Source organism: Arthrobacter sp. 8AJ (assembly GCF_902506025.1).
Taxonomy (GTDB): Bacteria; Actinomycetota; Actinomycetes; order Actinomycetales; family Micrococcaceae; genus Arthrobacter.
The window spans coordinates 3541721-3594767 of sequence record NZ_LR733289.1 but is presented as its reverse complement, the minus strand read 5'-3'; the positions used below and the strand labels follow the sequence as shown (position 1 = coordinate 3594767).

The window sequence follows — 53047 nt, the reverse complement described above, 5'->3', positions numbered from 1 at the left end:
CAGGCCGAAGACCCACAAGTCACCGCCGATGCCCGGGGTGAACGTGGTGTTTGACAGCGGCGCGTAGGCGAACCAGCCGAAGGACGCGGCGCCCTGCGGGGTGATGAAGCCGGAGACGGCGATGGTGGAGCCGAACAGGAAGAACCAGAACGCCAGCGCGTTGAGGCGGGGGAACGCGACGTCCGGCGCGCCGATCTGCAGCGGCATGATCACGTTGGCGAACCCGGCGAACAGCGGGGTGGCGAACATCAGCAGCATGATGGTGCCGTGCATGGTGAACAGTTGGTTGTACTGCTCCTTGGTCTGCAGGATCTGCATTCCGGGTTCGAACAGTTCGGCGCGGATGAGCAGCGCCATGACACCGCCCGCGCAGAAGAACACGAAGGACGAGATCAGGTACATGTACCCGATGGTCTTGTGGTCAGTGGAGGTGATCCAGTTGACCACAATGGTGCCCTTGGGGCGCCGGACCACTGCCGGCGCAGCCGTGGCCGCGGTTCCGCCCATTCTCTGCCCTGTGGTGGTCATTACAGTGCCGTCCTTTACTGTGCTGGTTCCAGGGCCTGCGGTGCAGGGGCTGATATCGGCGCCCTGTCGAAGTCGGTGCCCAGGTTTCCGGTGTTGCCCTTTGCCTTGAGGTCGGCGATGTGGCTGTCGTACTCCTGCTGGGTGACCACCCTGACCTTGAAAAGCATTTCCGAGTGGTATTCGCCGCAGAGTTCGGCGCACTTGCCCATGTATTCGCCGGTGCGGTTGGGGGTGATGCTGATGTAGGGGTTGTACTGTTCGTGGCCCGGGTAGAGGTCGCGCTTCTGCAGGAAATCCACCACCCAGAAGGAATGCTGCACGTCACGGGACTGGAGGTGCAGTTCCACCTTCTTGCCCACCGGAAGGTAGAGCGTGGGCAGCCGGTCCGGGGCGCCATAGCCACCGGTCAGGTGGGCTTGTTGTCCGGCGTCCTCGTGGACCTGCTCCTTGACGTAGTTGAAATCCCAGGACCACTGTTTGCCGAAGACGTCGATCACCACGTCCGGGTTGGGGTAGCGCTCGTCGATGGCCCGCTGCTCCCGGTCCGTGAAGACGAACAGGACCCCGATGACGATCAATGGAATGGCCAGGTAGAAGACTTCAAGGGGGAGGTTGTAGCTCAGTTGCGGCGGAAATCCGACGGTGTTCTTCCTGCGCCGGTACGCCACGATGACCCAGATCATCAGCCCCCAGGTGATGATGCCAACCACCAGTGCAGCGATCCAGGAGTTGACCCACAGGTCGGTGATCAGTTCCGTGTTGTTGGTGGTGTCACGGGCGCCGGGGAGGAAGCCGCGGGAAACCAGGTCGGAGCAGGAGGTCAGCGCGGGCAGGGCCAGAAGGCCCGCGGCCAGTGCCGCGAAGCGCCGCATGCGGTTCTTCAATGGTCTTTTACCCACCTGTGGTCCCTCCGGCATGCTCCCGAAGCCCAACTGCATGAGCCCACCGCAGGCCCCAAAGGACCAGCGGCTGTGTGGTTCACCCTACGCGCGGAGGTTGCTGATGTGAAGGGGTTTTGGGGCCGTACGGACTGGCAGCGGGACGGGTGGAGTGACGGGCTGCTAGGCGATGCCGGTGGTGCCCAGCAGGCTGCCCACCGCGAAGGTGAAGGCCATGGCCAGCGCACCGCCCACCACCAGCCTGATGGTTGCCTTGCGCTTGGAGCTTCCGCCGATTTTGGCGCTGATGGTGCCGGTCAGGGCCAGTGCCAGGATGACGGCGACGAACGTGACCGGGATCCGGGCTTCTTCCGGCGGGAAAATGATGGCCAGCATGGGGAGGATGGCGCCGATGGTGAATGCGATGGCGGAGGCGAACGCGGCATGCCAGGGGCTGACCACTTCTTCTTCGTCGATGTTCAGTTCGGCGGACAGGTGCGCTTTCAGGGCGTCCTTTGCCGTCAACTCCTCGGCAACGGTCCTGGCGGTGGCCTCGCTCAGCCCCTTGGCCTGGTAGATGTGGGCGAGTTCGTCCAGTTCGCCCTCGGGATCGTCCCTGAGCTCCTGGCGTTCCTTTTCGATCAGCGCGCGCTGGCTGTCACTCTGGCTGCTCACGGAAACGTATTCGCCCAGGGCCATGGACACGGCACCACCCACCACCGCGGCCGTGCCCGCCACCAGGATGGGCGCGAGGTCGTTGGTCACACCCGCGACGCCCACCACGGTTGCCGCGACCGAGACAATACCGTCGTTCGCGCCCAGTACACCGGCACGCAGCCAGTTCAGGCGTGCTGCGACGCTGCTGTCGTGGGGCTCGTTGCGGTTGAGCTTGAGGGTTTCAGACATGCTGGCAGTAAAACACCGCAGCGCCCCCTGCGCCACAAAGGTTTGCATCCCCTTACCGAAAGGCTTGAAGAGGCACGTCGGAGGTGCGTCCCTGGTTCGCCGATGTGCGGGGACCTATGACCCTGACGCTGCAGGGGCGGGCCGCGGAAGATCAACACTGGGAGTGTTGCGACTTCAAGGCCGGAAGGGGCAGGGCCATGATGTATTGGGACGACGACACGGGCCACGGGGAGTTAGGCGAGGGCGAATGCAACGCCGGGCCGCCCGTGCTTCGATGCGGCAGCCTGCCATGAACGTCCGCCTCCTCTCGCAGGTGCTGTCCCTGCGGGCGGCATGGCGCCGGAGGGACGGGTGGGATCCAGCGCGGATCGCCGCCCACCAGGAACAGGCGCTGCACCGGCTGCGCGCTGCAACCTATGCCGGCTCGGAGTTCTACCGGCACCGGCACGCGGGACTGCACGACGCACCCTTGCAGGAACTGCCGTCTGTCACCAAAGCGGACCTCATGGAGCACTTTGATGAAGCGATAACCACCCCGGACCTAAGCCTCGCCGACCTCGAAGACCACGTGCGTGGCCTCACCGCAAGCTGTGGTGATCCCGGCCGGCCGTTCAGGGGGCGCTGGTGGGTTGCGGCCACGGCCGGGACCACTGGGAGGCGGGGGATATTCGCCTGGAACCGCTCCGAGTGGGCATCGGTCCTGGCATCCTATGCGCGGGCCAACGACTGGGCCGGGATCGCCCTCAATCCGAGGCGGCCACTGAAGACGGCACTGGTCAGCTCACGGGTTCCCACGCGCCAGTCCGCCGTCGTGGGCGCCTCTGTCCGGTCCCGACTGGTCCCCACGCTCCGGTTGGACGTCACGGCACCCATGGAGGAGACAGTGGCCGCGCTCAACCGGTTCCAGCCCAGGGTGCTGGTGGGATACGCCTCAGCCCTGGGGCCGCTGGCGGCCGAGCAGCGGGAGGGGCGGCTGCATATTGCACCGCAAGGGATCATGTCGGCCTCCGAAGTGCTTACCGCCCAGGCTGCGGCCGGGATGCAGGCGGCGTGGGGAACCGCCCCGTTCGATGTCTATGCCGCCACCGAAACAGCCGGGATCGCTTCCCCCTGCATCTACCGGAACCGCCATGTGTACGAGGACCTGGTCATCGTGGAACCAGTGGACCCCGCAGGCAACCCGGTTCCGCCAGGAACCACCGGGGCGAAGCTGCTGGTGACCGTGCTGTTCTCCCGCACCCTGCCGCTGATCCGCTACGAAATGTCGGACACCATCAGGCTGGACGGGCGCGGCTGCCCCTGCGGCCGGTCCTTCCAGCTGCTTGAGGACGTTGAAGGACGCCTTGAGGACGTCCTCCGGCTGCCGGGCAGGAAAGGCGCCGTCAGCATCCATCCCAACGTCTTCCATCTGGTGCTCGACGACGTGTCAGCTTCAGGGTGGCAGGTAGTCCAGGAGGCCGCGGGACTGCGCGTCCTGGTCACAGGCCTGTTGCCCGGAGCCTCCCTTGAGGGGGTGCGCACGGCCGTGGCGTCAGCACTGGAGGCAGCAGGTGTGGCCGGCCTTTCCGTGGACGTGCAGGCGGTGGACCAGCTCGAACGCACACCCCTGGGCAAAGCGCCCTTCGTCAGGGCTTTGCGGGCATCACCCTGACCCGGCTTCCCGAGTACCGCCCATTACGCGACGGCCGGGTAGCTGCTGAGGATGTAGTCGGCCGCGGCAGGGCCGGTCATCCTGAGCCGGGAGTTCCGGACGTCCACGCCGCAGCGCAGCATCCCGGCGCGGAACGCCTGGTCCGGCTTGGGGCTCAGGCCGTGCAGCGCCGCCCAGCTGACATAAAGGCCATAAAGGCAATCGGGGCCGAGGGGGGAATCGCCGGAGGGATCGGGCGTGGTTGCTTCGTTAAGGAACTGCTGGAAATGCGAGGCCGACATGCTTGGCTCTTTCGCTCTTGCATAAGGCGCTGCCGTTGGGCTACAGCAGCTGCTCCCGCTGGGCCTTTGCAGAAGGGCCCGGGAGGACGGGTGTGGCGCCCGTCACAGTCCAAATTTACCCGGGGGTAGGTCTGAAGTACAGCGGAGACCCCCGGCGGCACCCCTTCCCCCTCATTGATAAGGGTGCTTATTATTGTTTCCTTCCGACGGCGTATGGCGGGCATGGACGTCCTGGTGAACGGGGCGGTCACGCTGCCATGCTCCGGGAAGGAACTTGCAACGACGCAGGGGACAGGGGACGACGGCGATGGACACCTACGGCAATGACGGCACCGGCGGCGCGGGCGCAGGCAGGCGGACGTTCGGCATCGAAGAGGAGTTGCTCCTGGTAGACCCCGCGACCGGGGAAGCCGTCCCGATGGCAGGCGCCCTCCTGGACCTTTACGTCCGTCCGCTGGAGGCGGCGTCCGGGCCGGTACTGACGGCCGAGTTCCAGCAGGAAATGATCGAGGTGGTGAGCCCGCCGCACGCCACCCTGGCAAAACTCGAGCAGGACATCGTGGCCGGCCGCGCCCTTGCCCAGCAGGCGGCCGAGGACGTGGGCGTCAGGGTGGCAGCGCTGGGAACCTCCCCGCTCCCGGCCGATCCCCATCCGGTGCAGCTGCGCAGGTTCCGGGCCATGATGGAGGAGTACGGGCTGACCGCCAGGGAGCAGCTCACCTGCGGCTGCCACATCCACGTCTCGGTGGAGTCGCCGGAGGAAGCCGTGGCCGTGCTGGACCGGATGCGGAACTGGCTGCCGGTGCTCGTGGCGCTGAGCGCCAATTCCCCGTTCTGGCATGGCGAGGACAGCGGCTACGCCAGCTACCGCTCCCAGGTGTGGAACCGCTGGCCGTCTGCCGGGCCGCTGGAACTCCTGGGCACCCCGGACGCCTACCACCAACTGGTCCATGACATGGTGAGCACCGGCGTCGCCATGGACGAGGGCATGGTCTACTTCGATGCCCGGCTCTCCCGGCACTATCCCACGGTGGAGATCCGCGTGGCAGACGTCTGCCTGCGCCCGGAAAACACGGTGTTGCTCGCGGGAATCGCCCGGGGACTGGTGGAAACCGCTGCCAGGGAATGGCGGGAGGGGACCGACCCCGTATCCGTCCCGTCGGCACTGCTGAGGCTGGCAGGCTGGAAGGCAAGCCGGTGGGGCCTGCGGGGTGAGCTGCTGGATCCCCAAACGCACCGCCCGGCGCCCGCGCTCGCCGTCGTGAATGCACTGCTGCACCACGTCCGGGGGGCGCTGGAGGATATGGGTGACCTGCAGCGGGTGGAGGACCTGATGGACAGGCTGCTGGCCGACGGCACCGGGGCCGTGCGGCAGATGGAGGTGCTGCACCGAACCGGTGACCTGGAGCGCGTGGTGGAGGACGCGGCGGACTGCACGCTCGCCACGCCGTAGCGCCGTCACCGCCGACGATCTCCCCGGCCGGATCGCTCTTGACCCCTTCCAGGCCCGGGCGTATACCGAAAGCATCATCATGCTGGCCCCCGCTGGGCCCTGGATGGAGCCGGCTGCCCCTGGTCTCCGACGCAAAAAATGGAGTTGTGATGGGTAGCGATCGTTTCGACGTGCTCCGCGAACAGGTCCGCGGGCAGGTTATCGAAGAGGGCGACGCCGAGTACGAGGCCGCACGCCATGTTTACAACGGGATGATCGACCGTCGTCCCGCAGCGGTCCTCCAGGTGTCCCAGGTCGCGGACGTTCTGGCGGCCGTACGCTTCGCCCGTGGCCTGGGGATTGAAGTTGCCGTGCGCGGCGGCGGGCACAGTGCGCCAGGATTTGGAACGCTCGACGGCGGCCTGGTCCTTGACTTTTCGGCCCGCCGGGGAGTGCGCGTTGACCCCGCGGCGCGGCTGGCCCGGGTGGAGCCCGGCGCAACGTGGGCAGACTACAACCACGCCACGCATGCATTCGGGCTGGCAAGCACAGGGGGCATCATCGGCTCAACCGGCGTCGCCGGCCTGACCCTCGGCGGCGGCATCGGGTACCTGTCCCGCAAGTACGGGTTGTCCTGCGACAACCTCGTTTCCGCCGACGTCGTCCTTGCTGACGGAACCTTCGTCACTGCCAGCGAAGCCGAAAACGTCGACCTGTTCTGGGCGCTCCGCGGCGGCAGCGGCAACTTCGGCGTGGTCACGTCGATGGAGTTCCGCCTGCATCCCGTGGACATGGTCCATGTGGGAATCATGTTCTTCGATGCAGCGACCGGAGCCGAAGTCGGGGCGGCCTACCGCGAGTGGATTGCTGCCGAACCGGACGAAATGGGCGCCTTCCTGGGATTCCACCAAGGTCCTCCGGTGCCGTTCCTTCCCGAGGAATGGCATGGGAAGCCCGTTGCGGTGATCGCAGGAATGTGGACCGGCGACCTTGACGCCGGCCCCGCGCACTGGCAGGCAATGCTTGACGCCGGGCAGGTGCTGGGAAGCTTCTTCGCCCCGATGCCGTACCCGGCACTGAACATCATGTTCGACGGCCTCAGCGGCGTCCCCGGGCTGCAGGGCTACTGGAAGGCCGATTTCCTCCGCACCCTCAGCGATGACGCGCTCCGCACCGCCGTCGCATATGCTCCTGGCATTCCCAGCGTCCACTCCGCCAACCATTTCTATCCGATCGACGGCGCCGTGAGGCGCGTAGCTCCCGAGGCCACCGCCTTCGCCTACCGTGACGTGGACTTCGCGCCTGTTATTGCGGCGCAGTGGCCCGATCCGTCCGAGAACGACAGGAACATCGCCTGGGTCCGGGAGTACTGGACCGCGCTCCACGAATTCTCGGAGCCCGGCGGCTACCTTAACTTCCAGGACGCAGATGACCAGGCCAGGATCGAGGACACGCTCGGCTCGAACTACGCGCGGCTTGCCGTACTCAAGGCAAAGTACGACCCCGACAACTTCTTCCATGTCAACCAGAACATCAAGCCCGCCCCCGCCGGCACCGCGGCCGCCGCCGTTCCGGCAGAGCGCCCGGCCGTGCTCCAGGCTGAAGCAGTACCGGAGGAAGCGCACCAACCTGACACCGCGCCGCGCACAGCAAATCCCGCAGAGGGGGCTGCCACGTAACCCGGCCGCGTCCGGACGGAAGGCCCGGCGTCAGTAGGTGGTGGCGTTGGGCAGGATGAGCGGCGGCAGCGGCGCCTGGGTGAAGTCGAAGGACTGTGCCAGGTCGCCCAGCTGGGGGTTGTTCTCGCGGACATCAGGGCGGGCGTCCGGCCTGCCGTCCGTGGCGGGATCGATGCGCTCGCCGCCCAGGAAATCGTCCTCGATGAACTTGAAGTAGGCGTCCTGGCTGAGGACCTGGTGGTCGATGAACCCCTTCTTCGCATAGGGGCTGATCACCAGGCCCGGGACGCGCAGCCCATAGCCGTTGTTGTCCACCACCGGCGGGTTTTCGTGGTCATAGAAGCCGCCCCAGTCGTCCCAGTTGAGGAAGATGGCGGTGCTGTCCCAGTCAGGGCCGCTCATCACGGCGTTGATGAGCCCGGCAACGTAGGCCTGCCCGGTGCTGATCTTCGCAGGCGCGTGTTCGCTGACTTTGTCCGTGGGCGCCACCCAGGTGACTGCCGGCAGCGTCCCCTTTCTGGCGGCATCGTAGAAACCGCTGAGCGGCTTGATGTTGCCCTGCTCGCCGTCCTCCTTGACCGTGTCGAAGTACAGCAGCGGATTCCACAGGCCGGGGGTCTTGGCGTCCTGCTTCACCGGATCGCAGGTGGCGGCGTCATTGCGGCAGTCCGGTTCGGTGCCGTTGAACACGTAGTAGGCCCACGGGACGTTGTGCTTGTGCAGCAGGAACGTCAGGTCGGTCCAGGCGTAGTCCGGCAGTTCCAGTTTCTTGGCCGCCTCGGTGAGCTTCTTCTTCAGGTCATCGGACATGGGGGCGGCATCCACCGCCGCCTGGCAGATGGCGTAGGAATCGGTGGGCTTGCAGCTGGTGCCGATGAGCTGGTCAATCTGTGCGGCGAGGCCCGGGTCGATGCCGGCGGCCTCCAGGGCCTCGCGGCAAGGATCCAGGTCCATCCCGGCCTGGCACTTGCCGATCAGCGTGTCCTTGATGATCTGCGGCTCCGGTTCGGGGTCCGGGTCCTGCAGGGCATTTACGCACGACGACGGGTCCCCGGCCTTGGTGCATTTGGCCGACCATTCCGAGACCAGGTACAGGTGCGCCGGCAGGCTCCAGGAGGCGGCGGAGGCGAACAGGTGGTCCTCCAGCGTGAAGTTCTGCGCATAGGCCCAGTAGTTGGGCAGGTCCCGTCCGTCGTGGTAGCCCATCACATCGGTGGGCATGGTGGTGCTGTACTGGCACTTGGTGCTGGCGGCGCCGCAGCCGGACAGGCCCTTCTCCGCCTGCGCCACGAATCCGTCCATCGCCCCGCCGTTGATGTCGGCGGTGGCATCGGCGTGGCTGTGCGGGCCGCCGGCGTTGCTGTCCGCCGAGTTGTAGAAGGGCCTTACGCAGCCACCCTCGGCGGGATCCGGAACGCACACCGCGGGCTTGCCGTCCTTCATGGGAATCCCGTCGGCCCCGGGGTACGTCCCGAAGTAGCTGTCGAAGGATCTGTTCTCCTGGGTGATGATCACTACGTGCTTGATCTTGCCGATCCCGTTGGGGTCGGCGGCAGCAGTTCCCGGTGCCGCAGCCGCGGTGGCCGGGGCGCCGGCGGTGGGCGCGGCTGTTGCGGGCGCGTCCGACGCCGGCGGGTCTGCGGCCGGTGGGCCGCCGCGCAACGCCAGGGAAAGGACGACGGCGACGATCACCAAAGCCACCGCCGCGGCACCTGCCAGCACGGCCCGGCGTCGTCCGCTTCCTGAAAGCGCCACCTTAGGATTCCTTCCGGTAGACGTCGTCCCCGAACGTCCTGACGCCGGGATCACCGGACAGCCCCAGGCGCGGGAGGTGGAAGAGGTCCTCGATGGTGGCCAGCAGGCTGTAGTGGTTGTAGGGCCGGTCCGAGGAGGTGCCCGCAGCCGCGAACGGGGAGAGGACCAGGGCCCCCACCCGTCCTCCGGCCGTCCCCCCGGCGGGGACTCCCGGGTCGCCTTCGGAGGGGCCGGTGGTGTCGCCCTCGGCCTCGTCGAAGGTGATCACCAGCATGCCGTCCTGCTTGTACGCCGGTGACGCCAGGATGGCCGGGACCTGCTTCTTGAGCCAGTCGTCCGCTGTCCCCAGGCCGCCGTCAGAGCCGTCGGCGCAGGTGCCGTCATGCCCGTCGTGGCACAGGTTGGGCGTGATGTAGGCCAGGTTGGGGGTGGTGTCCACGGATTTCAGGTCGTCCTTGAGCGCGGAAAAGTTGACCACGTTTTTGGCGCAGTCCGGGGACGACGTGATGGAGCGGAAGTACATGAAGGGGTTGTGGTGGGTGGAGTACTGCTCCTCCGGCGTGGCCTTGATGTGGTTGTCCGCCTCGCCCAGGACCGGGTGCTCGCACGGCTGCTGCATGTCCTCCATGTAGCCCTTCCACGTTTTGCCCTGCGCGGCCAGCTGCCCGGCCACGGTTTGGGTGTCCTCCGGGTAGACGCAGCCGTCGCCCTGCAGCGTCCCGTCCGGATCAGTGCCGGTGGCGTTGAACTCGGTGTACGTGTGGCAGTCCAGTTCCGTGCTGTCGTTGGGCCGTTGTCCGGAGATCTGGGCCAGGTAGTTGGGCAGCGAGTTGTGGGCGATCCCGTAGTAGTTCTTCAGCAGCACGCCCTTCTTCCGGAGCGTTCCGGACAGGTACGGCGCGGGGGAATTGTCGCCCCAGGTAGTGCCGTACCCCTTGTTTTCCAGGTTGATCACGAAGATGTGCCGGGGCATTCCGGCGGGCTTTGCCGCGTCCCCCGGCTGTGCCGTGGAGTCTGCGCCTGCCGTGGGTGCTGCCGACGCACTCGGTGGTGCCGACGTATTGGATGACGGGGTGGCGCCGCCGGATGGAGTGGCAGTCTGCGGAGCCGGTGCCGGAGTGGGCGCCTGGCATGCCACCAGCGCGGACAGGACCAGCGCCAGCACGGGCAGCAGCGCGGGCGAAGGAGGCCGCAGGGGAGCGGAGGGACGGGCTGATCTTCGGTTCACGGGCGGCCTCCGCGGTCTGTTCTTCACCTTGCGCCCCAGCGCTGCCGCCACTCTTGCACACCGTAACCGCGTTTTGCACGGGCAATTGCTGTGAGTTGGCAGGGAATCGGGGTGCGCGCAGGTGCACCGGCAGGTGCCGGGCCGCCCTAGGTCTTTCTGCCCTACAAGCGGATGACCGGCAGGCGTTGACTTAAATCGCGGGAAGCTGAGGCCCGCGGGCTGGAAACGCACAACGCGTCCCGCCCACATCAGAAAGGAAAGTTCAGTGAAAAAGTGGTATCGGTGGCAGGACTATGTAGCGGTCGCCGCCGGACTCTTCACCGCGGTGGCGGTCCTGTTCACGCGGCAGCTAAACATGTCCACCACCCTGATGCTCGTCTTCGGCGGGCTCCTGGTGGTCAGCGGCATTATCAACCTGGCCATGCCGGGAACTCCGGCCATGGAATACGTGCAGGCCGTCCTCGCCGCAGGACTGGTCCTCTCGCCATGGCTCGGGACATACACGGGCGCAACGGGCGCAGCCTGGACGTCATGGATCGCAGGGGCGGTGGCACTGGTGGTAACAGCAGTGGCCATTAAGCCCAGCACCGACCTCCGCCACACCTACCGCGTCTCGCATTAGCAGGAGGAATCCGCCATGACCGAAGTGCTGCGCTACGAAGTAGGATCCGGAACCGTGCTCGTTGAGGCTGCGGACAACAGCTACGGCGTGGATCATCCCGCGCGCAACGAACAGGGGATCCTGGACACGGGCAGGCGCCTGGAAGATGCACTTGCCAGCGTCCGCCCCGCTGCCCGCGCAGCACTGGAGGCCATGGCGGAACTCACCCCCGAACAGATCCAGATCGAGTTCGGCGTGAAGCTCGCGGGGGACGCAGGGGCGGTGATTGCCAAGAGCAGTTCCGACGCCCATTTCGTCCTCCGGATGACATGGAACCCCGCGGTGGCCGCGCTGCCCGGGGAAGAAATCACACACAACGGGTGACGGCGATGGCTTCGTTTCATGACAGGTCCGACGCCGGGCGGCGGCTGGGCAAGCGGTTGGCCGCCCTGCGCGGCCGGAACGTCGTGGTGCTGGGCCTGCCCAGGGGCGGCGTCCCCGTGGCGTTCGAGGTAGCCAAAGCCCTCGAAGCGCCGCTGGACGTGATCGTGGTGCGGAAACTGGGGGTTCCGTTCCAGCCCGAGGTGGCCATGGGGGCCATCGGGGAGGGCAACGTCCGCGTCCTTGATCCGCGCACCATCTCCATGGCCCGCGTCTCCCAGGAAGACCTGCAGCAGGTGGAGCGCCAGGAACGCGCCCTGCTGGAAAGCAGGGTGGCCAGGTTCCGGCAGGGGCGCCGGCGGATCGACCTTGCCGGGCGCACGGTGGTCATTGTCGACGACGGCATCGCCACCGGTTCCACCGCCCGCGCGGCCTGCCAGGTGGCCCGGCATCTCGGCGCTGCCAGGGTCATCCTTGCCGTTCCCGTTGCCCCCGCCCGCGCCATTGTGGAGCTCAAGGAACCGGACGACGTCGTCTGCCTCCTTTCGCCCCAGGACTTCCAGGCCGTGGGCTACTACTACCGGGACTTCTCACCCACCGAGGACAGCGAGGTGGTGCAGCTGCTGGACGCCGCTGCCGCCCCGGCACACCACGGCGACGGCTACCGGGGAGACGGCAGCCTGGAGGACGACGTCGAAATCCCTGACGGAAGGGCGGTCCTGCGCGGCAGCCTCTACCTGCCGGCCCGGTGCGACGGCACGGTCCTCTTTGCCCACGGCAGCGGCAGCAGCAGGCACAGCCCCCGCAACCGCTTCGTCGCCTCGGTGCTGCACGGCGCCGGCCTGGGCACGCTGCTCCTTGACCTCCTGACGCCCGAGGAGGAGGTCAACCGGGCCAACGTGTTCGATATCGCCCTGCTGGCCCGCCGACTGTCCTCCGCCACCCACTGGCTGGAGGCGCGGCACGATGGCTCCGCGGGCAGGATCGGCTACTTCGGCGCCAGCACCGGCGCGGCGGCTGCACTGTGGGCCGCAGCCGAACCCGGCGCCCAGGTTGCCGCCGTCGTCTCCCGCGGCGGCAGGCCGGACCTGGCCGGACCCCGCCTCGCCGCCGTAAAAGCCCCCACCCTCCTGATTGTTGGCGGCGCCGACACCCAGGTGCTGGCCCTCAACCGGCAGGCCATGGCGCTCCTGCAGGCGCCCACCCGGCTGGAGATCGTCCCGGGCGCCACACACCTCTTCGAGGAACCCGGCACCCTTGCCATGGCGGCCACGCTTGCCTCGGACTGGTTCCGGCACTACCTCCTGCCCTCCCCGGTGGGGCGGCACGCGCCGGAGGCCAAGGAATGAGCGCTTCCACCGGCAACACCGGCACCGGCCGCTGGGAGGAACGGGGGGCGGAACGCGCGGCGGAAGCCGCCCAGATCCGCGGCCTGGCCCACTCCCTGGCCACGCCCGACGACGTGCCCACCCGGATGGGGGACCGCTACGACGCCCTGTTCTGGCATCCGCGGACCGAGGCGCTGCGGCCGCTGCACCACGAATACCAGCCGGGGGAACCCGAGTTCGAGACCGAGCCCACGGGGTTCTAGCCCCAACCAAAGGAACATGATGGACCAGAGGAGCACCATGACCGCCGGAGTTGAGGGTGCCACGCGCTGGTCTGCCATCACCAAGGACGTGGCCGCCTTCCCGGTCCGGCCCAACCTGCTGGATTACGATGCCGCCCGGCGGGACTTCAGCTGGGACCAGGCACGGCAGGCGCTGGCCGGGCTGCCCGGAGGCCGGGGCCTGAACATCGCCTACGAGGCCGTGGACCGGCACGTGGCGGAAGGCCGCGGCGGCAAGGAGGCCCTGCGGTTCGTGATGGCCGACGGCGGCACCCGGTCCCTGACCTACGGCGGCCTTGCGGACGGGTCCGGCAGGTTCGCGGCGGTGCTGCAGGGCCTGGGGGTGGGGCGCGGCGACCGGGTCTTTTCGCTCCTGGGCCGCAGCCCCGGGCTGTACACCGCCGTGCTGGGCACCTTCAAGAACGGCAGCGTCTTCTGCCCGCTCTTTTCAGCCTTCGGCCCCGAGCCGGTCCGGCAGCGGCTGCACCTCGGGGCCGGCCGGGTACTGCTGACCACCCGGGCGCTGTACCGCAGGAAGGTGGCGCCGGTCCGGGACTCCCTGCCCGACCTCCGCCACGTCCTGCTGGTGGACGCCGACGGCAGCCCCGAACCGGAAACCCTGGACCTGGCCGAACTCCTGGCCCAGGCTGACCCCATCGGGGAGATCGCAGACACCCAGCCCGAGGACATGGCCCTGCTGCACTTCACCAGCGGCACCACCGGCACGCCCAAGGGCGCCATCCACGTCCACGACGCTGTCGCCGCCCACTACGCCACCGGCCGCTTCGCGCTGGACCTGCACCCGGACGACATCTACTGGTGCACCGCCGATCCGGGCTGGGTGACCGGCACGTCCTACGGCATTATCGCCCCGCTGGTGCACGGCGTCACCGCCATCGTGGACGAGGAGGAACTGGACGCCGACCGCTGGTACCGGATCCTCGCCGAGCAGCACGTCACCGTCTGGTACACCGCGCCCACGGCGCTGCGGATGCTCATGAAGGCCGGCGCCGGGCGGGCCGCGGGCCATGACCTGTCAGCGCTGCGCTTCATCGCCAGCGTGGGGGAGCCGCTGAACCCGGAGGCCGTGGTGTGGGGCCAGGACGTCCTGGGCCTGCCCGTGCACGACAACTGGTGGCAGACCGAAACCGGCGGGATCATGATCGCCAACTACCCGGCCATGGACATCCGGCCCGGCTCCATGGGCCGGCCGCTGCCCGGCATCGAGGCGGCCCTGGTGGCCCGCGACGCCGACGGCAAACCCATCGTCAAAGACGGCCAGGCAGTCCTGGTCACCGGGCCGGACACCATGGGCGAGCTGGCGCTGCGCCCCGGGTGGCCGTCCATGTTCCGCGGCTACCTCAACGAGGAGGAGCGCTACCGGCGCTGCTTTGCCGGCGGCTGGTACCTCACCGGCGACCTGGCAAAGCGCGACGGCGACGGCTACTTCTGGTTCGTGGGCCGCGGCGACGACGTCATCAAGTCCTCCGGCCACCTGATCGGCCCCTTCGAGGTGGAAAGCTGCCTCATGGAACACCCGGCCGTGGCCGAAGCAGGCGTGATCGGCGTGCCGGACCCCGTGGCCGGCGAGGTGGTCAAGGCCTTCGTGGAACTCAAACCCGGCAACGAGCCCACGGAGGAGCTCCAGCTGGAGATCATCGGCTTCGCGCGGAAACGGCTGGGCGCCGCCGTGGCACCCAGGCTGCTGGACTTCACCACCACCCTGCCCAAGACGCGCAGCGGCAAGATCCTGCGCCGGCTCCTGAAATCCCGCGAGCTCGGTCTCCCGGAAGGCGACACCTCAACGCTTGAATCCCCGGCAGGGGCTGCCGTACCTCTGAAGGACCAGCCATGACCACGCTGAGGAGCCGGGGCATCCCGGACGCGGAGCACGCCGTGCACCTGCTGCGGCAAATGCTGCGGGTACGCAGGCTCGAGGAAAAATGCATCGAGCTCTACAGTGCCGCCAAGATCCGCGGCTTCCTGCACGTCTATATCGGCGAGGAAGCCGTGGCGGCAGGGGTGATGGAAGCCCTGGAACCGGAAGACGCCGTGGTGGCCACCTACCGCGAACACGGGCACGCCCTGCTGCGGGGCGTCTCCGCCGGGGCCATCCTCGCCGAAATGTACGGCCATGCGGAGGGCTGCTGCCGGGGCCGGGGCGGCTCCATGCACCTCTTCGATGCCGCCACCCGCTTCTACGGCGGTAACGCGATCGTGGCCGGCGGGCTGCCACTCGCCGTCGGCCTGGCCCTCGCGGACCGGATGGCCGGGCGCCAACGGGTGACCGTCTGCTTCTTCGGCGAAGGCGCCGTGGCCGAAGGCGAATTCCATGAAAGCATGAACCTGGCCGCGCTGTGGCAGCTGCCGGTGCTGTTCTGCTGCGAAAACAACCTCTACGCCATGGGCACCGCCCTGGGCCGCTCCGAATCCCAGACGGACATCGCCCTCAAAGCCGCCGGCTACGAGATCTCGGCGTGGGCGGTGGACGGCATGGACGTCCTCGCCGTCGAGGAGGCCGCCCGGCGTGCCGTGGACGCCGTGCGGTCCGGCGGCGGCCCGCACTTCCTGGAGCTGCGCACGTACCGGTTCCGCGCCCACTCCATGTTCGATCCCGAGCTGTACCGGGAAAAATCCGAGGTGGCCCGGTGGATGGAACGGGACCCCATCAGCCTGCTGCAGTCCGCCATGCAGGCGGCGGGCCGGCTCCCGGACAAAGAGTGGGCCGCGCTGCAGGCGGACGTGGACGCGGAGATCAGCACCGCCGTCGGCTTTGCCGAGAACGGAACGCCGGAGCCGGTGTCCGAGCTCAGCCGGTTCGTCTACAGCGACCGGCCGGACGACGGCAGCGCAGGCGGCGGGGGTCCGGAGGAGCAGGGCACGACAGCAGGGAAAGGCGGGGCTGCAGGATGAAAACCACGTACCGGGAAGCCATGCGCGCGGCCCTCCGCGATGCCATGAAGCGCGACGAACGGGTGTTCCTCATGGGCGAGGACGTGGGCCGGTACGGCGGCAGCTTCGCCGTGAGCCTGGGCCTGCTGGAGGAATTCGGGCCTGACCGGATCCGCGACACACCCCTCTCCGAGTCCGGGTTCGTGGGCGCGGGGATCGGCGCGGCGCTGGGCGGGATGCGGCCCGTCGTCGAAATCATGACCGTCAACTTCAGCCTGCTGGCGCTGGACCAGATCATCAACAACGCCGCCACCCTGCTGCACATGTCCGGCGGCCAGTTCAACGTGCCCATCGTCATCCGGATGACCACCGGCGCCGGCCGCCAGCTGGGGGCGCAGCACTCCCACAGCCTGGAAGGCTGGTACGCGCATATCCCGGGGCTGCGGATCCTGGCCCCGGCGACGTTGGCGGACGCGCGCGGGATGCTGTGGACCGCGCTGCAGGATCCGGACCCGGTGCTGATCTTCGAGCACGGCTCGCTGTACAACGTCGCGGGGGAGCTCGACGACGATGCCGGCGCCGTGGGCATCGACAAGGCAGCGGTCCTGCGCGAAGGGGACGCCATCACGCTCATCACGTACGGCGGAACCCTGCCCCTGGTGCTGGAGGCCGCGGGGCAGCTGGACGGGGAGGGCATCGACGCAGATGTCATCGACCTGCGCACCCTGCGCCCCCTGGACGCCCACACCATCATGGACAGCGTGGCCAGGACGCACCGAGCCGTGGTGGTGGACGAGGGCTGGCGCAGCGGCAGCATCTCCGCCGAGATCGCGGCCCGGATCTGTGAACAGGCCTTTTTCGACCTGGACGCCCCCGTGGAGCGGGTGTGCAGCCTGGAGGTCCCCGTCCCCTACGCGAAGCACCTGGAGCAGGCGGCGCTGCCGTCGGTGGAACGGGTCATGGCCGCCGCACGAAGGGCCGTGGGCGCCGGTGGATGAGTTCCGGATGCCGTCCCTGGGCGCGGACATGGAGCACGGCAAGGTGGTGGAGTGGCTGGTTAAACCCGGGGACTACGTCCATAAGGGCGACCTCGTGGCGGCCGTGGACACGGACAAGACCGTCATGGACATCGAGTCGTTCCAGGAAGGCGTGGTGGCCGAGTTCCTGGTGGACATCGGCGACACCGTGGACGTGGGCACCCCCATCGCCAGGATCACCGCCACCCCGGCAGAGGTCCCGCCGGCGGCGAAAGTCCCGCCACCGGAACCGGAACCGGGCACCAAGGCCCCGCCCCCGGTGCGGCACCTGGCGCACACGCTGGGGGTCGACGTCGGACGCATCAGCGGGAGCGGCCCCGGCGGCGAGGTGACCCGGGCCGACGTCGAACGCGCCGCCGCTGCGCCCGGCACCTCCGCTGCGCCAGGCGCCTTCGCTGCGCCCGGCGCCGCCGCGGGGGCTGCTCCGGCGGCGGCTGCGCACGTGCCGGCAGAAGGCGCAGCCCACCGGGTGCGGTCCTCGCCGCTGGCCCGCCGCCTGGCCGCGGAGCTGGGCGTCGACCTGCAGGCCATCGCGGGCACCGGTCCCGGTGGTGCCGTGACGGAGGAGGACGTGCTCGCCGCGGTGCCTCCCCGGGAACGGGCGCCCAAGGAGGAAATTCCCGGCGGGCGGCCACCCAGCGAACGTGCGGCGGAGGAAGCGGCGGAAGCACCGCCGTCGGAAGCTCCAGTTGCCGAACCGCCGCACAAAGCCGCGGAGGAAGCGCCACGGCGCGGCAGGAAGGACACCGGCAGCAAGGCGGAAACCCTGCGGCAGGCAATCGGCGCGCTGATGTCCCGGTCCAAGAAGGAGATCCCGCACTACTACGTGTCCACCACCCTGGACCTGGCGGCCGCGATGGCGTGGATGCAGAGCGCCAACCAGCAGCGGCCGGTCTCCTCCCGGCTGGTGCCGTCCGCCCTGCTGCTGAAGGCCACCGCGCTCGCGGCCAAGGAGGTGCCGGACATGAACGGGTTCTTCACCAGGGGCGCTTTCCAGCCCAGCGGCGCGGTGCACCTGGGCGTGGCGGTGGCGTTGCGGCACGGCGGACTGGTGGCCCCGGCCCTGCACGACGCCGACACCCTGACGCTCGACGAACTCATGGACCAGCTGCGCGACCTGGTGGGCCGGGCCCGGGCGGGCCGGCTGCAGCGCGCGGAGATGGCCGACCCCACCCTCACGGTGACCAACCTGGGCGATCTCGGCGTCGAAAGCGTGTACGGGGTGATCTACCCGCCGCAGGTGGCCATGGTGGGCTTCGGCAAGGTTTTGGAGCAGCCCTTTGCACACAACGGGATGCTGGGCATCCGGCACGCGGCCATCGCCACGCTGTCCGCGGACCACCGGGTGAGCGACGGGCTGCGCGGCGGCCGGTTCCTGGCCCGCATCGACGAACTGCTGCAGAAGCCCGGCGACCTGTGACTGTTGGACCCTGACTGTTGGACCCGTACTCAAGGAGGAGCCGTGAACGAACAGGACGCGCGCCACGCAGTGGAGGCAGCGCTCGGCAAAGTAGCGCCCGACGTCGAGCCTGGCGACCTGGACGGCGGCGCCCGCCTGCGCCAGGACCTGGAACTGGACTCCCTGGACTTCCTCCGCCTGGTGGAAGTCATCGCGGAATCCACGGGGGTGGACATCCCTGAGGCGGACTACCCGGCCGTGGCCACCGTGGACGGGCTGGCCACCTACGTCGCCCGGCACGGATGACACCGCGGCGGAAGCGGCGCTGGCTCCGCCGGCTGGGGATCGCGGCGCTGGTTGTCCTGGGGCTGGTCCTGGCCTCGGCGGTGGCCAACGCAGCCCTGGAGGCGCAGGAGAAGGCCACCACCCCCGCCTACGGGGAGCGGATCGCGGTGGCCGGGGGCTCGCTGAACGTGGTCCGCAACGGAAACGCGCAGCAGGGTCCGCCGATCATCCTGCTCAGCGGACTGGGAACCGCCGCACCCGGCCTGGACTTCGCCCCGCTGATCCGCGAACTCAGCGGCTTCGACGTGATGGTGGTGGAAGGGTTCGGCTATGGCTACAGCGACATGGAAGCCAGCGCCCGCACCAACGAGCACATCAGCAACGAGCTCCATGAGGTCCTGTCAAAGCTCCAGGTCCGGCAGCCCTACATCCTGGCCGGCCACTCCATCGCCGGGTTCTACCTGCTGGACTACGCCAATCGGTACCGCCCGGAAGTTTCAGCGGTGGTGGGCATCGACGCCACCATTCCCAAGCCGGGGGACCACCCGGTGGAGGAGGCGCAGCCCGGCATCAACTGGGTCAAGGTGGTGGCTGCCACCGGGCTGGTCCGCGACGTAGCCGCGGTGGCACCGGGTCTGTTCGATCCGGACGGCAACGCCTATTCGGAGGAAGAGCTGAAGCGGATGCGCACCATGATGCTGTGGAACGTGGGCAATGCCGCGGTGGCCGATGAAACAGCCCGCATCGGCAACAACGCGGCAGCCCTCCGCGGAGTCGCCTATCCCGCCGACCTGCCCGTCCTGGCGTTCATCGCGGACGAAAAGGACGGCCGGGCAGCCACGAAGGCCGCCGCCGCGGAGGACCTCCTCAGGAACGTCACCCGGCACCGGGTCCTGCCCCTTGAAGGCGGCCACTACCTGCACTGGACGCAGTCCACCCGGATGGCGGCGGAAATCCGGCAGTTCATTGCCCCGGCCGGCTGACGTGCGCTATCCCGCCGCGTGGTCGTTGCCGCGCATCCGGATGGCCACCACGGCGCCGGAAGCTGCGGTGAGGACCGCGACGGCGGCAACGGCGGCGGGGATGCCGTAAAGGTCGGCCAGGACACCGGAGAGCAGGGCGCCCACGGCGAATCCGCCGTCGCGCCACAACCGGTACACGCCCACGGAGCGCGCCCGCCAGGCCGGGTGCGCGACGTCGCCGATGGCGGCCAGCAGGGTGGGGTAGACCAGGGCGGTGCCGAGGCCCAGCACGACGGCGGCGGCGAGCCAGGGCCCGAAGCTGTGGGCGGTTGCGGTGATGCCCAGCGCCACGGCCTGGACCAGCATGCCGGCCGTGATGAACCATTTGCGGCCCCACCGGTCGGAGGCGGCGCCGGTGACCAGCTGGGCGGCACCCCAGGCAGCGGGGTAGGCGGCGGCGAGGATGCCGATCTGGCCAAGGTCCAGCCCGGCGCCGGCGAACAGGACGGGAAAGAGGCCCCAGGCAAGGCCGTCGTTGAGGTTGTTCACCAGGCCCGCCTGGCTGGCTGCCGAGAGGGAGCGGTCCTTGAAACTGGTGAGGGTGAACACCTGGCCGGTGGTGAGGCCGGCATGGGCGCGGCTGGAGGTGCCGGCATGCTGGATGGCCTCGGTTTTGGCGTGCTGGTGGGTTTCCCTGACGGCGAGGACGGTCAGTCCCAGGCCGAGGGCGATATAGGCAGCTCCGAGCAGGAACGGGGCGGGGCGGAGTCCATAGGCGGTGGCCAGGTAGCCGGTGGCCAGCGCCGTGGCGGCCACCCCCAGGTAGCCGGCGGCCTCGTTGAACCCCATGGCCAGTCCGCGCTGCCTGGGGCCCACCAGGTCCATTTTCATGATCACGGCGGTGGACCAGGTGAGCCCCTGGCTGACGCCCAGCAGCACGTTGGCCGCGACGATCCAACCCCAGGACGGGCCGAAGATGAGCATGAGCGGGACCGGAACCGCGGCCAGCCAGCCGGCGATGAGGACCGGTTTGCGGCCGTACTTGTCGGAGAGGGTGCCGGCGAAGTAGTTCATCGCGGCCTTGGACAGGCCGAAGGCCAGGATGTACGTCAGCGCGCCGGTGTACAGGTCCAGGTGGAACTCCTGGGAGGCCAGGAGGGGCAGGACGGTGCGTTCCTGGCCCAGGGTCCCGCCCACCAGGGCATTGACGGAAACCAGCAGCATGAACTGCGCCAGGTTCTGCCGCAGGCCCAGCATGGGACCGGCTGGCCCGGGGGCGTGGGGAAGCGTTCTGTCCGGCATTGGTGCTCCGTTCCTGGCGGTGGATAGGGGGACATAAAGGTGGCCCGGGCGTGTGGGGGCACGCCCGGGCCGGGAGCCCGGGCAGGAGGGGGGTCCTGCCCGGGCGGTCTTGGGGTGGCAGGTCCGGTTAGACGGCGGGGACGCTGTTCTGCCAGGCGTTCCAGGCGGCGTAGCTGCCGTCGAGTTCGACGACGTCGTACCCGGCGCGGCGCAGGGCGCTGGCGGCTACGGAGTTCCGGACGCCGGACTGGCAGTAGGACACGATGGTTCCACCGATGGGCAGCTCGTCGAGGTGCCACATGACGCGGCCGCCGCTGAGCTGGTACGAGCCCGGGATGTGCCCGGCCTTGTGCTCGGTCTTGTTGCGGACGTCCAGGACCATGGCGGCGTCGAAACCGTCGAGTTCCTCAGGCTGGATCAGCTTGGGGGTGAAGGTGGGCAGCCCCTCGATGCCGGTCAGGTAGCCGGCCACGTTGTCGATGCCCACGCGGACCAGGTGGTCCCACATGTCCTGGGCCTGCTCCTGGTTCTTGGCCAGGAGCACCAGCGGGTTCGTGTCCGTTTCCGGGTTGACCACCCAGGCGCCGTAGCTGGCCACTGACTTGCCGGCCGGCACGTTCAGGGACCGGGCCACGGTGCCCTGGTGGACTTCGCCGTTGGAGCGGGTGTCGATGAACGTCAGGGTGTCATCTGCCAGGCCCTGGGCCACGACGGCGGTGTCCAGCTCCTGCAGCGGGGCACGCTCGCCCATGACGGCCGGGCCTTCACGGTTTTCGCGCTTCATGCGGCCGAAGTAGGCGTGGGCGTCGGGCTGGCCGTCGAGGAGCTCGTCGATGAAGCCCTGCTCGTCGTTGGCGGCCAGGTAGGGGCCCCACCAGGCGTAGAGGCGTTCGTAGCCCACCGTGGAGGACGGGATGGCACCCAGGGCCTTGCCGCAGGCGCTGCCGGCGCCGTGGGCGGGGTGGACCTGGACGTAGTCCGGGAGGGTGAGGAACTTGTCGCGGAGGCTGGCGAAGAGCTGCTTGGCGCCCTCGAAGCGGGTGTCCACGCCGCCGGCTGCCTCGTCCAGCAGGTCCGGCCGGCCCAGGTCGCCGGAGAACACGAAGTCTCCGGAGAGCAGGTAGCCGGGCTTGTCGCTGAACGCGCCGTCGGTCACCAGGAAGGACAGGTGCTCCGGGGTGTGCCCGGGGGTGTGGACTGCCTTGATGTTGATGTTGCCCAGGGTGATGGTGTCGCCGTCGTAGAGCCGCTCGCCCTCGAACTGGTACTGCCAGTCGGGTCCGCCCTCGCCGGAAACGTAGATCTTGGCGCCGGTGGCGGCGGCCAGTTCGCGGGTGCCGGAGAGGTAGTCGGCGTGGATGTGGGTCTCGGTGACGGCCACGATCTTCATGCCGTTCTTGGCGGCGAGCTCCTGGTACACGGCGATGTCGCGGCGTCCGTCCACCACGATGGCTTCGCCCTTGGCCTGGCAGCCGATGACGTAGCTGGCTTGTGCGAGGTCTTCGTCGTAAATGCGCTCGATAAGCATCTGGTGCTCTCCTTCAGTTGAAAGGGGATTGGGAGGTTGTTCTGCATTCAGTATAGATACCCCCGGGGGTATCCCGCAAGTGCGCTGCGGCCTATGCGGATGTCCTGCGGAAGAGCCGTCGCAGCAGGCGCCGGAGGCCTGGTGCTGCGGGGTTTTTTGATGGTGGGGACTGGCCGTCAGGGGCCGGGGGATAGGTGACGGGGTGCCCTGCCCGGTACCACTCGGTGATCCCGCCGGCCACGTTGACGGTGGTGTATCCGTGGGTGATGAGGAGGCGTGCGGCCTGGCTGCTGCGCTTGCCCGAGCCGCACATCAGGTAGATGGTGCTGTTGGGCAGGTCCGCGAGCCGGGAGGTCAATTCATCCAGGGGAATGTTCAGGCTCCCCGGGACGTGCGCGGTGGCGTGCTCCTCCCGGCTGCGGACGTCCACCAGCGTGACGCGGGGCCACGCCAGGGCGAGTTCATCCGCCGTGACCGTACGGAACGCCCGCTGGTCCGTCATGGCCTCAGGCGTGCTGGTGTCCGGCTTCGTCGCGGAGCGTGTCCATGTCCAGGTTCTTCACGGCCTGGATGACTTCCTCCAGGCCCGTGGCGTTGAGGGCGCCGGGCTGGGAGAAGACCAGGGTCTTTTCCTTGAAAGCCATCAGGGTGGGGATGGATGTGATGTTCGCTGCGGCGGCGAGAGCCTGTTCGGCCTCGGTGTCCACCTTGGCGAAGGTGATGTCCGGGTGGCGTTCGGCGGCGGCTCCGTAGGTGGGGGCGAACATGCGGCAGGGGCCGCACCAGGCTGCCCAGAAGTCAACGAAGACGATGCCGTTGTCCTCCAGGGTCTGGGCGAAGGATTGCTGGGTAATGTCGATGGTTGCCATGATCTGTCGTGTCCTTTCGGGCGAAGTTTGCTGGTTGCGCTGTGTTTGTTGGTTGCGCTGTGTTTGTTGGTTGCGCTGTGCCGCGGGGCAGGGCCTAGGTGGTGGGGAGTCCGGCGCGGGTCCAGGCGGTCATGCCGCCGGCCATGGTGTCCGCCTTGTAGCCAACGCCGTTGAGGGCATCGGCGACGGCGGCGCTGCGGTTGCCGCTGCGGCAGACGGCGATCACGGGCACGGCCGGGTCAAGCTCGCCCAGGCGGGCCTGCAACTGGCCCATCGGGATATGCAGTGCGCCGGGGATCATGCCCCCGGCGACTTCGAAGTCCTCGCGGACGTCGAGGATCCGGGCGGTGGAGCGGCGCTGTTCGGCTTCGGTGATGGTGATTTCAGCCATGATGGTTCTCCTTCGAAGTGGTGTGTGGCTGGAGCTGTGGTGGTGCTGCTAGCGGACGGGTTCGCCGGCCTGGCGCCGGGCGGCCATGCTACCGCGCACCGAGTACGCGTCGTACCCCTTGGCGGCCAGCAGCCTGGCTGCCGAAGCGGAGCGGACGCCGGAGGCGCAGACGGCAATCACCGGACGGGTTTTCTGGATGCCTGCGGTGCTGGTCTGCAGCCGGTCCAGGGGAACATGCTTGGCCTGCGGCGCCCGGCCGGTCCGCCATTCCTGGGCCGACCTGACGTCGATGAGCGTGGCCCCGGAGCCCAGGAGTTCCTTGGCCTGGGCCACCGAAATCGTCTTGTAGGGCTTGCTGAAGGCCTTCTTGAGGGAATCAATCAGTCCCATGGTGTTCTCCTCTATGGATGGGTCAGGCGGTGACCGTGCCGGCGGTGACCCACGCCGCGACGGCGAAGTTGAGTACCGCGAACGAGATGCGGATGTGTTTGTCGTGCAGCCGGCGCGCAAACCGGGCGGCAACCACCGATCCCACGATCGCCGGGATGGCGAACGCCAGGGTGGTGGCCCAGTCAATGGTGTAGCCGGCGGCGTGGGCGCTGAACCCCGCGGCCGAGTTGACCACGATGATGGCCAGGGACGTTCCCACGGCCTGCTTCATGCGCAGGCCCAGGAAGATGGTCAGCGCCGGGGTGATGAGGAAGCCGCCGCCCACGCCGAGCAGTCCGGTGAGGAACCCGACCAGCAGGCCCACTCCCACGGCTTTCGGGGCGCAGGACCGGAATGCCCGGTTCGGCCCGGTGCTGCAGGACCCCTCGCTTTCGCGGGGTTTGCTGAGCATCCGGATGCCCGCGGCCACCATGATCACGGCGAAGGCCAGCATCAGGATGTTCGGGTCCAGCAGCTTTCCCACCGCCGCGCCTGCCCAGGCTGCCGGGATGCCGGCACCCCCGACCAGGGCGATCACCGGCCAGTTCAGGCCTTCCCGCAACCTGGGGAGCAGTGCCGCCAGGGAGGAGATTCCCACCACCAGCAGCGAGGTGGGAATGGCCTGGGCGGGGCTCATGCCCACGCCGTACACCAGGGCGGGAACAGCGATGATGGACCCGCCGCCGCCCACTACGCCCAGTACGACGCCGACGACGAGCCCCAGACCCAGGGCCGGGATCATGCTGCCGCGCCCTCTTCAGCCGGCTGCACGGGGAGCTGCAGGATGGCGCTTTCGCGGGTGGGTTCCTTGGCGGCCTTGTTCCACGGCATGGCAGACAGGGCCTTGCCCATGGCGCAGGTGTTGGTCGCGGCCGAGAACGTCAGCCCGGTGCCGATGGCGCCGGCCAGCATGCGGACCTTGGGGGAGACGAACTTGCCCCCGGCCAGGCCCAGCATCACCAGGGAGCCTGCGGCCAGGCGGACCTGGCGTTCCAGGTCCCAGCGGTCCTTGCCCTTGACCACGTCGCCGCCGGCGGCGGCGAAGCCGGGAACCCCGCCGGTGAGCACGTAGGCGGTGTTGAGGCCAACAGCGGCCATGCGCTGGCGGGCCTGTTCGGCGCGGACGCCGGACTGGCAGACCAGGACAACGCGGGAGCCCAGGCGGGCGGCGAGCTCGTCGGTGTGCTCGGAGAGCAGCGGAAGCGGCACGTTGTAGGAGCCGCGGATGTGCATGGTTTCGAATTCAGCGGCGGAGCGAACGTCGAGCACCACAAGATCCTGGTGCTCTTTGATCCAGGACTGGAGGGCCTCGGGGGCGAGTGCGGTAACGGCTGTTGCTTTGGAAGGGGATGTCATGGGTGGCCTCTCGGAAGGGGTTGGGTGGATACCCCACCGAGTATTACAGATACCCCGGGGGGTAGTCAAAACACCCATGGGGGTATATAGTTAACGGCAAGCACCCCATCGATGGAGACCCCTTTATGGAACTGAACCCAACCGAACTCACGCCTGTGATCAACCGCCTCAAGCGCGCACAGGGCCAGCTCGCCGCTGTGACCCGCATGCTTGAGGAGGGCCGGGACTGCAAGGACGTCGTCACCCAGCTGGCCGCCGTGTCCAAGGCCCTTGACCGGGCGGGCTTCGCCATCATCGCCACCGGGCTGGAGCAGTGCATCGTCCAGAAGGACGAAACCATGGACCGGAAGGACCTGGAGAAGCTTTTCCTCTCCCTCGCCTGACCGGCGGCACGCTGCGCGCCCTGAGCCCCAGCACCCTCTAGACCCGCACCGCCCGGCAACTTCAAGGAGCATCATGACCTACACCCTGGCCACCACTGTTTCCCTTCCCTGGGCGGAGGCGCTGGAGCGCACCCGCGAAGCCCTCGCCGCGCAGGGGTTCGGGATCCTGACCGAAATCAACGTCCGGTCCACCTTCGAAGCCAAGCTCGGCGCCGAGGCCGCGGACGCCGTCGGGGATTACGTCATCCTTGGTGCCTGCAACCCCGCGCTCGCCAGCCGCGCCCTGGCTGCCGAACCCGAGATGGGTGCCTTGCTGCCCTGCAACGTGGTGGTGCGCCGGAACAGCTCCGCGGACTCCACCACGGTGGAAGCCATCGATCCGCAGACCATGGTGCAGCTCAGCAGCGCCCCTTCCGTGAAGGAAGTGGCGGACGACGCCGGCACTCGCCTGCGCAAGGCCCTCGCCAGCCTGGGCCAGGCGGAAGGCTAGTCCCCGCAGCTCCCGTGTGGTCTACTGCTGACAGGCCTGGCCGGCCGGCAGCCGCCGGCAGGGCCTGACCGGCCGGCTGGAACGAAAAGGGAAGATCATGGCGGAACCACTGGTCATCGTTTTTGACGTCAACGAAACGCTCTCGGACATGGCCCCACTCGGCGAGGTGTTCGCGCAGACCGGCGCGCCCCGCGGGCTGGCCAAACTTTGGTTCGCCACCCTCCTGCGGGACGGCTTCGCCCTCACCGCCAGCGGCGACAACCAGGCCTTCGCCACCATTGGCGGCGATGCCCTCCGCACCGTGCTGGAAGCCGAAGGGATCTCCGGGAACCTGGACACCGCCGTCGAACGCGTCATGGCAGCCCTGCAGAACCTCTCCCTTCACCCGGACGTCCCTGCCGGGGTCCGCGCCCTGGCAGCCGCCGGGCACCGGCTGGCCACCCTGACCAACGGCGCGGCCGCCAATACGGACAGGCTGCTGGTTACCGGCGGCATCCGGGACAAATTCGAGCTGCTCCTCTCGGTGGAGGATGCCCCTGCCTGGAAACCCGCCAAAGCCGCGTACCTGTATGCGGGCGCCTCGGCCGGAGTGGATCCGTCCGGCATGCTGCTGGTCGCCGTGCACCCCTGGGACATCCACGGGGCAGCCAGGGCCGGGCTGCGGACCGCCTGGATCAACCGGACCGGCGCCCGCTACCCCTCGTATTTCCGTGCCCCCGACATCACCGTCGCGGCACTGACCGAGCTGCCCCCGGCCCTCGCCGCCTAGGCTGGTGGCCGGGGCCGCAGCCGTGGTGGCGGACGCCGCGGGAATACCTGTAGTCTCTGTTCACGGTGATGGATCCCGCCGGAAGGCCTGCGCAGGTGCGCGGTCTTCGAACCGCCACATGGCTGATGGTTCCTGCCTTTGACACGAAGGCAGGTGACCCGTGCCCGCGCCCGGTTCAGTCTTCTTGCCCCGCCGAACAGGAGAGCACATGACTGAGTCCGAGAAACCAGCCCCCTCCACTGGCGGCGTTCCCTATGCACCCAGGAAAATCAGCGGGCCGGTGCTCATGGGGGTGGTGCCGGGCCAGCCGCTGGCCGTGGCCCACCGCGCCGCCGAGCTGGCGTACAGCCTGGGCGTGAAGCTGGTCTGCGCCTACGTGGACGTCACCACCTACCTGGCTGAAGAGCCCGACGGCAGGGTGGAAGCCCGCCCCATCGACCCCGACGGGATTGATGACGACATCGAAGGCATCAGCGCCTCCATCGCCGGCCACCTCCGCGAAGCCCTGGACGCCACAGGGATCGACTGGTCCTTCGTGACGCTGGCCGGGGACCCTGCCAGGGCGCTGGGACGGCTGGCGGAAACCACTGACGCGTCCGTCATTGTGGTGGGCACCCGGGAACGCGGACTCGGGGCGCGGCTGGAGGAACTGCTCGTGGGATCCGTGGCAGTCCATCTCACCCACCGCCAGCACCGGCCCGTCCTGGTGGTCCCGCTGGCCCCGCACCCCAGGCACCAGCCGAAAGCGGACCACTGATGGAGCAGCCCGTCCCCGGGGCCACAGCAGCCGCCGGCGCAGACCAAGGCACACTGGGCGAGGCACGCATCCGCCGGCCGGTCCACCTGCATCCCGGATTCGTCTTGGTGGTCATCGTTGGCGGCACCTTCGGCGCCCTGGCCCGTTACGGGCTGGGCAGCATCCTGCCCGTGCCGGGCGGCTGGCCGGTACCCACCCTGGTCATCAACCTCGCGGGAGCGTTCCTGCTGGGCGCCCTGCTTGAGGCCCTGGTCCGCCGGGGCCCTGACGCGGGACGGCTGCGGCTGGTCCGGCTGCTGGTGGGCACCGGGTTCCTGGGCGCCTTCACTACCTACAGCACCCTGGCCGTGGAAGCCACCACCCTGTTCAGTGCCGGCCGCAGCGCCGACGCCTTCATTTACGTGGCAACCTCCGTGCTGGTTGGAGCCGTTGCCACCGTGGCCGGCATCCGGATGGCAGCAGCCCAGCATGCCCGGACCAGCTCCCGGCCGGACGCAGCCGGCTCCCCGAAGGAGGGAAACCGGTGAGTCCCCTGACCATCATCCTGCTGGGACTCGCCGGCGGGCTGGGAGCCGCAGCCCGCTTCGTGGTTGACGGCCTGGTGCGCGCCAACATCAGGACCGCCCTGCCGGTAGGGACGATTGCCATCAACGTCACGGGATCGTTCCTGCTGGGACTGGTGGCCGGTGCCGTGATTGTGCATGCGGCGCCGCCCGAGCTGCAGGCCATCGCCGGTACCGGATTCCTGGGCGGCTACACCACCTTCAGCACGGCAAGCTTCGAAACCGTCCGCCTGGTCCAGTCCGGCCGCACGGGCCTGGCCCTCCTCAACGCCCTGGGCACGGCAGCGGCCGCCGTGGCCGCCGCCGCCGGAGGCTTCGCCGTCGCGGGGCTGCTGTAACGGGACGGGCTGCTGTGACGCGACCGGGCGGCAGCGTACCCACACCAACTAGGCAACCGCGGCCGGCACACCCTGGAGTCCGGCGCGGTGCAGGTGTTCCAGTTGGACCACGTCGCGGGTAAAGGACAACGCGAGCAGGGCCAGGGCGAGTGCCGGTACCAACGCCGCGGCAACCGCAGGGACCCCGGGGAGGAGCGCGAACAGCAGCGCGAACGGCTGGAACGCGCCAATGGCTTTGCGGGAAACGCTGGGCGGCAGCGCCACCCGAAGGTGCGGCCGGACGAGCCCCGCGGCAACGAACGCGTAGTACATGGCCCCGATGCCCAGCGTCCAGACGCCCGCCACGGGAGCGGCAGCGACGGACAGCACCAGCACCAGGGCGGCGTCGGTGGCGGAATCGAACCGCGCCCCGGCCGGCGAGGAGGTTCCGGTGCGCCGGGCCACCACACCGTCCAGCCCGTCCAGGAGGAACGCGGCGCCGCCCAGGATGGGGAGGAGCAGGTCCGTGCGGCGGCCCGTGAACAATTGCGGAACGGCCAGCACCGCGCACAGGGCCACGAGGATGGCGCGCAGCAGGGTGACCCGGTCTGCCGGCGTTGAGAACCGGGGGATCCGGCGCAGGACAGAACCGGCGGCGGCCACGGCCACCAGGGCGCCCGCGCACAGCCCGGCCAGCTGGAGGACCGGCATGGACGGGGACAGGGACGTCAGCCAGAGGGCCGACAGCACATAGATGGAAACGGCGCCGAACGCGTCCGGCACTGCCCGTTCAGCCGCGCCCATGTGCCACCTCCCCTTGCATGCTAACAACGGCGGGGGTGATGGTCACGGGCGGCGGCGCCGGGCCCGAAGCCTGGCGCCGTCGTCGGACGTTCTCCTGCGGCCGCCACGGAGCAGACCGGCGAAGGCCAGCACCGCGCCGGCTCCCTCGGCAACTGCGCTGAGGGTCTTCGAGAAGAACCAAACGGGGTCGTACATGGCCGGGATGGGTCCGATGGCCGGGATGTCCACGTACCTGTAAAGCACGACGGCGGCGAACGCGCTGAGGGCAACCACCAGGGCCACGGCATAGGAAGCCCTGCTGCCGCGGACCAGGACATAGACGCCGGCCACCAGCGCCGCGGCGGCTTCGAGCAGGAACAGGGTGCCCTGGCTGACAGTGCCGGGCTGCGCGTTCTGGTAGCCCGGGGCCAGGAAGAGGTGGACGCCGGCATCAATGAACAGCGCCAGGGCGGTCAGTAATCGTAGAGCCACGCTTATGTATACGCCGGAAGTTCCCTTCCGGTTCATACGGCCCTGTTTTCCATGTGGGTTTCGGGGGGAATATTTAGGGGCATCCGCAGTCTTGCGCCTGTAGCGGGCGGCTGAGCCTGCGGCCCTACGAGTAAGGAGAACTGCCATGACCCTTCCCAAGGAACTCACGCCTGGTACCTGGACCCTGGACATGTCCCACAGCGAGATCGGCTTCAGCGTCCGCCACGCCGGGATCAGCAAGGTCCGGGGCCGTTTCACCGAAGCCCAGGCCGAGGCACGCGTGGGCCAGTCCCTGGCGGACTCGTCGGTGCACGCCACGGTATCCACCGCCAGCTTCAACTCCGGCGACGCCAACCGCGACGCCCACGTGCGCGGCGAGGACTTCTTCGACGTCGAGAAGTACCCCGAGATGACCTTCCGCGGCACCTCCATCGAAGGGGACGGCGAGGAGTACACCCTGACCGGGGACCTCACCATCAAGGGCGTCACCCGGCCCATCGAGCTGGAAGTCGAGTTCACCGGCGTTGCCGTTGACCCGTTCGGCGCCACGCGGGCGGGCTTCTCCGCCGAGACAGAGATCAGCCGCAAGGAATTCGGGCTCACCTGGAATGCGGCGCTGGAGGCCGGCGGCCTGCTGGTCAGCGACAAGGTGAAGATCAGCCTGGAAGCGGCCCTGGTCAAGCAGGGCTGACGCAGCAGTTCCGCGGCGCCCGTCTGTTAGGGCGCCGCGGGCCGTACCTTCACGTTGCCCAGCGAACGGATCAGTGCCACCGCGGTGATGGACCCGGCGGCCATGATTGAGGCGAGCACCACCACCTGGAACCGGCCCGCCTCCAGGGGTGAGGCGCCGCCGAAGATGGCGCCCACGAACGCTCCCGGCAGCGTGACCAGGCCGGTGGTCTTGGTCTGGTCCGTGGACGGGATCAACGCTGAATGCACCGCCTGCCGGGCTTGGAAGAGGGTGGCCTGCCGGGGCGTGGCGCCCAGCGCCAGCCAGCCCTCCACCTGGTCCCACTGCTCCACCACCGCCTCGAAGAAGCGGCGGCCGGCCAGGGTGGCAATGGTCATGGAGTTGCCGATCACGATTCCGCCCACCGCCAGCGCGTACCGGGGGGAGAACTCGATGGCGCCCGTTCCGAACACGACCCCCAGCGTCACCAGGATCCCGGCGGCCATGGTTGCCGCCACCACGGCAAAGCGCCGCCAGGACCAGGTGAGCCGCCGCGCCGCCGTCACGGACGCCACTGTGAACATGACCAACAGGGCGGCGCCCACCCACAGGGGACTCGTGATGACACCGCCCAGCACCAGGCTGATCACCGCCAGCTGGGCCGCGCCGCGGAGGATGGCCAGGGCGGGGGAGAGGTACGACGGCGTCCGCGCGCCCCACAGGATGCCCACCGTGAGTGCCGCCAGGATGGCAACGGCCACCAGGGTGGGCAGCAGCGCGGCGAAGGTGGGCATGCCGCCAGCTTACTGACCGCACTGCGTCGTAGATCACGCGTCAAGGAATCATTAAGAAATGCCTTTTCGGCGCTCCCGCCCTTTTGGCCGGTGCTAGCTTCGCAAGGGTCGCGATGCAAAGGGCAGCGCGGAAAGGCAAACATGACCACGTTGAGCAGGCCCCCGGCGGATCCGTCCGCGCCCCACGCCCACGGCAGGAAGGCGCTCCAGGACTGGCTGCTGTTTGGGCTGCAGGACAGCAAGGGCGCCCACCCGGGTCCCGGCGGCGTGCCGACGCAGCACGAGAAGAAGCATTCGTGGTGGCAGGTCATGTGCCTGACGGGCGTGGACTACTTCTCCACCCTGGGCTACCAGCCGGCCATCGCCGCGCTGGCCGCAGGGGTCATCTCCCCGCTGGCCACCCTGGTGCTGGTGGCGGTGACCCTGCTCGGCGCCCTGCCGGTGTACCGCAGGGTCGCCGGGGAAAGCCCCCGCGGTGAAGGCTCCATCGCCATGCTCGAGCGGCTGCTGCCCCGGTGGGGCGGCAAGCTCCTGGTCCTGGTCCTCCTGGGGTTCGCCGCCACCGACTTTATGATCACCATGACCCTCTCGGCCGCCGACGCCACCGCGCACCTGCTGGGCAATCCCGTGGCGCCGGGCTGGCTCCAGACCCAGAACGTCCCCGTGACGCTCTTCCTGCTGGCCCTGCTGGCAGCGGTGTTCCTGCGGGGATTCAAGGAAGCCATCGGCGTCGCGGTGGTCCTGGTGGTTCTCTACCTGGGCTTGAACGCCGTGGTGGTGGTCGCCACCCTGGCGCAGGTGCTCACGCACCCCGCGGCCACGGGGGACTGGTGGACCAACCTGTGGGTGTCGCACGGAAACCCGGTCATGGCCGTGGCCATCGCGCTGCTGGTGTTCCCCAAGCTGGCCCTGGGCCTCTCCGGCTTCGAAACCGGCGTGGCCGTGATGCCGCAGGTGCGGGGCGCTGAGGACGACACGGAGGAGAACCCCGCAGGCCGCATCCGGGGCGCCCGGCGCATGCTCACCACCGCCGCTGTGATCATGAGCGTTTTCCTGCTGACCACCAGCTTCATCACCGTGGTCCTGATCCCGGAACAGGAATTCCAGCCCGGCGGCCAGGCCAACGGCCGTGCCCTGGCCTTCCTGGCGCACGAATACCTGGGTGTGGGCTTCGGCAGCGTGTATGACATCAGCACCATCGGCATCCTCTGGTTCGCCGGCGCCTCGGCCATGGCAGGGCTGCTGAACCTGGTGCCGCGGTACCTCCCGCGCTACGGCATGGCTCCGGCCTGGGCCAAGGCTGTGCGGCCCCTGGTCCTCGTCTTCACCCTGATCGGCTTCCTGATCACCTTCATCTTCAACGCCGACGTCGACGCCCAGGGCGGCGCGTACGCCACCGGCGTCCTGGTGCTGATGACTTCCGCCGCGGTGGCCGTCACGCTCTCGGCGCGCCGGCGGAGGCAGCGGAACCTCACGGTGGGCTTCGGTGTCATTTCGGTCGTGTTCGCGTACACCACGGTGGCCAACATCTTCGAACGGCCCGAGGGCATCCGGATCGCCGCCATCTTCATCCTCGGCATCATCGTCATCTCGCTGCTGTCCCGGGTCCGCCGTTCCTTCGAGCTGCATGCGACCCGGGTTCATCTGGACCAGCAGGCCCTGGAGTTCATGTCCAGCGCCCTGGACGGGCCCATCGCCATCATCGCCCACGAGCCGCTGCGGATGTCCGCGGAGGCCTACCGGGACAAACTCGAGTCAGCCATCGAGGTCAGCCACCTCCCGCTGGCAGGTGACGCCCTGTTCCTGGAGGTCGTCGTGGACGACTCCTCGGATTTCGAGACCGAGCTGCACGTCCGCGGCGTGAACCGGCACGGGTACCACATCCTGGAAGTCCACGGCCCGGTGGTGCCCAACACCATCGCCTCCGTGCTGCTGCACATCAGGGACGTCACGGGCCTGATGCCGCACATCTACTTCCGCTGGACCGAGGGGAACCCCATCACCAACCTGGTCCGGTTCCTGTTCCTGGGCGAGGGCGAGATCGCGCCGGTGACCCGTGAGGTGCTGCGCGAGGCCGTTCCGGACGTTACCCAGCGGCCCTGGGTCCACGTCGGCTGATGGGCTCCACCGCGGCCGCAACCCGGGCGGCGTCAGCCAGGCTGGAAGGGGCGTTCGCGCTGAAGGCTGCCTCGGCGTCGTCCTCCCAGACGCCTGCCGCGAGCACCACAACGTGCACCATGTCGCCGTAGGAATCGTTGCAGGCAAGGATGTCGCCGGGAACCCGGTGCTGATGCGGGCCGGCTGAGGGCCAGGGCTGGAAGATGACCCACCACGGGTCCCCGTCCTGGTCCGGGAAGGTGTAGCCGGCCACAGGATGAAGGGCGCGCCCGTTCAGCCCGCGTCCGCCGTAGCCCTCCACGGCATCGGCGGATGCGGCAAACTTGACCCTGCCGCGGTCCGCGGGCTCCTCATCCCACCGCATCTGCCCTCCCTGGCTTCACGCCTGCCTATGCCTCCATCAAAGGGCCGCACGGGCGGAATCGGGGCGGGCGGGCTGTTTTATTGACGAATTTTTTACGCCGCCGCCTGCCTTGGCGGTGGCCCGCGGGCGCCACACCATAATGGGATCCATGGACAGCCCCGTAACCATCCGCCCCATGTGCCCCGATGACTGGGACGCCGTCCACGCAATCTACGCCGCCGGCATCGCCACGGGGGAGGCGACGTTCGAGAGCGAGCCGCCCACCTGGGAAGCGTTCGACGGCGTGCGGTTGCCTGAGCACCGGATCGTCGCCGGGGATGCGGGGCGGGTCCTGGGCTGGGCCGCCGTGTCCCGGGTTTCCTCCCGCGAGGTGTACCGGGGCCTGGTGGAGCACTCCATTTATGTTGACCCGCAGGCCCAGGGCCGGGGCGTGGGCCGGCTCCTGCTGGCCGCCCTGATCGAATCCACGGAGGCGGCGGGCATCTGGACCATCCAGTCCAGCATCTTTCCCGAGAACGCCGCCAGCCTGGCGCTGCACCAAAAGCTGGGCTTCCGGGTGGTGGGGACCCGGGAGCGGATTGCGCAGATCAGCCATGGCCCCAAGGCCGGGCACTGGCAGGACACACTGCTGCTGGAGCGCCGCAGCGGCGTGGTGGGGATGGAATAGCTACTACCGCGAGGGCAGGGTCAGGATCTCTGCGCCGCGTCCGCCCAGGTCCAGCACGCGCTAGCCGACTCACCTGCTGCATCGGAGGGGTGATCGACGCATGCGGAATTGCCGGCAACGCAGTTCACTGTCACCCCAGCAACGCCTCGAGATCCGGAAGCCGGCAGAACAAGTCGGGGAGGCCGCGCACCCCGTCGCGCACGGACTCATGCGACAGCGCGAGGTCTGGCCCGGTGCTTGCCTCAACACCGGCGAGGCACCGGAGGATGTTCCACCTCGTGTGCCCCAGCCAGCCGCCGATTATGAACGCAAACCAGCTTGGACCCGGCGGCGGCAGCGTTCCGCCCCCTGCCACATAGCCGTCGAGAACCGAGCGGAAAATGGCGGGCCTGATGTCATCGACGCCGGGCCCCTTCGCAAGGCTCAGCGCGGTCGATCCGAGCTCGCCGGACAGGTCGAGCATCCCCGAGAGTTCCCAGTCGAGCACCACCGGCCGGCCTTCTCGAGCGAGCAGGTTCCACGGTTGGATGTCTCTGTGCGTCAGAACGACTGGGCCTGGCCGATTGCAGGTGTCAACGAAGCGGGCAATCGCGAGGAACGTTTCGACCTGGGCGGCGAGCTCTGCAGCCCACGGTTGTCCGGTCGCCGCCGCCTGGACGGCGAGCTCAGCCCAGTCCCTTGACGCCTGCTCCTCGATCAACGCGTCGCTCCACGCGACGTCGAGCGAATGGATACGCGCGAGAATCTCACCGATCTCAAACGCGTAGCTCGCCGACACCGGCGCTTCGGCCTTCCCGCCATCGACCCATCGGTGAACGAGTGTGTTGTGGTCGGCCGAAATCGGCTCTGGCATCGGAATGCCGGCAGCGAAGGCGGCCCGCTCAAACCGGAGCACGTCCTTAATGCGATAGGGCCAGCGGCGATCGACCAGGTTCAACTCCTTCACCGCGAACGACCCATCGTCAGTGTCGAGCCGGTACATCCGGTTGGCGAACCCGCCATGGACGCGAATCATCGGCCCGACGGGCACGCCGAGATGCGAAAGGTTCACCTCCCCATTTTAGGAGGCGGCGATTGGTCGATGCCCGAGGTGAACGTGGTGGGGACGGAACAGCTCCTACCGCGAGGGCAGGGTCAGGATCTCGGCGCCGTCCTCGGTGATGGCGATGGTGTGCTCGGTGTGCGCCGTCCGGCAGCCGGTGGCGCTCCTGAGGGTCCACCCGTCGTCGTCCGTTACCAGCTCTGCCGTGTCCGCCATGATCCACGGCTCCAGTGCCAGCAGCAGCCCGGGCCGCAGCTTGAAGCCGCGGCCCGGCCGCCCCGTATTGGGGACGTGCGGATCCTGGTGCATGGTGGACCCGATCCCATGGCCGCCGAACTGGGTATTGACCGGGTATCCCGCATCGCTCAGGACCCGGCCGATGGCGTAGGAGATGTCGCCGATCTTCGCGGCCGGCCCGGCGGCGGCTATTCCGGCGGCCAGTGCCCGCTCGGTGGCCTCGATCATGGCCACGCTCTCCGCCGGCCGTGATTCGCCCACGATGAAGCTGATGGCGGCGTCGGCGGCCATCCCGTTCTTGACGACGGCGAGGTCCAGGGTGAGCAGGTCGCCATCGGCCAGGTCGTAGTTGTGGGGGAGTCCGTGCAGCACGGCATCGTTGACGCCCGTGCAGATGTAGTGCCCGAACGGGCCCCGGCCAAACGACGGGGCGTAGTCCACGTAGCAGGACTCGGCTCCGGCCTCGGTGATCATCTCCTTGGTCCACTGGTCGATGTCCAGGAGGTTGGTGCCCACCGTGGCGCGCCTCTTCATGGCCTGCAGGATGTCCGCCACCAGGGCGCCGGTCTCCCGGGCGCGGGCCACTTCAGCGGGGTTCAGGATCTCGATCATGGTGGCGCCCTTCATCTCCGGCCGGTAAATCTACGGGCCATCCTATTTGTCCTTTCTCCGCGCGCCGCAAGGGAAGAGCGTAATCAGCGGGAAAATATGGGGATTGCCAAAGACATAGATGAATGTAAATATTTATGTGTGTCTATGTCCCTGAAGCTGACCCCTGTGGAAGCCGCGGCGTGCTGCCCGCCGCTGGCCCGGGAACCGTTGACCGAGCCGGAAGCGGAAGGAGTTGTCCCGCTGCTGAAGGCGCTGGCCGATCCTGTACGGCTGCGGCTGATGTCCCTGGTTGCCTCCCATGAGGGCGGCGAGGCCTGCGTCTGCGACCTCAACGATGCCTTCGAGCTGTCCCAGCCCACCATCAGCCACCACCTGAAGATCCTGCACGAGGCGGGGCTGCTGGACCGGGAGAAGCGCGGCGTGTGGGTCTACTACCGGGCCCGGACCGAGGCGCTGCAGAACCTGGCGGCCCTGATCGGCGGGCAGGCAGCGTGAGTGTGCTGGGCCGCAAAGCTGCTGCGGAGTTCGTGGGCACCGCGTTCCTGGTCATGGCGGTGGTGGGCTCGGGCGTCATGGCCTCGCGGCTTTCACCGGACGACGCCGGGCTGCAGCTTCTGCAGAACAGCCTCGCCACGGGTGCCGCGCTGGTAGCCCTGATCGTGGCACTCCAGCCGGTCTCGGCGTCGTTCAACCCCGTGGTGACCCTGGTGGAACGGGCCCTGGGCCTGATCGATACAGGGACCACCGCGGCGTTAGTGGCCGCCCAGGTTCTGGGCGGCCTGGCCGGCACCGTGGCGGCGAACCTGATGTTCGGGCTGGACGCGGTCACGCTTTCAACTCACGTCCGCACCGGTCCCGCGCTCTGGCTGGGCGAGGTCATCGCCACCGTAGGGCTGCTGGTGGTCATCTTCGGCACCGTCCGCTCCGGCCGGGCAGACCGGGTCGCCTTCGCCGTCGGCGGCTACATCACCGCAGCGTACTGGTTCACCAGCTCCACCAGCTTCGCCAACCCCGCCGTGACCATCGCCCGGACGGTCACGGACACCTTCGCCGGCATCGCGCCGTCGTCGGCCCCTGCCTTCATCCTCGCCCAACTGTTGGGCGGCGCCGCCGGGTACGTCCTGTTCCGGTTCCTTTACCCACCCCTCGCAACTCCCGCCGTCGCCACGGCTGACCGAAAGGTGCTCTCATGAGCCAGAAGCCCTCCGTCCTGTTCGTCTGCGTCCACAACGCGGGCCGGTCCCAAATGGCGGCCGCCTTCCTCACCACGCTGTCCAAGGGCGCCATCGAGGTCCGCTCCGCCGGATCGCAGCCGGCCGAGAAGGTCAACCCGGCCGCCGTCGAGGCCATGGCCGAGGTGGGCATCGACATGTCTGCCGAGATCCCCAAGGTCCTCACCACTGAGGCCGTGAAGGATTCCGACGTGGTGATCACCATGGGCTGCGGCGACGAGTGCCCCTACTTCCCGGGCAAGCGCTACGAGGACTGGGTCTTGGAGGACCCCGCCGGCAAGGGCGTCGACTCCGTGCGGCCCATCCGCGACGAGATCAAGGGCCGCGTCGAAGCCCTGATCGCCTCCCTTATCCCCGCTTCGGCCTGAAAGGTTGACGCCATGACATCACAGGAGTCACTGCCCGTAGCCGTAATCGGCGCCGGACCCGTAGGCCTGGCCGCCGCCGCGAACCTGCTGGAACGCGGGCTGGAACCGCTCGTCTTCGAGGCCGGTCCCGCCGTCGGCGCAACCATCCGTCAATGGGGGCACGTCCGCGTGTTCTCCACCTGGAAGTACAACCTGGACCCCGCCTCGGTGCGGCTGCTGGAGCGCCACGGCTGGGAAGCTCCACGGCCCACCGCGCTGCCGTACGGGTCGCAGATCGTCTCCGAATACCTTGAGCCGCTTGCCGCGACGCCGGAGCTCAAGGACCGGATCCGGACCGGGTCCCGGGTTGTTGCCGTCACCCGGCAGGGCATGGACAAGGGCCGCAGCCAGGGCCGTGACAGTGCCCCGTTCCTCCTTCGCATAGGGCACGACGGCGGCCAGGTCACCGAGGTGCTGGCCCGCGCCGTGATTGATACGTCCGGTACCTGGAGCAGCCCGGCGCCGCTGGGATCGTCCGGCCTGGCCGTTCCGGGTGAGGCCGAGGCGCGTGCAGCCGGGCTGGTCACAGGCCCCCTGCCGGACGTTTCCGCTGGTGGTTTTGCCGGCCGCCGCACGCTGGTCATCGGCTCCGGGCATTCGGCCGCCAACATGGTGCTGGACCTGGCCCGCGTGGCCCGCGCCAACCCTGGCACTGAAGTCCTGTGGGCCATCCGCGCCGCCACCCCGGCCCGGGCCTACGGCGGGGGTGATGCAGACCAGCTGCCCGCCCGCGGCCAGCTGGGGGCGCGGCTCCGCACCGCCGTCGAGAGCGGCGCTGTCCGGCTCCTGACCAGCTTCCACACGGCGTCCATCGACGTTCGAGGCGACGCCCTGACCGTGCACGCGGCGGACGGCCGGTCCGTGTCGGTGGACCGGGTCATTCCCGCCACGGGGTTCCGCCCGGATTTGGCCATGCTGTCCGAGCTGCGGCTGGACCTGGACCCCGCCCTCGAGGCACCCAAGGCCCTGGGCCCGCTGATCGACCCGGATTTCCACAGCTGCGGCACCGTTCCTGCCCACGGCGCCCGGATCCTTGAGCAGCCGGAAAAGGACTTCTACCTGGCGGGCATGAAGTCCTACGGCCGCGCGCCCACGTTCCTCATGGCCACCGGGTACGAGCAGGTCCGCTCCATCGCCGCCGCCCTGGCCGGGGACACCGCAGCCGCGGACGCCGTCGAACTTGAACTTCCGGAAACCGGCGTGTGCTCCACGTCCGTTCCGGACGACGCCGGGGATGCTGCCGCGGACGCCTGCTGCTCCGCCCCGATGCCGGTGCCCGTGACGATCGGGTTCGCTACCGGGCTGCAGCACGGCCGCAGCAGCGAGCCGGCGGACGTGTAGGCGTGCCTTAGGGAGCGGACGGGTCACCCCAGTTGATGCCGATGGAACGGCCGCGGGCGAAATGGGCGTTCGCGATGTCGTTGACTTCGCGGACGCTCTTCCCGGGGTGGGCCAGCCGGATCCACTCGTAGTCCCATTCCTGCATGTCCCGCACGCGACTTATCCGTTTGTGGGCCCGCAGTTGGGCCGTCAGGTCTTCGCCGCTGGGGACCACGCGGGGCGGGGCAACCACGGGTTGCGGCCTGGGTGGTGGTGGCACCTTCGCCGGACGGGCCGGGGCGCTGGCGGAGTGGACCAGCGCCACAGTCAGCGCAACCACACCTGCAGCGATGAGCAGGACCCACCAGTACTGGATAATCAGGGCTACGACGATGAGGACGAAGAAGGGGGCGCACCCGATAGCGCCGGCGCCCTTGCCGGCTGGGCGGCGTCGTTTGGCTGCCATGCTGGTTCCTCTTGCGCAGTGGTGGAACGTGAGGAATCCACTCTCGCACCGGGCGGGAGCCCTGTCATGAGTAGTGGCTACTCGATTTTGCGATGCCCGATTTCGTTGCGGCCCAGGGTTTGCAGTTCCCCAACTGGGTCGCAGTTGTTGTCGTTTTGACGCCCCAGAACGACAACAACTGCGACCTAGTTGGGTTAGTCGGTGATGTCCGTGCTGGTGCTCAGCTCCTGCCACTCGTCCAGCTCGGCGCGCTGGGCGTCCGCCAACTTGCCGAACGCGCCGAAGGCGTCCGTGCCCAGGACCAGCAGGCCCGGCGGGTTGGGGGAATCGACGACGGCGAGGATCGCCTTGGCTGCCTTGTCCGGGTCCCCGGGCTGGTTGCCGTGGGCGGTGTCGACTTCCTTGCGGCGCTTGCCGGCCGTGTCCGCGTAGTCACCGATCGCCGTCGCGGACTGCGTGAGCGAGCGGCCTGCGAAGTCGGTGCGGAAGCCCCCGGGCTCGATGGCGGTGACGTTGATGCCCAGGGGCTTCAGTTCGTTGCGGAGCGATCCGGACATGCCCTCCAGCGCTGCCTTGGTGGCCGCGTAGTAGCCCGAGCCGGCCGGCGTGATGCGCGCCCCGATGGAGGAGATGTTCAGGATGGACCCCGACTTGTTGGCGCGCATGCCGGGGACCACGGCCTTGATCATGTCCACTGCGCCGAAGAAGTTGGTGTCGAAGAGGCGGCGGATGTCGGCGTCGTCCGCTTCCTCCACGGCCGCGCGGTAGCCGTAGCCGGCGTTGTTCACCAGCACGTCAATGCTGCCGAACTTCTCCTCCGCTGCCTTCACGGCCGCGGTGATCTGCGCCTTGTCCGTCACGTCGAGGGAGAGGGAGAGTGCGGTGTCGGGGAAGCCGGCAATGATGTCCTGGACCGCCTCGACGTTCCGGGCGGTGACGACGGCGTTGTGCCCGGATGCGAGGACGGTTTCGGCGAGTGCCCGGCCAAGTCCGGTGGAGCAGCCTGTGATGAGCCACGTTGCCATGGGTTTTCCTTTCATAGGGGAGTGGGTAGTAAGGCGGGAAGCGGCACTTAAGGCTGCTGCCGGCGTCGCGCGTGTGTTGTCAGTTCGTGGGTGCCGTAGCTGTTGTCGTCCGGGTTGACGGTGACGCCGGGGGCCACCAGTTGGTCGATGCGGTCCAGCACCTCGGGGGCCAGGACGGTGTCCGCGGCCGGGAGGTAGGACTCCAGCTGCTCCATGGTGCGCGGTCCCACGATGGCGGAGGTGACGCCGGGGTGGTTGATGACGAAGGCGATGGCCATCTCGATGAGCGTGACGCCGGCCCATTCGGCCACCTGCGCGAGTTCCTCCACGATGTCCAGCTTGCGCTGGTTGGCGGGCTGGCTCATGTCGAACCGGGCACTGGGCCGGCGGGACGACGTGGGCCGGGACGGGGAGTCCTTCCGCCACCGGCCGGAGAGCCAGCCGCCGGCGAGCGGGCTATAGGTCAGGGTGCCCATCCCGTGCCGCTGGACCGTGGGCAGGACGTCTTCCTCAATGCCGCGGGCCAGGATGGAGTACGGCGGCTGCTCAGTGACGAACCGCTCCAGGTTGCGCTCGCGGGACGCCCACTGCGCCTCCACGATCTGGGAGCCGGAGTAGGACGAGGAGCCGATGTAGCGGACCTTGCCCTGCCGGACCAGGTCGGTGAGGGCGCCCAGGGTCTCCTCCACGTCGGTGTCCGGGCTGGGCCGGTGGACCTGGTAGAGGTCGATGTGGTCGGTGTTGAGCCGGCGCAGTGAGTTCTCCACCTCCCGCATGATCCAGCGCCGCGAGCCGCCGCGCTGGTTGGGGTCCTTTTCGTCCATGGGCATGAAGAACTTGGTGGCCAGGAAGACGTCGTCGCGCTTACCCGCAATCGCTTCGCCGACGATCTCTTCCGAGGCCCCGCCGGAGTAGACGTCCGCGGTGTCGATGAAGTTGATGCCGGCGTCCAGGGCACGGTGGATGATGCGGGTGGCGTCGGCGCGGTCGTCATTGCCCCAGGGGCCGAACATCATGGCGCCGAGGCAGAGGGGGCTGACCTGCACACCGGTGCGGCCGAGCGGGCGGTATTCCATTGTTGCTTCTCCTTTAGGCTTCCGGGATGACCATGGCGAACCGCTCCGGGCGGGCCACATCAGGGTCCGGTCCGCTGCGGACGCCGGTGTCCAGGGCGTCGATGGTCGGGAGCTCCGCCGGGGACAGCTCAAAGCCGAACACGTCGAAGTTCTCCGCGATGCGGGCCGGGTTGGTGGATTTGGGGATGGCGGAGCGGCCCTGCTGCAGGTGCCAGCGGAGCATCACCTGCGCGGGCGTCTTGCCGTGGGCCTGCGCGACGGCGGCAATCGCCGGGTCCCGCATGACGTTCTTCCGGTTCTCGCCCCACCCCGGATAAAAGGTGATGCCGCCGATGGGCGACCACGCCTGGGTCAGGATGCCGTGCTCCGCGTCCGCTGACTGGACCTCCCGCTGCTGGAAGTAGGGGTGCAGCTCGATCTGGTTCACGGCGGGGACGGTGTCCGTCTCGGCGAGCAGCTGCTGAAGGTGGTGCGGCATGAAGTTGCTGATGCCGATGGCCCGCACGCGCCCGTCCTTGAGCAGGGTTTCCAGGGCCTTGTACGCGGCGATGGTCTTCTCGAATCGGTCCGGCGCGGGCTGGTGCAGGATGAGCAGATCCAGCTGTTCCACGCCCAGCTTGCCCACCGCCTTGTCCCAGGCGTGCAGTGCCTCGTCGTAGCCGTAATCGCTGACCCACACCTTCGTTTCGATGAAGACCTCTTCGCGCGGCAGGCCGGCCCGGCGGATCCCTTCGCCCACCTCGCGTTCGTTGCCGTACGCGGCGGCGGTGTCGATGTGCCGGTAGCCCACCTCGAGCGCTGTCTGGACGGCCGCCGTCGTCTCTTCCGGGGGACTTTGGAAAACGCCCAGGCCGAGTGCGGGCATGGTGACGCCGTTGTTGAGTTTCAGTTCCATGCCTCCACGCTATTTCGGCGTGCGGGTTTGTGGGAGGGCTTGCCAGTCCCTCCTTCGTCTGGTGCCCGGGGCGTAGCGTGGGGGGCATGACCAACAGCGAGGACGTGCGGAAATTCCTGACCTCCCGCCGCGCCCGGCTCACCCCGGAGGAGGCGGGCCTGCCGGCGTACGGCGGCAACCGGCGCGTGGCGGGGCTCCGGCGGGAGGAGGTGGCCATGCTTGCGGGCCTCAGCATCGACTACTACATCCGGCTGGAGCGGGGGAACCTTTCGGGCGCGTCGGACAGCGTCCTGGAGGCCTTGGGGCGGGCGCTGCAGTTGGACGACGCCGAGACGGCCCACCTTTTCGACCTGGCCCGTGCGGCCACCGCAGCCCCGCGGGTGCGGCGCAAGCGGAGCCCCCTGACCGTGCGCCCCAGCGTGCAGCGGGTCATCGACGCGATCACGACGGCGCCCGCCTGGGTCCGCAACGACCGCGGCGACGTCCTGGCCTCCAATGAGCTGGGCCGGGCCCTGTACCTGGAGATGATGTCTGACCCGGTCACCCCGCCGAACAGCGCCCGGTTCACCTTCCTGAATCCGAAGGCACGGGAGTTCTTCGCCGACTGGGAGCGCGCCGCCGACGACATCGTGGCCGTGCTGCGCTCCACCGCCGGGAAGAACCCGTACGACAAGGACCTGTCCGACCTGATCGGCGAGCTGTCCACCCGCAGCGAGGAGTTCCGGATCCGCTGGGCCCGGCACGATGTGAAGTACCACCGCACGGGCCGGAAACGGCTCCACCACCCGATCGTCGGGGATCTGGACTTGACCTACGAGGCCCTGGAGCTTCCCGCCGATCCCGGGCTGCGGATCAACGTGTACACGGCGGAGCCGGGCTCGCCCTCCGAGGACGCACTGAAAGTCCTGTCCAGCTGGGCGGCTACACAGCAAAACGCCGGGGCGCCACCCCAGGAGAAGGCCAGCGAGCGGAAGTCCTGAATGCCTGGGCGGGAAGGCGCGGCCGAATCAGTCCTCCGCTCGCAACCACGCCATTGCCTCGTCCATTGACGTGAAGTAGCGGGTGGGATGGGCCGGCTTGTGCCGCCCCATGTAGAAGTCGGCCAGTGTTTGGTCGACGGGGGAGGTGCCCACCACGGCGGCGCGTGTCAGGGGCCAGGTGCCGGCGAAAGCTTTCAGGGCGCCCTGGTCAATCCACGCCACGCCCGTCATCTCGACCAGCAGCGGCAGGATGCGGCCGCCGCTGAGTTCCCGCGCGTGCTTCATCAGCGCCAACGCGTCGCGCTCGGTGACCACGTCCCCGTGCCCCCACTTGAGGTGCAGCAGTTCCCCGGAGAGCTCGATGGTGCCGGTGACGTCCTGCTCCTCTGCGGCATCCATGCCTTCTACTTTGCTGCTCTTTCACGCCGGACAGCAACAAGATTTATTGCGTGTTGCCCCGCCCGGGGCTACCTTGTGGCCATGGACCGCATGGCCACACCCGCCGACGTCGACGCCATCTGCAGGGGCCTTCCGGAGGTCGAGCTGGGGATCTCCTGGGGTGACCGGCCCACGTATAAAGTGCCGCGGGGACCGAAGGGCCGGGGCTTCGTGCTGTACCGGGCGCCGCACAAGACCGCCGTGGATCCGGAGTCGGGCGAGCAGTACCGGGACCTTTTGGTCATCGTGGTCCCGGATGACGCCGCCAAATCAGCCCTGGTGGAGGACCCGTCGCTGCCATTTTTCACCGTTCCCCACTTCAACGGGTACAACGCCGTGCTGGTCCAGGAGTCCAGGCTTGGCGAGATCGCGCACGACGAGCTGGCGGAGATCCTCGTGGAGGCCTGGGCGGCCCGGGCGCCCAAGAAGCTGGTCAAGGAGTTCTTCGCCGGCCGGTAAGGCACGACGGCGGTAGGCGCCGGAGCGGCCTGCTTTTTGCCCTAGGCGCCGGCGCGGCCCATCCGCTGCCTGGCGGTGTTGGTTCCGGCGCCGATCGGGACATGTGTCGTTGCCTTGGCGAGCCCAAAGACCGGCATTCCGCTGTAAACGACCTCGACGCCGGAGGCCGGCACCTGGTACGTCTCGTGCCAGATGCCGACGTCTCCGGTCCCGGCGAGTTCCTTCATGAAGCGGCGCCAGGGCTCAAGATGAGGGGATTCCCGGTCAGCCGCGAACTTCCGCAGATGCTCCGGACTCTCCCAGTAACTGACCATCATGGTGGTACGCCCCGCCCACTGGTGGTAGCCGAGCATTCCCGCTTCGGGGACGGCAGCCAGGTGCTGGAGCATCCGCCCCATGGCGGCACCGACCCTGCCTACGGTCCCGATCTTCCACCACCGGTTGGCCCGCATCCCGATCAGGAAGACCGTTACGGATTCCCGTGCGGGGTCGGCCGTGTACCGACCCGGAAAAACCTTCTGCGCCATGGGAACTCCCTCACTCGATCATTTCATAACACCGTTACAAAACAAGGTTATGAAACAATGGGGTCCATGGCAAGACCTGTAGTGCATAACGATTCCCTGAGGCAGGACCTGTTGGACGTCACCGCCGAGTTGGTGGACAGCAGTGGTCCCGCACGGCTGACGCTGCGGGATGTGGCCGCCGCGGCGAGGACGTCAACCACCGCTGTGTACTCACTGTTCGGCGGAAAAGCCCAACTCCTTACAGCAGTGGTGGAGGACGGGTTTCGCTCCTTCGGCGATTCGCAGCGCGCAGCAGCCGCCGGCGGCCTCCAGGGGCTCGGAAACGCCTACCGGGCCTGGGCGCTCCAGCACCCGGCCCTCTACCGCCTGATGTTCGGCGGCGCTTTGGCCGCGTACGTCGATTGCCAGCCAGACCCCGATGCGGCCATGGATGCCATGCAGCCCCTGAAGGACGCGGTCGCTTCTGCACAGTCCGCCGGGACCCTGCGGGAGGCGCCCGTGGACCTGGTCGCGGCAGCCATCTGGGGCCAGGTCCACGGCCTCGTGAGCCTTGAATTGGCGCAGGTGGGGCCGCCCGACGCCGATTGGGCCGGCGTGTACTTGCAGGCCCTGGAAGCCGTTGGGCGTGGATGGGCAGCCTAGTCTGCGCGGAAGAATCCCCGGAGCTGGGTGGCGATGGCAGCAGCGGAAACCTGGTGGGTTTGGCCCTCGAGGACGCGGTGTTCGCTGCCGGGGATGGCGCCGGCGATGGTCTTCTGCCCCTGGGCCATGGGGCCGGCGGCCTTCCCGCCCACCATGACCAGGGTGGGCACGGTAATGGTGCGGAGCCTCTCCACCGGCGCCGTGAAGTCGTTGGTCACCCGGGTTTCGTACGGCAGGGTGTTCGCGGCCGCCGTCTGTTTCTTCCACACTCCGGGCATGATGCGCAGGAGGTAGGGGAGGAAAGCCGGTGCGCCCACCATTTTGACCAGGAAGTAGGACACGGCGCTGCCGCGTTTACCGTCCCTGAGCAGCGCCTCCAGGTGCTCGCGGTGGCTTCCGGGCGAGCCGTCCGGCCCCTGCACGCCGGTGTAGGGCGCCTCGTAGGTGGCCAGCCCGCGCATCGGGACTCCCGCTGCTGCCGCTTCGAGGGCCAAGGCGGCGCCTGAGGAAATCCCGTATACGTAGGGGTTGCCGCCTGCCTCGGTCAGTACCGCCTGGAGGTCCTCGATTTCCCGTTCGGTGGCATAGGGCATCGTCTCGCCGCTGTCCCCGCGTCCCCGCCGGTCGTAAAAGTAGACGGTGAAGGAATCCTTCAGTGCATTCGCCAGCGCACGCGAGGGCCCGAAGTTCCGGCCGCAGAAGGCCCCGTCCACCAGGACCAGGCTGGGTCCGGTACCCATCCGCTCGACGCTGAGGGAGGTGCCGTCGGGCGACACCACGGTGGACACGGTGCCTGTTTCCTGGGTCTTGGTCATCGCAGTGCTCCATTCAGTGGCGGGCCAAGGGGCAGCTCAGCTTCTCGGGTCAAGCGTCTCGAGTCAAGGGTTTCCGCGCCAGGATGATGGAAAAGCGGGTCAGTCCGCACGTAGAGGGCGTCAGTCCCGGGCCAGGGGAAGCGTCAGCTGCATGGTGGTTCCGTCCGGCCCGGTGCGGACCACCTTCACGGCGCCGCCTGCTGCGGAGGCAATTTCGCGGACCAGGGCAAGGCCGATCCCGAAGCTCCGACGGCCCTGCGCGTCGCCGGTCCGGCCGGCGCGGACAAAGCGGTCGAAGATCCGGTCCGGGTCCACGCCGCTGATCCCGGAGCCGGTGTCGGAAACCCGGACCAGTGCGCGGGAACCCTCAACCGCGGTGGAGATGGTAATGCTTCCGCCCGCCGGCGTGTGCCCCAGCGCGTTGTCCGCCAGGGCCAGCACGGCCCGCCGGAACGAACTTGGATCGATCCGCACCAAAGCCGGCCCGCCGCCGTCGAACGTTATCCGGACGCCCTGTTGGCGGGCAAGGTCCTGAAGGCTGCCTGCCACGGACCCGGCAGCCAAAGCCACATCCACTGGCGCAAGCTCCGGTCCGGGCTCGGCCGCGGTCGCCGCCAGGAGCAGCTCGTTCACGATTCCGTTCAGCGTGGACGCGTCCTCCCGGATCTTCGCCAGGGCCTGTGCCGGTTCGGATCCGGGTTCGGCTTTGCGCTGGGCCAGCTGGATGCGGGTGTCAAGGATGGCCAAGGGGGTCCGCAGTTCGTGGCTGGCATCCTGGACGAACCGCCGTTGCCGGGCCAGTGCTTCCCCCAGGGGCCGGATGGCGCTGCGCGCGCTGAGCCACCCCACCACGCCGGCCAGCACCACGCCGCCAAGGCCGGCAAGGATCATCCCTTCGATCAGGTCTCTGGAATCGAGGTAGGTGTACGGTTTGCCGGGTTCAGAAGCGGGAAGGACCGGATGGGCCAGCTTGTACATCAGGAAGGCGGTGGCGGCGGCCAGGAGGATGAGCACCAGCGCGGCCACCCCGGCGCTGATCCGCAGTGCCACCTTCAGCGACGCGCGGCGCAGGATGTCCCGGTCCGGGTCGCCGGCGGCAGGAGGCGGGGTACCCGGTCCGGGAGCAGTCATGAGGGGTTGCCGATCTGGTAGCCAACGCCGTGGACGGTGCGGATCACGGTCCTGTCGATCTTGCGGCGCAGGTGGTGGACATAGGTATCGATCACGCCGGGCTGGTCCGTCCCCTGGAAGTGCGCGGCGAGCAGTTCGTCCCGGGTGAACACCCGGTCCGGCTCCGCCGCCAGCGCGGCCAGCACCTCGGCTTCCTTTGCGGTCAGCGAGACGGTGTCGCCGTACAGGGAACGGACAGCGCGCGACGCCGGGCGGAATTCCCAGGTACCGATGCCCACCTGCCCGGCGGGCGCACCCTGTCCCGCGGGCGGACCGTAGCTGCGCGTCAGTGCGCGCAGGCGTGCAGCCAGCTCGCCGCCGTCGAACGGTTTTGTCAGGTAGTCATTGGCGCCGGCGTCCAGGCCTCGGACTTTTTCGTTGGTGTCGCCCAGCGCGGTGAGGATCAGGATGGGCGTGCCGATGCCCTTGGCCCGCAGGGCGGTGATGAGGCTGATCCCGTCCATGACGGGCAGGCCGCGGTCGATCACCATCGCGTCCCACGGCTGCGTCAGCCCCAGGTGCAGGCCCTCCTGCCCGTTCGCCGCGAGCCGGACGGTGAAGTCGGGCTCCAGCAGCTCGGCAATCAGCGGACCCAGGACGGGATCGTCCTCCACCAGCAGCAGGGCCAGCCCCTCACCTGTTGTCATGCCGCCTATTCTTCCGCAGTGGCTTCCACAGTTTCGTCACTGGGCTGTTCCGCGGCGGCCAGCCGGTTCTTCCGGCGGCGCTTCAGGTACTCCACGATCCACGGCACCACGGAGACCAGGACCATCACCACGGCAATGACGTCGATGTTCTTGGCGATGATCTCGTAGTGTCCCAGCCACGTGCCCAGGAGGGTCACGGACGTCGCCCATGCCAGGGCGCCCACGATGTTCCAGAGCGTGAACGCCTTGTATTCGTAGCGGGCAATACCGGCGGTGACCGGCGCGAAGGTCCGCACCATGGGCACAAAGCGGGCCAGTATGACGGCGGCGCCTCCATGGCGGCGGAAGAACTCTTCGGTGACGGTCAGGTGGGAGGTTTTGAGGATGCGGGCATCGTCCTTGAACCAGCGTCGGCCGAATTTGCGCCCCAGCAGGTACCCCACCTGGTCGCCGCCGACCGCGGCCGCGGTGATCACGCCGATCAGCAGCGGCAGTGCCAGGTTCAGTTGCTGGTGCAGGAGGCCGGCGGTGAAGAGGAGGGAGTCGCCGGGCAGGAAGGGGAACAGGACGCCGGATTCGATGAACACCATCGCGGCGATGACGCCCAGCGCGGCCGGGCCGAAGCCCTCCAGCAGGCCGGCGGGGTCAAGCAACGACGGCGGGCCGGAGGCTGCCAGGGAGGTCAGAAGGCTGTGCATGGTTGCTCCTTATGCCCGGCGTGACGGGTGGAGGATCCTGGCGGGAACGCGTTCAACCAAGGCAGGGGCAAAGCGGTTCCAGAGCCCGGCGAGCAGGATGGCGGCGGCGCTGGCGGCGAAGAAGGAGGCTGCGACGTCGGTGGGGTAGTGGACCCCCACGTACAACCTGGACCAGGCGACGATCAGCGCCACGGCGGCCCCGGCCACGGCAACGGGCTTGGCCCACCGGGTCCTGCGGGCCAGGAAGTAGAGGGCGAAGGCCAGTGCCACCGCGAAGCTGACGTGCCCGCTGGGGAAGCTGTTGGATCCGGTTTCCGGTGCCAGCGGGTCGAACAGCAGCGCCGGGTTGGGCCGCTGCCGGGCGAACAGGAGCTTGAAAGCCTCGCTCGCCACCCAGCCCGAGCATGCGGTGAGCCCGAACGCAACGGCAGTCACCAGGTCGCGCCGGAAGAGCCAGATGGCCAGGGCTGTGACCGCGATCAGGAGCAGGCCCACCACCGGGCCGAACAGCAGGTTGATCCCCATCGCCACCGCGGTCAGCACGGCAACATGGTGCAGGCTGAGGTTTTGGTCAACGCCCAGTTCTGCGGTGGTGTCGCCGGGGACCAGTTGCACGGCAAGGCCCAGCACCACGACGGCGGCGCACAGCAGTACGCCCACAGGCAGCCAGTGCCGGGGCTGGGGGAGTGCCCTGAACTGGGTGCCGACGGCCGGGGGTGCCGTGGGCGCGGTGTGCTGGTTCAGGCGGTCATCGTGGGCTGATCGGTGCATTTTTTCCTTGGGGAGGCGTGGCGTGGGGGGCTGTCCGGCCCGTACTTCCACTCTGCCCGTTGGGTTTTAAGAAAGGCTTAAGAAGTGCCGGCCTCCGTAATGAACGTCCGCTTCGAATTGGCGGGGGCCGACCCCATTCAGGGCTTTCAGCCCTAAGCTGCCGTGGCAAGCCGCCGCAGACTGTTTCCAAGGGCCCGATCAGTCGGGATCGGACCAGGCTCGGGAGGAATTCTGATGGACGTTCGGGTCGTGGAGTCGCTGGTCATGGCGGAGATCGGGGACGGCGTGCTGACCGCCCTGTACCCGGTGGAGCATTGCGCACGGTGGGAGTTCGGTCCCTGGGCTCCGCTGATGGGCTGGTTCAAGCAACGCCCGGGCCTGACCCGGATGCTTGGTGTGGCGCAGGTGGCCGGTGCCCTGGCTGTGGCCGCCACGTTGTCCAAGACGCCGGGGCGGGCCTGGAAGAAATAATCCCGGCGCTCCGGGTTTCCGCGCAGTCTGGCGCTGGAGGGCCCGGCCCATCCTTCCTGGGAAACTGACTCCCCGAAGGCACCCCCTGTTTCCGCTGCGCAGACTCATTCACGCACCCATATTTGCCGGCGTGGGCGAGTACCCGCGTCGACAGTGCACGGGGCCGCGGGTGAGGTGGGGGAATGTACGACGTCGGTCCGCGCCTTTCGCTCGCAACGTGATGGGGCGTTGGTGGAAAGGGGGCGGGACGTGATGGGGGAACGGGGCAGCGTCGGGCCCGTACTCGAGGGTGACATTGACGGTGTAGTCCATGCCCTGTTCGGCCACCTGATAAGGGCCCAGGGCAATATTCCAGGTGCCTTTGCCCACCGGTCCGGGCAGGTAGCCAGGGGTTGCTTCAGCGGCGCTGATGAAGAATTCGGTGCGGAAGCCGCCGGACCAGCCGCGGAAACCCTTCCCGGCAAGATCGGTGCCCTTCTCGTCGAAGACGCCGATGTCGCAGGCGTTGGACAACAGTCCGGGGGTAACTGTGGGTTTGCTGTAGCTGTAGGACACGCTGATCTTGTTAACGCCGGCGGGGACCTCGACCGGCAGGTACACAAAGTCCGCGGCACCGGGATCCAAGTGGCCGGTGATGGTCTTGGTCCTGCTGCTGCCCGAGTCGGCAGCGGCAAAGGACATCGGGGCCAGGGTCACGGCAGCACCGGCCAGTGCGGCGGCAAGGAATCCACGGCGGGAGGGGGACAGGAAAACACTTTCAGCCTCGTGGGCTTTACATGGTGAACTCACCGCCCGAGTCTCACGATGCGGACCGAACGGGAAGCGACGTGATGGCAAACACCATCTGAACCACGATGATTAATTGGGAGCCGCATAGCAGTTACCGGCCCTCGAATGGAACCTGGCCTGCAGCCGCTTTCGCCAGCCGGGGGGCATCCGGGAAGCGGGCAAAGCAGCGACAACACTTGAAATTGGGAACCTAAGCATGCTTACTATGGATGCAGCCGAATGCGAACGGCTGCCACGCCACAGGAGGTAAGACCATGGGACTGGGTGACAAGATCGATAACGCTGCCGAGAAGGCAGGCGGCAAGGCCAAGGAAGCTGCAGGCGCAGCCAGCGGCGATGAGAGCCTGCGGGCCGAAGGCCAGGCAGACCAGGCCAAGGGTGACTTGAAGCAGGCCGGCGAAAAGGTCAAGGATGCTTTCAAGCACTGACCGGATCAAGGGAAAGGCGCGCTCAGCGAACGGGGCGCGCCTTTTCTGTGTCCATCGCCGGGACTCCAACCACCGGTGCCTGCCCGCGCAAATCCCGGCGCCAATCATGCGGAGTTTCGCCCGGATGTCCCGGCCGCGTGGTCCTATGCTCTGGCTATGCACCCCTTAGTGTCGATCGGCCTGGTGTTCCTCACCGGATTTGCCTGGATGGGTACCGTAGTGATCTTGCTGGTGTCTTTGGCGAAGGCCCGACGGCGGTCGCGAACCCGGGCAGGCAATGGCGTTGGGGGTCCGGAAGCCCAAAAAGCTGAGGCGGCGGCAGCGCGGACCTCACGCGCCGCCCTTTAATCAGGACGATGACCAGCCAGCGGGCCACCCGGACTAATCACCGGAGCTCCACAGTTGCATCAATCTCCAGTGCCGTTCAATGGCTGATCCCGGAGCCACTCGTCCGGGTCCGGTCAGTACTGGCCAACAGTTGAGCCTGCCCGCGTAGGATTGCCGGAAGATCAACACACTGGGGGACGCGTGGTTCTTTGCCGAAGGCAGGCATCTGGACGGTACGGGAGCTCGGCCGCCTCGCACAAGGCTGGCTTCCTCTTCCGGCGGCCGGGGCCGGTCCTCACTGGGGCTCCGAAGTGAATGACGGCCAGCAGCAGCCAGCCCACCCTCCCCAGCCGCGCCATTCTCCGCGGGTCCAGTATCAGCACCAGCCGTACGGATACCCGCAGCCAGGCTGGCCGGGGCCTCCGCCGAAAAAGAAAAGCCGGCTTGGATGGATCCTCGGCGGTGTCGCGCTGGCAGTGGCCCTGCTGTGCATTCTCGTCTTCGCGGGATGCTCGGCGCTGGCCCAGGAGATCAACGGTGGCGGCGGCTCCCATGAAGAGAAGGCGAGTGCCATGCGGGCCCGCGCGGACAACCTACCGGAGAATGATTGGGTGGAGGTCTCCCGCCTCGACCCCAAGGTTGATCCCGGGTGTCTCTCCATCGACACATCCTGTTTGCGGCTGAGCGCACGGTGGACCGTGGCCCACAAAGTCAGCCTTGAATCTGCGGCAAGCAGGTTCGGCATGACGTCCGGAACGGGCGCCCCCGCCCTGGGACGGTACGTGGGTTGCATCAGGACCGGAACTGGTGGAACAAGCCGGGAGTCACTGTGTATCGAGGAGTCTCCCGAAGGCTCAGATTCCTACGAAATCACCATTCAGATGGAGCGTGACTGAGGACTGGCTCCAGGGACGGACCAGTCCGCTCCCGCAGAACCTCCAGTGAACTTTCCATGAACAGCCCCGGTTCGGAGCCAAGACCGTGACAAGCCGTGATCTACTGGTGAGCGCAAAATCTTACCGACCAG

General features: G+C 68.3%; 63 protein-coding genes and 1 riboswitch (1 of these 64 only partly in view). Of the genes, 31 read left to right on the top strand and 32 right to left on the bottom strand.

Features of this window, described 5'->3' with window-relative positions:
- From ctaD to BACI349Y_RS16635, 3 genes are all read right to left on the bottom strand, one after another.
- Positions 1-528, bottom strand: partial view of an aa3-type cytochrome oxidase subunit I gene (ctaD, locus tag BACI349Y_RS16645; protein WP_414703652.1) — the start only. 1227 nt of this gene lie to the left of the window's left edge; the window shows 528 of its 1755 coding nt (coding positions 1-528); it begins with the start codon at positions 526-528; its stop codon lies off the left edge, out of view.
- 14 nt (positions 529-542) lie between these two features.
- On the bottom strand, positions 543-1400 hold the full coding sequence (ctaC, locus tag BACI349Y_RS16640; RefSeq protein WP_159635819.1) for an aa3-type cytochrome oxidase subunit II: 858 nt from the start codon (positions 1398-1400) through the stop codon (positions 543-545).
- A 189-nt stretch (positions 1401-1589) separates the two neighbouring features.
- On the bottom strand, positions 1590-2312 hold the full coding sequence (locus tag BACI349Y_RS16635; RefSeq protein ID WP_159633292.1) for a VIT1/CCC1 transporter family protein: 723 nt from the start codon (positions 2310-2312) through the stop codon (positions 1590-1592).
- Positions 2313-2601: 289 nt separating this feature from the next.
- Here BACI349Y_RS16635 and BACI349Y_RS16630 point away from each other — a divergent pair, with 289 nt between their 5' ends.
- Complete coding sequence (locus BACI349Y_RS16630) at positions 2602-3963, top strand: phenylacetate--CoA ligase family protein (RefSeq protein ID WP_159633289.1); 1362 nt, start codon at positions 2602-2604, stop codon at positions 3961-3963.
- A 23-nt stretch (positions 3964-3986) separates the two neighbouring features.
- On the opposite strand, the gene BACI349Y_RS16625 is transcribed toward BACI349Y_RS16630, so the two are convergent.
- Positions 3987-4244 (bottom strand): hypothetical protein, encoded by a 258-nt coding sequence (locus BACI349Y_RS16625; RefSeq protein WP_159633286.1) that lies wholly within the window; start codon positions 4242-4244, stop codon positions 3987-3989.
- A gap of 274 nt (positions 4245-4518) precedes the next feature.
- On the opposite strand from BACI349Y_RS16625, the gene BACI349Y_RS16620 reads away from it, so the two are divergent.
- Both BACI349Y_RS16620 and BACI349Y_RS16615 read left to right on the top strand, forming a co-directional pair.
- On the top strand, positions 4519-5697 hold the full coding sequence (locus tag BACI349Y_RS16620) for a carboxylate-amine ligase (RefSeq protein WP_236560882.1): 1179 nt from the start codon (positions 4519-4521) through the stop codon (positions 5695-5697).
- Between the two features lie 149 nt (positions 5698-5846).
- Entirely contained in the window at positions 5847-7355 is a 1509-nt protein-coding gene (locus BACI349Y_RS16615) for an FAD-binding oxidoreductase (protein WP_236560880.1), read from the top strand.
- A 30-nt stretch (positions 7356-7385) separates the two neighbouring features.
- Here BACI349Y_RS16615 and BACI349Y_RS16610 read toward each other — a convergent pair whose 3' ends face one another.
- Together BACI349Y_RS16610 and BACI349Y_RS16605 are read right to left on the bottom strand one after the other, a co-directional pair.
- Entirely contained in the window at positions 7386-9110 is a 1725-nt protein-coding gene (locus BACI349Y_RS16610) for an alkaline phosphatase family protein (protein WP_159633283.1), read from the bottom strand.
- A 1-nt stretch (position 9111) separates the two neighbouring features.
- Positions 9112-10338 carry an alkaline phosphatase family protein gene (locus BACI349Y_RS16605; protein WP_236560878.1) on the bottom strand — a complete coding sequence of 409 codons (1227 nt, stop codon included), beginning with the start codon at positions 10336-10338 and terminating at the stop codon, positions 9112-9114.
- A gap of 265 nt (positions 10339-10603) precedes the next feature.
- Between BACI349Y_RS16605 and BACI349Y_RS16600 the strand changes: the two genes are divergently transcribed.
- From BACI349Y_RS16600 to BACI349Y_RS16555, 10 genes are read left to right on the top strand one after another with little or no spacing between them, the layout of a single operon-like run.
- On the top strand, positions 10604-10960 hold the full coding sequence (locus BACI349Y_RS16600; protein ID WP_159633277.1) for an SPW repeat domain-containing protein: 357 nt from the start codon (positions 10604-10606) through the stop codon (positions 10958-10960).
- A gap of 15 nt (positions 10961-10975) precedes the next feature.
- The gene (locus BACI349Y_RS16595) at positions 10976-11323 is read left to right on the top strand and encodes a CU044_2847 family protein (protein ID WP_159633274.1); all 348 of its coding nucleotides are present in this window, start codon (positions 10976-10978) and stop codon (positions 11321-11323) included.
- Between the two features lie 5 nt (positions 11324-11328).
- Positions 11329-12669 carry a phosphoribosyltransferase family protein gene (locus BACI349Y_RS16590; protein WP_159633271.1) on the top strand — a complete coding sequence of 447 codons (1341 nt, stop codon included), beginning with the start codon at positions 11329-11331 and terminating at the stop codon, positions 12667-12669.
- A complete protein-coding gene (locus BACI349Y_RS16585; protein WP_159633268.1) occupies positions 12666-12911 on the top strand; it encodes a hypothetical protein in 246 nt (81 codons plus the stop codon). The genes BACI349Y_RS16590 and BACI349Y_RS16585 overlap by 4 nt, the downstream gene beginning before the upstream one ends.
- Positions 12912-12948: 37 nt before the next feature.
- Positions 12949-14784: an acetate--CoA ligase gene (acsA, locus tag BACI349Y_RS16580; RefSeq protein ID WP_159633265.1), complete on the top strand. Its 1836-nt coding sequence runs from the start codon at positions 12949-12951 to the stop codon at positions 14782-14784.
- On the top strand, positions 14781-15842 hold the full coding sequence (pdhA, locus tag BACI349Y_RS16575) for a pyruvate dehydrogenase (acetyl-transferring) E1 component subunit alpha (RefSeq protein WP_159633261.1): 1062 nt from the start codon (positions 14781-14783) through the stop codon (positions 15840-15842). The genes acsA and pdhA overlap by 4 nt, the downstream gene beginning before the upstream one ends.
- On the top strand, positions 15839-16819 hold the full coding sequence (locus BACI349Y_RS16570) for an alpha-ketoacid dehydrogenase subunit beta (protein ID WP_159633258.1): 981 nt from the start codon (positions 15839-15841) through the stop codon (positions 16817-16819). The genes pdhA and BACI349Y_RS16570 overlap by 4 nt, the downstream gene beginning before the upstream one ends.
- Complete coding sequence (locus tag BACI349Y_RS16565) at positions 16812-18278, top strand: 2-oxo acid dehydrogenase subunit E2 (protein WP_159633255.1); 1467 nt, start codon at positions 16812-16814, stop codon at positions 18276-18278. Before BACI349Y_RS16570 ends, BACI349Y_RS16565 begins: the two co-directional genes overlap by 8 nt.
- Positions 18279-18320: 42 nt before the next feature.
- The gene (locus BACI349Y_RS16560; RefSeq protein ID WP_159633252.1) at positions 18321-18563 is read left to right on the top strand and encodes an acyl carrier protein; all 243 of its coding nucleotides are present in this window, start codon (positions 18321-18323) and stop codon (positions 18561-18563) included.
- The gene (locus BACI349Y_RS16555; protein WP_159633248.1) at positions 18560-19525 is read left to right on the top strand and encodes an alpha/beta fold hydrolase; all 966 of its coding nucleotides are present in this window, start codon (positions 18560-18562) and stop codon (positions 19523-19525) included. Before BACI349Y_RS16560 ends, BACI349Y_RS16555 begins: the two co-directional genes overlap by 4 nt.
- Positions 19526-19531: 6 nt before the next feature.
- Here the strand turns inward: BACI349Y_RS16555 and BACI349Y_RS16550 are convergent, their stop codons facing one another.
- The 8 genes from BACI349Y_RS16550 to BACI349Y_RS16515 form a co-directional block, all read right to left on the bottom strand.
- Positions 19532-20806 (bottom strand): MFS transporter, encoded by a 1275-nt coding sequence (locus tag BACI349Y_RS16550; RefSeq protein WP_159633245.1) that lies wholly within the window; start codon positions 20804-20806, stop codon positions 19532-19534.
- Positions 20807-20933: 127 nt separating this feature from the next.
- Entirely contained in the window at positions 20934-22334 is a 1401-nt protein-coding gene (locus BACI349Y_RS16545) for an MBL fold metallo-hydrolase (RefSeq protein WP_159633242.1), read from the bottom strand.
- Between the two features lie 91 nt (positions 22335-22425).
- Complete coding sequence (locus tag BACI349Y_RS16540; RefSeq protein ID WP_159633239.1) at positions 22426-22836, bottom strand: rhodanese-like domain-containing protein; 411 nt, start codon at positions 22834-22836, stop codon at positions 22426-22428.
- Between the two features lie 4 nt (positions 22837-22840).
- Positions 22841-23203 carry a thioredoxin family protein gene (locus BACI349Y_RS16535; RefSeq protein WP_159633237.1) on the bottom strand — a complete coding sequence of 121 codons (363 nt, stop codon included), beginning with the start codon at positions 23201-23203 and terminating at the stop codon, positions 22841-22843.
- A 94-nt stretch (positions 23204-23297) separates the two neighbouring features.
- Positions 23298-23594 carry a rhodanese-like domain-containing protein gene (locus BACI349Y_RS16530; RefSeq protein ID WP_159633235.1) on the bottom strand — a complete coding sequence of 99 codons (297 nt, stop codon included), beginning with the start codon at positions 23592-23594 and terminating at the stop codon, positions 23298-23300.
- Between the two features lie 48 nt (positions 23595-23642).
- Positions 23643-23984, bottom strand: a complete 342-nt coding sequence (locus BACI349Y_RS16525; RefSeq protein ID WP_159633233.1) for a rhodanese-like domain-containing protein — start codon at positions 23982-23984, stop codon at positions 23643-23645.
- A 22-nt stretch (positions 23985-24006) separates the two neighbouring features.
- Positions 24007-24765: a sulfite exporter TauE/SafE family protein gene (locus tag BACI349Y_RS16520; RefSeq protein ID WP_159633231.1), complete on the bottom strand. Its 759-nt coding sequence runs from the start codon at positions 24763-24765 to the stop codon at positions 24007-24009.
- The gene (locus tag BACI349Y_RS16515; protein WP_159633229.1) at positions 24762-25379 is read right to left on the bottom strand and encodes a rhodanese-like domain-containing protein; all 618 of its coding nucleotides are present in this window, start codon (positions 25377-25379) and stop codon (positions 24762-24764) included. Before BACI349Y_RS16515 ends, BACI349Y_RS16520 begins: the two co-directional genes overlap by 4 nt.
- Positions 25380-25504: 125 nt before the next feature.
- On the opposite strand from BACI349Y_RS16515, the gene BACI349Y_RS16510 reads away from it, so the two are divergent.
- The 6 genes from BACI349Y_RS16510 (at position 25505) to crcB (ending at position 28679) form a co-directional block, all read left to right on the top strand.
- A complete protein-coding gene (locus BACI349Y_RS16510) occupies positions 25505-25762 on the top strand; it encodes a metal-sensitive transcriptional regulator (RefSeq protein ID WP_043452296.1) in 258 nt (85 codons plus the stop codon).
- A gap of 73 nt (positions 25763-25835) precedes the next feature.
- Positions 25836-26252 carry a DUF302 domain-containing protein gene (locus BACI349Y_RS16505; protein ID WP_159633226.1) on the top strand — a complete coding sequence of 139 codons (417 nt, stop codon included), beginning with the start codon at positions 25836-25838 and terminating at the stop codon, positions 26250-26252.
- A 97-nt stretch (positions 26253-26349) separates the two neighbouring features.
- Entirely contained in the window at positions 26350-27021 is a 672-nt protein-coding gene (locus BACI349Y_RS16500) for a haloacid dehalogenase type II (protein ID WP_159633223.1), read from the top strand.
- A 55-nt stretch (positions 27022-27076) separates the two neighbouring features.
- A riboswitch (Fluoride riboswitch) is annotated at positions 27077-27163 on the top strand.
- A gap of 66 nt (positions 27164-27229) precedes the next feature.
- The gene (locus BACI349Y_RS16495) at positions 27230-27778 is read left to right on the top strand and encodes a universal stress protein (RefSeq protein ID WP_159633220.1); all 549 of its coding nucleotides are present in this window, start codon (positions 27230-27232) and stop codon (positions 27776-27778) included.
- Entirely contained in the window at positions 27778-28305 is a 528-nt protein-coding gene (locus tag BACI349Y_RS16490) for a fluoride efflux transporter FluC (RefSeq protein ID WP_159633217.1), read from the top strand. The genes BACI349Y_RS16495 and BACI349Y_RS16490 overlap by 1 nt, the downstream gene beginning before the upstream one ends.
- Complete coding sequence (crcB, locus tag BACI349Y_RS16485) at positions 28302-28679, top strand: fluoride efflux transporter CrcB (RefSeq protein ID WP_236560875.1); 378 nt, start codon at positions 28302-28304, stop codon at positions 28677-28679. The genes BACI349Y_RS16490 and crcB overlap by 4 nt, the downstream gene beginning before the upstream one ends.
- Before the next feature lie 48 nt (positions 28680-28727).
- Here the strand turns inward: crcB and BACI349Y_RS16480 are convergent, their stop codons facing one another.
- Positions 28728-29462, bottom strand: a complete 735-nt coding sequence (locus BACI349Y_RS16480) for a CDP-alcohol phosphatidyltransferase family protein (RefSeq protein WP_159633214.1) — start codon at positions 29460-29462, stop codon at positions 28728-28730.
- A 42-nt stretch (positions 29463-29504) separates the two neighbouring features.
- Positions 29505-29933 (bottom strand): hypothetical protein, encoded by a 429-nt coding sequence (locus tag BACI349Y_RS16475; RefSeq protein ID WP_236560873.1) that lies wholly within the window; start codon positions 29931-29933, stop codon positions 29505-29507.
- Between the two features lie 145 nt (positions 29934-30078).
- On the opposite strand from BACI349Y_RS16475, the gene BACI349Y_RS16470 reads away from it, so the two are divergent.
- Positions 30079-30624, top strand: coding sequence for a YceI family protein (locus BACI349Y_RS16470; RefSeq protein WP_159633211.1), 546 nt, complete (start codon positions 30079-30081; stop codon positions 30622-30624).
- Positions 30625-30650: 26 nt separating this feature from the next.
- Here BACI349Y_RS16470 and BACI349Y_RS16465 read toward each other — a convergent pair whose 3' ends face one another.
- Positions 30651-31397, bottom strand: coding sequence for an ABC transporter permease (locus tag BACI349Y_RS16465; RefSeq protein WP_159633208.1), 747 nt, complete (start codon positions 31395-31397; stop codon positions 30651-30653).
- A 141-nt stretch (positions 31398-31538) separates the two neighbouring features.
- On the opposite strand from BACI349Y_RS16465, the gene BACI349Y_RS16460 reads away from it, so the two are divergent.
- Positions 31539-33515 (top strand): amino acid transporter, encoded by a 1977-nt coding sequence (locus tag BACI349Y_RS16460; RefSeq protein WP_159633205.1) that lies wholly within the window; start codon positions 31539-31541, stop codon positions 33513-33515.
- On the opposite strand, the gene BACI349Y_RS16455 is transcribed toward BACI349Y_RS16460, so the two are convergent.
- The gene (locus BACI349Y_RS16455) at positions 33484-33879 is read right to left on the bottom strand and encodes a hypothetical protein (protein ID WP_159633202.1); all 396 of its coding nucleotides are present in this window, start codon (positions 33877-33879) and stop codon (positions 33484-33486) included. The genes BACI349Y_RS16460 and BACI349Y_RS16455 overlap by 32 nt on opposite strands.
- A gap of 148 nt (positions 33880-34027) precedes the next feature.
- Here BACI349Y_RS16455 and BACI349Y_RS16450 point away from each other — a divergent pair, with 148 nt between their 5' ends.
- Positions 34028-34546: a GNAT family N-acetyltransferase gene (locus tag BACI349Y_RS16450; RefSeq protein ID WP_159633199.1), complete on the top strand. Its 519-nt coding sequence runs from the start codon at positions 34028-34030 to the stop codon at positions 34544-34546.
- A 130-nt stretch (positions 34547-34676) separates the two neighbouring features.
- Here BACI349Y_RS16450 and BACI349Y_RS16445 read toward each other — a convergent pair whose 3' ends face one another.
- Together BACI349Y_RS16445 and map are read right to left on the bottom strand one after the other, a co-directional pair.
- Positions 34677-35597, bottom strand: a complete 921-nt coding sequence (locus BACI349Y_RS16445; protein ID WP_159633196.1) for a phosphotransferase family protein — start codon at positions 35595-35597, stop codon at positions 34677-34679.
- A gap of 66 nt (positions 35598-35663) precedes the next feature.
- Positions 35664-36437, bottom strand: a complete 774-nt coding sequence (map, locus tag BACI349Y_RS16440; protein ID WP_159633193.1) for a type I methionyl aminopeptidase — start codon at positions 36435-36437, stop codon at positions 35664-35666.
- 144 nt (positions 36438-36581) lie between these two features.
- On the opposite strand from map, the gene BACI349Y_RS16435 reads away from it, so the two are divergent.
- The 4 genes from BACI349Y_RS16435 to BACI349Y_RS16420 are packed head-to-tail and all read left to right on the top strand — an operon-like array spanning position 36582 to position 39417.
- Positions 36582-36932, top strand: a complete 351-nt coding sequence (locus tag BACI349Y_RS16435) for an ArsR/SmtB family transcription factor (protein WP_159635807.1) — start codon at positions 36582-36584, stop codon at positions 36930-36932.
- The gene (locus BACI349Y_RS16430) at positions 36929-37630 is read left to right on the top strand and encodes an aquaporin (protein ID WP_159633190.1); all 702 of its coding nucleotides are present in this window, start codon (positions 36929-36931) and stop codon (positions 37628-37630) included. The genes BACI349Y_RS16435 and BACI349Y_RS16430 overlap by 4 nt, the downstream gene beginning before the upstream one ends.
- Entirely contained in the window at positions 37627-38037 is a 411-nt protein-coding gene (locus BACI349Y_RS16425; protein WP_159633187.1) for an arsenate reductase ArsC, read from the top strand. The genes BACI349Y_RS16430 and BACI349Y_RS16425 overlap by 4 nt, the downstream gene beginning before the upstream one ends.
- A gap of 12 nt (positions 38038-38049) precedes the next feature.
- A complete protein-coding gene (locus BACI349Y_RS16420; protein WP_159633184.1) occupies positions 38050-39417 on the top strand; it encodes an FAD-dependent oxidoreductase in 1368 nt (455 codons plus the stop codon).
- Between the two features lie 7 nt (positions 39418-39424).
- Here the strand turns inward: BACI349Y_RS16420 and BACI349Y_RS16415 are convergent, their stop codons facing one another.
- The 4 genes from BACI349Y_RS16415 to BACI349Y_RS16400 all read right to left on the bottom strand — a co-directional run bounded on the left by BACI349Y_RS16415 (position 39425) and on the right by BACI349Y_RS16400 (position 42858).
- Positions 39425-39862, bottom strand: coding sequence for a hypothetical protein (locus tag BACI349Y_RS16415; RefSeq protein ID WP_159633181.1), 438 nt, complete (start codon positions 39860-39862; stop codon positions 39425-39427).
- Between the two features lie 194 nt (positions 39863-40056).
- Positions 40057-40887: an oxidoreductase gene (locus tag BACI349Y_RS16410; protein WP_159633178.1), complete on the bottom strand. Its 831-nt coding sequence runs from the start codon at positions 40885-40887 to the stop codon at positions 40057-40059.
- Between the two features lie 47 nt (positions 40888-40934).
- Complete coding sequence (locus BACI349Y_RS16405) at positions 40935-41963, bottom strand: aldo/keto reductase (RefSeq protein ID WP_159633175.1); 1029 nt, start codon at positions 41961-41963, stop codon at positions 40935-40937.
- 13 nt (positions 41964-41976) lie between these two features.
- Entirely contained in the window at positions 41977-42858 is an 882-nt protein-coding gene (locus BACI349Y_RS16400) for an aldo/keto reductase (protein WP_159633172.1), read from the bottom strand.
- An 86-nt stretch (positions 42859-42944) separates the two neighbouring features.
- Here BACI349Y_RS16400 and BACI349Y_RS16395 point away from each other — a divergent pair, with 86 nt between their 5' ends.
- Positions 42945-43838: a helix-turn-helix transcriptional regulator gene (locus tag BACI349Y_RS16395; RefSeq protein ID WP_159633169.1), complete on the top strand. Its 894-nt coding sequence runs from the start codon at positions 42945-42947 to the stop codon at positions 43836-43838.
- A 27-nt stretch (positions 43839-43865) separates the two neighbouring features.
- On the opposite strand, the gene BACI349Y_RS16390 is transcribed toward BACI349Y_RS16395, so the two are convergent.
- On the bottom strand, positions 43866-44237 hold the full coding sequence (locus BACI349Y_RS16390) for a DUF7793 family protein (RefSeq protein WP_159633166.1): 372 nt from the start codon (positions 44235-44237) through the stop codon (positions 43866-43868).
- Between the two features lie 81 nt (positions 44238-44318).
- Between BACI349Y_RS16390 and BACI349Y_RS16385 the strand changes: the two genes are divergently transcribed.
- On the top strand, positions 44319-44735 hold the full coding sequence (locus tag BACI349Y_RS16385; RefSeq protein ID WP_236560871.1) for an MmcQ/YjbR family DNA-binding protein: 417 nt from the start codon (positions 44319-44321) through the stop codon (positions 44733-44735).
- A gap of 41 nt (positions 44736-44776) precedes the next feature.
- On the opposite strand, the gene BACI349Y_RS16380 is transcribed toward BACI349Y_RS16385, so the two are convergent.
- On the bottom strand, positions 44777-45262 hold the full coding sequence (locus BACI349Y_RS16380) for a DUF4188 domain-containing protein (protein ID WP_159633163.1): 486 nt from the start codon (positions 45260-45262) through the stop codon (positions 44777-44779).
- Positions 45263-45328: 66 nt separating this feature from the next.
- On the opposite strand from BACI349Y_RS16380, the gene BACI349Y_RS16375 reads away from it, so the two are divergent.
- Positions 45329-45904 (top strand): TetR-like C-terminal domain-containing protein, encoded by a 576-nt coding sequence (locus BACI349Y_RS16375; RefSeq protein ID WP_236560869.1) that lies wholly within the window; start codon positions 45329-45331, stop codon positions 45902-45904.
- On the opposite strand, the gene BACI349Y_RS16370 is transcribed toward BACI349Y_RS16375, so the two are convergent.
- The 5 genes from BACI349Y_RS16370 to BACI349Y_RS16350 all read right to left on the bottom strand — a co-directional run bounded on the left by BACI349Y_RS16370 (position 45901) and on the right by BACI349Y_RS16350 (position 50005).
- Positions 45901-46719, bottom strand: coding sequence for an alpha/beta fold hydrolase (locus tag BACI349Y_RS16370; protein ID WP_159633160.1), 819 nt, complete (start codon positions 46717-46719; stop codon positions 45901-45903). The genes BACI349Y_RS16375 and BACI349Y_RS16370 overlap by 4 nt on opposite strands.
- Positions 46720-46839: 120 nt before the next feature.
- The gene (locus tag BACI349Y_RS16365) at positions 46840-47850 is read right to left on the bottom strand and encodes a sensor histidine kinase (RefSeq protein WP_159633157.1); all 1011 of its coding nucleotides are present in this window, start codon (positions 47848-47850) and stop codon (positions 46840-46842) included.
- Positions 47847-48536 carry a response regulator transcription factor gene (locus BACI349Y_RS16360; protein WP_159633154.1) on the bottom strand — a complete coding sequence of 230 codons (690 nt, stop codon included), beginning with the start codon at positions 48534-48536 and terminating at the stop codon, positions 47847-47849. Before BACI349Y_RS16360 ends, BACI349Y_RS16365 begins: the two co-directional genes overlap by 4 nt.
- A gap of 5 nt (positions 48537-48541) precedes the next feature.
- Positions 48542-49234, bottom strand: coding sequence for a DedA family protein (locus BACI349Y_RS16355; protein WP_159633151.1), 693 nt, complete (start codon positions 49232-49234; stop codon positions 48542-48544).
- Between the two features lie 9 nt (positions 49235-49243).
- Positions 49244-50005 carry a phosphatase PAP2 family protein gene (locus BACI349Y_RS16350; protein ID WP_159633148.1) on the bottom strand — a complete coding sequence of 254 codons (762 nt, stop codon included), beginning with the start codon at positions 50003-50005 and terminating at the stop codon, positions 49244-49246.
- A 234-nt stretch (positions 50006-50239) separates the two neighbouring features.
- Here BACI349Y_RS16350 and BACI349Y_RS16345 point away from each other — a divergent pair, with 234 nt between their 5' ends.
- Positions 50240-50476, top strand: coding sequence for a hypothetical protein (locus BACI349Y_RS16345; protein ID WP_159633144.1), 237 nt, complete (start codon positions 50240-50242; stop codon positions 50474-50476).
- A gap of 108 nt (positions 50477-50584) precedes the next feature.
- Here the strand turns inward: BACI349Y_RS16345 and BACI349Y_RS16340 are convergent, their stop codons facing one another.
- On the bottom strand, positions 50585-51265 hold the full coding sequence (locus BACI349Y_RS16340) for a hypothetical protein (RefSeq protein WP_159633141.1): 681 nt from the start codon (positions 51263-51265) through the stop codon (positions 50585-50587).
- Positions 51266-51519: 254 nt separating this feature from the next.
- On the opposite strand from BACI349Y_RS16340, the gene BACI349Y_RS16335 reads away from it, so the two are divergent.
- A complete protein-coding gene (locus BACI349Y_RS16335; protein WP_159633138.1) occupies positions 51520-51693 on the top strand; it encodes a CsbD family protein in 174 nt (57 codons plus the stop codon).
- Positions 51694-53047 lie beyond the last annotated feature (1354 nt).

Coding starts and splice junctions, on each gene's coding strand:
- ctaC (WP_159635819.1), bottom strand. CDS start 1,400: ATGCGGCGCTTCGCGGCACTGGCCGCGGGCCTTCTGGCCCTGCCCGCG.
- BACI349Y_RS16635 (WP_159633292.1), bottom strand. CDS start 2,312: ATGTCTGAAACCCTCAAGCTCAACCGCAACGAGCCCCACGACAGCAGC.
- BACI349Y_RS16630 (WP_159633289.1), top strand. CDS start 2,602: ATGAACGTCCGCCTCCTCTCGCAGGTGCTGTCCCTGCGGGCGGCATGG.
- BACI349Y_RS16625 (WP_159633286.1), bottom strand. CDS start 4,244: ATGTCGGCCTCGCATTTCCAGCAGTTCCTTAACGAAGCAACCACGCCC.
- BACI349Y_RS16615 (WP_236560880.1), top strand. CDS start 5,847: ATGGGTAGCGATCGTTTCGACGTGCTCCGCGAACAGGTCCGCGGGCAG.
- BACI349Y_RS16595 (WP_159633274.1), top strand. CDS start 10,976: ATGACCGAAGTGCTGCGCTACGAAGTAGGATCCGGAACCGTGCTCGTT.
- BACI349Y_RS16590 (WP_159633271.1), top strand. CDS start 11,329: ATGGCTTCGTTTCATGACAGGTCCGACGCCGGGCGGCGGCTGGGCAAG.
- BACI349Y_RS16585 (WP_159633268.1), top strand. CDS start 12,666: ATGAGCGCTTCCACCGGCAACACCGGCACCGGCCGCTGGGAGGAACGG.
- acsA (WP_159633265.1), top strand. CDS start 12,949: ATGACCGCCGGAGTTGAGGGTGCCACGCGCTGGTCTGCCATCACCAAG.
- pdhA (WP_159633261.1), top strand. CDS start 14,781: ATGACCACGCTGAGGAGCCGGGGCATCCCGGACGCGGAGCACGCCGTG.
- BACI349Y_RS16570 (WP_159633258.1), top strand. CDS start 15,839: ATGAAAACCACGTACCGGGAAGCCATGCGCGCGGCCCTCCGCGATGCC.
- BACI349Y_RS16555 (WP_159633248.1), top strand. CDS start 18,560: ATGACACCGCGGCGGAAGCGGCGCTGGCTCCGCCGGCTGGGGATCGCG.
- BACI349Y_RS16550 (WP_159633245.1), bottom strand. CDS start 20,806: ATGCCGGACAGAACGCTTCCCCACGCCCCCGGGCCAGCCGGTCCCATG.
- BACI349Y_RS16545 (WP_159633242.1), bottom strand. CDS start 22,334: ATGCTTATCGAGCGCATTTACGACGAAGACCTCGCACAAGCCAGCTAC.
- BACI349Y_RS16540 (WP_159633239.1), bottom strand. CDS start 22,836: ATGACGGACCAGCGGGCGTTCCGTACGGTCACGGCGGATGAACTCGCC.
- BACI349Y_RS16535 (WP_159633237.1), bottom strand. CDS start 23,203: ATGGCAACCATCGACATTACCCAGCAATCCTTCGCCCAGACCCTGGAG.
- BACI349Y_RS16530 (WP_159633235.1), bottom strand. CDS start 23,594: ATGGCTGAAATCACCATCACCGAAGCCGAACAGCGCCGCTCCACCGCC.
- BACI349Y_RS16525 (WP_159633233.1), bottom strand. CDS start 23,984: ATGGGACTGATTGATTCCCTCAAGAAGGCCTTCAGCAAGCCCTACAAG.
- BACI349Y_RS16520 (WP_159633231.1), bottom strand. CDS start 24,765: ATGATCCCGGCCCTGGGTCTGGGGCTCGTCGTCGGCGTCGTACTGGGC.
- BACI349Y_RS16515 (WP_159633229.1), bottom strand. CDS start 25,379: ATGACATCCCCTTCCAAAGCAACAGCCGTTACCGCACTCGCCCCCGAG.
- BACI349Y_RS16510 (WP_043452296.1), top strand. CDS start 25,505: ATGGAACTGAACCCAACCGAACTCACGCCTGTGATCAACCGCCTCAAG.
- BACI349Y_RS16505 (WP_159633226.1), top strand. CDS start 25,836: ATGACCTACACCCTGGCCACCACTGTTTCCCTTCCCTGGGCGGAGGCG.
- BACI349Y_RS16500 (WP_159633223.1), top strand. CDS start 26,350: ATGGCGGAACCACTGGTCATCGTTTTTGACGTCAACGAAACGCTCTCG.
- BACI349Y_RS16495 (WP_159633220.1), top strand. CDS start 27,230: ATGACTGAGTCCGAGAAACCAGCCCCCTCCACTGGCGGCGTTCCCTAT.
- BACI349Y_RS16490 (WP_159633217.1), top strand. CDS start 27,778: ATGGAGCAGCCCGTCCCCGGGGCCACAGCAGCCGCCGGCGCAGACCAA.
- BACI349Y_RS16480 (WP_159633214.1), bottom strand. CDS start 29,462: ATGGGCGCGGCTGAACGGGCAGTGCCGGACGCGTTCGGCGCCGTTTCC.
- BACI349Y_RS16470 (WP_159633211.1), top strand. CDS start 30,079: ATGACCCTTCCCAAGGAACTCACGCCTGGTACCTGGACCCTGGACATG.
- BACI349Y_RS16465 (WP_159633208.1), bottom strand. CDS start 31,397: ATGCCCACCTTCGCCGCGCTGCTGCCCACCCTGGTGGCCGTTGCCATC.
- BACI349Y_RS16460 (WP_159633205.1), top strand. CDS start 31,539: ATGACCACGTTGAGCAGGCCCCCGGCGGATCCGTCCGCGCCCCACGCC.
- BACI349Y_RS16455 (WP_159633202.1), bottom strand. CDS start 33,879: ATGCGGTGGGATGAGGAGCCCGCGGACCGCGGCAGGGTCAAGTTTGCC.
- BACI349Y_RS16450 (WP_159633199.1), top strand. CDS start 34,028: ATGGACAGCCCCGTAACCATCCGCCCCATGTGCCCCGATGACTGGGAC.
- map (WP_159633193.1), bottom strand. CDS start 36,437: ATGATCGAGATCCTGAACCCCGCTGAAGTGGCCCGCGCCCGGGAGACC.
- BACI349Y_RS16435 (WP_159635807.1), top strand. CDS start 36,582: ATGTCCCTGAAGCTGACCCCTGTGGAAGCCGCGGCGTGCTGCCCGCCG.
- BACI349Y_RS16425 (WP_159633187.1), top strand. CDS start 37,627: ATGAGCCAGAAGCCCTCCGTCCTGTTCGTCTGCGTCCACAACGCGGGC.
- BACI349Y_RS16420 (WP_159633184.1), top strand. CDS start 38,050: ATGACATCACAGGAGTCACTGCCCGTAGCCGTAATCGGCGCCGGACCC.
- BACI349Y_RS16415 (WP_159633181.1), bottom strand. CDS start 39,862: ATGGCAGCCAAACGACGCCGCCCAGCCGGCAAGGGCGCCGGCGCTATC.
- BACI349Y_RS16410 (WP_159633178.1), bottom strand. CDS start 40,887: ATGGCAACGTGGCTCATCACAGGCTGCTCCACCGGACTTGGCCGGGCA.
- BACI349Y_RS16405 (WP_159633175.1), bottom strand. CDS start 41,963: ATGGAATACCGCCCGCTCGGCCGCACCGGTGTGCAGGTCAGCCCCCTC.
- BACI349Y_RS16400 (WP_159633172.1), bottom strand. CDS start 42,858: ATGGAACTGAAACTCAACAACGGCGTCACCATGCCCGCACTCGGCCTG.
- BACI349Y_RS16395 (WP_159633169.1), top strand. CDS start 42,945: ATGACCAACAGCGAGGACGTGCGGAAATTCCTGACCTCCCGCCGCGCC.
- BACI349Y_RS16390 (WP_159633166.1), bottom strand. CDS start 44,237: ATGGATGCCGCAGAGGAGCAGGACGTCACCGGCACCATCGAGCTCTCC.
- BACI349Y_RS16385 (WP_236560871.1), top strand. CDS start 44,319: ATGGACCGCATGGCCACACCCGCCGACGTCGACGCCATCTGCAGGGGC.
- BACI349Y_RS16380 (WP_159633163.1), bottom strand. CDS start 45,262: ATGGCGCAGAAGGTTTTTCCGGGTCGGTACACGGCCGACCCCGCACGG.
- BACI349Y_RS16375 (WP_236560869.1), top strand. CDS start 45,329: ATGGCAAGACCTGTAGTGCATAACGATTCCCTGAGGCAGGACCTGTTG.
- BACI349Y_RS16370 (WP_159633160.1), bottom strand. CDS start 46,719: ATGACCAAGACCCAGGAAACAGGCACCGTGTCCACCGTGGTGTCGCCC.
- BACI349Y_RS16365 (WP_159633157.1), bottom strand. CDS start 47,850: ATGACTGCTCCCGGACCGGGTACCCCGCCTCCTGCCGCCGGCGACCCG.
- BACI349Y_RS16360 (WP_159633154.1), bottom strand. CDS start 48,536: ATGACAACAGGTGAGGGGCTGGCCCTGCTGCTGGTGGAGGACGATCCC.
- BACI349Y_RS16355 (WP_159633151.1), bottom strand. CDS start 49,234: ATGCACAGCCTTCTGACCTCCCTGGCAGCCTCCGGCCCGCCGTCGTTG.
- BACI349Y_RS16350 (WP_159633148.1), bottom strand. CDS start 50,005: ATGCACCGATCAGCCCACGATGACCGCCTGAACCAGCACACCGCGCCC.
- BACI349Y_RS16345 (WP_159633144.1), top strand. CDS start 50,240: ATGGACGTTCGGGTCGTGGAGTCGCTGGTCATGGCGGAGATCGGGGAC.
- BACI349Y_RS16335 (WP_159633138.1), top strand. CDS start 51,520: ATGGGACTGGGTGACAAGATCGATAACGCTGCCGAGAAGGCAGGCGGC.